This window comes from Comamonas testosteroni ATCC 11996, from assembly GCF_000241525.1.
GTDB lineage: Bacteria > Pseudomonadota > Gammaproteobacteria > Burkholderiales > Burkholderiaceae_C > Comamonas > Comamonas testosteroni.
Genome location: NZ_AHIL01000063.1, coordinates 1 through 53026, shown reverse-complemented (window position 1 = coordinate 53026; position 53026 = coordinate 1). Strand labels below are relative to the sequence as shown.

61 protein-coding genes, 4 tRNA genes and 1 pseudogene (1 of these 66 cut by a window edge) are annotated in these 53026 nt (G+C 61.8%); 48 read left to right on the top strand and 18 right to left on the bottom strand.

Going from position 1 to position 53026, the window contains the following annotated elements:
* The 11 genes in view from fliD to flgJ are tightly spaced (at most 40 nt apart) and all read left to right on the top strand, a layout consistent with a single transcriptional unit that may run on beyond the window.
* On the top strand, positions 1-129 hold the 3' end of the coding sequence (fliD, locus tag CTATCC11996_RS24430) for a flagellar filament capping protein FliD (RefSeq protein WP_003081795.1). It extends 1245 nt beyond the left edge of the window; 129 of the gene's 1374 nt are visible here — the last part of the coding sequence; its start codon lies off the left edge, out of view; its stop codon occupies positions 127-129.
* A gap of 29 nt (positions 130-158) precedes the next feature.
* Positions 159-557 (top strand): flagellar export chaperone FliS, encoded by a 399-nt coding sequence (gene fliS, locus CTATCC11996_RS24425; RefSeq protein WP_003081794.1) that lies wholly within the window; start codon positions 159-161, stop codon positions 555-557.
* Positions 544-849, top strand: coding sequence for a hypothetical protein (locus CTATCC11996_RS24420; RefSeq protein ID WP_003081793.1), 306 nt, complete (start codon positions 544-546; stop codon positions 847-849). Before fliS ends, CTATCC11996_RS24420 begins: the two co-directional genes overlap by 14 nt.
* Positions 846-1892, top strand: a complete 1047-nt coding sequence (locus tag CTATCC11996_RS24705; protein WP_003081784.1) for a flagellar hook-length control protein FliK — start codon at positions 846-848, stop codon at positions 1890-1892. The genes CTATCC11996_RS24420 and CTATCC11996_RS24705 overlap by 4 nt, the downstream gene beginning before the upstream one ends.
* A 31-nt stretch (positions 1893-1923) precedes the next feature.
* On the top strand, positions 1924-2385 hold the full coding sequence (locus CTATCC11996_RS24410; RefSeq protein ID WP_003081782.1) for a hypothetical protein: 462 nt from the start codon (positions 1924-1926) through the stop codon (positions 2383-2385).
* 17 nt (positions 2386-2402) lie between these two features.
* Entirely contained in the window at positions 2403-3164 is a 762-nt protein-coding gene (locus CTATCC11996_RS24405) for a FliA/WhiG family RNA polymerase sigma factor (RefSeq protein WP_003081780.1), read from the top strand.
* A 32-nt stretch (positions 3165-3196) separates the two neighbouring features.
* Positions 3197-4081, top strand: a complete 885-nt coding sequence (gene motA, locus CTATCC11996_RS24400; protein ID WP_003081778.1) for a flagellar motor stator protein MotA — start codon at positions 3197-3199, stop codon at positions 4079-4081.
* Positions 4074-5036: a flagellar motor protein MotB gene (locus CTATCC11996_RS24395; protein ID WP_003081774.1), complete on the top strand. Its 963-nt coding sequence runs from the start codon at positions 4074-4076 to the stop codon at positions 5034-5036. Before motA ends, CTATCC11996_RS24395 begins: the two co-directional genes overlap by 8 nt.
* Positions 5037-5076: 40 nt before the next feature.
* On the top strand, positions 5077-5367 hold the full coding sequence (gene flgM / locus CTATCC11996_RS24390; protein WP_034350341.1) for a flagellar biosynthesis anti-sigma factor FlgM: 291 nt from the start codon (positions 5077-5079) through the stop codon (positions 5365-5367).
* On the top strand, positions 5364-5825 hold the full coding sequence (flgN, locus tag CTATCC11996_RS24385) for a flagellar export chaperone FlgN (protein ID WP_003081770.1): 462 nt from the start codon (positions 5364-5366) through the stop codon (positions 5823-5825). Before flgM ends, flgN begins: the two co-directional genes overlap by 4 nt.
* A complete protein-coding gene (flgJ, locus tag CTATCC11996_RS24380; protein ID WP_003081768.1) occupies positions 5812-6597 on the top strand; it encodes a flagellar assembly peptidoglycan hydrolase FlgJ in 786 nt (261 codons plus the stop codon). The genes flgN and flgJ overlap by 14 nt, the downstream gene beginning before the upstream one ends.
* Here the strand turns inward: flgJ and flgA are convergent.
* Positions 6575-7321 (bottom strand): flagellar basal body P-ring formation chaperone FlgA, encoded by a 747-nt coding sequence (gene flgA, locus CTATCC11996_RS24375; protein ID WP_042438555.1) that lies wholly within the window; start codon positions 7319-7321, stop codon positions 6575-6577. The genes flgJ and flgA overlap by 23 nt on opposite strands.
* Positions 7322-7697: 376 nt before the next feature.
* On the opposite strand from flgA, the gene CTATCC11996_RS24370 reads away from it, so the two are divergent.
* From CTATCC11996_RS24370 to CTATCC11996_RS24700, 13 genes are read left to right on the top strand one after another with little or no spacing between them, the layout of a single operon-like run.
* Complete coding sequence (locus tag CTATCC11996_RS24370) at positions 7698-8063, top strand: flagellar basal body protein (protein ID WP_003081764.1); 366 nt, start codon at positions 7698-7700, stop codon at positions 8061-8063.
* A gap of 2 nt (positions 8064-8065) precedes the next feature.
* Complete coding sequence (flgC, locus tag CTATCC11996_RS24365) at positions 8066-8485, top strand: flagellar basal body rod protein FlgC (protein ID WP_003081762.1); 420 nt, start codon at positions 8066-8068, stop codon at positions 8483-8485.
* On the top strand, positions 8482-9141 hold the full coding sequence (locus tag CTATCC11996_RS24360; RefSeq protein ID WP_003081760.1) for a flagellar hook capping FlgD N-terminal domain-containing protein: 660 nt from the start codon (positions 8482-8484) through the stop codon (positions 9139-9141). Before flgC ends, CTATCC11996_RS24360 begins: the two co-directional genes overlap by 4 nt.
* Positions 9142-9183: 42 nt before the next feature.
* On the top strand, positions 9184-10377 hold the full coding sequence (locus CTATCC11996_RS24355) for a flagellar hook protein FlgE (RefSeq protein ID WP_003081758.1): 1194 nt from the start codon (positions 9184-9186) through the stop codon (positions 10375-10377).
* Positions 10378-10390: 13 nt separating this feature from the next.
* Positions 10391-11113, top strand: a complete 723-nt coding sequence (locus tag CTATCC11996_RS24350; RefSeq protein WP_003081757.1) for a flagellar basal body rod protein FlgF — start codon at positions 10391-10393, stop codon at positions 11111-11113.
* Between the two features lie 55 nt (positions 11114-11168).
* On the top strand, positions 11169-11954 hold the full coding sequence (gene flgG / locus CTATCC11996_RS24345) for a flagellar basal-body rod protein FlgG (protein ID WP_003081756.1): 786 nt from the start codon (positions 11169-11171) through the stop codon (positions 11952-11954).
* 5 nt (positions 11955-11959) lie between these two features.
* The gene (gene flgH / locus CTATCC11996_RS24340) at positions 11960-12622 is read left to right on the top strand and encodes a flagellar basal body L-ring protein FlgH (RefSeq protein WP_003081755.1); all 663 of its coding nucleotides are present in this window, start codon (positions 11960-11962) and stop codon (positions 12620-12622) included.
* A gap of 6 nt (positions 12623-12628) precedes the next feature.
* Positions 12629-13804, top strand: a complete 1176-nt coding sequence (locus CTATCC11996_RS24335; RefSeq protein ID WP_003081754.1) for a flagellar basal body P-ring protein FlgI — start codon at positions 12629-12631, stop codon at positions 13802-13804.
* 11 nt (positions 13805-13815) lie between these two features.
* Positions 13816-14184, top strand: a complete 369-nt coding sequence (locus tag CTATCC11996_RS24330) for a hypothetical protein (protein WP_003081751.1) — start codon at positions 13816-13818, stop codon at positions 14182-14184.
* Positions 14181-15566 (top strand): flagellar hook-associated protein FlgK, encoded by a 1386-nt coding sequence (flgK, locus tag CTATCC11996_RS24325; protein ID WP_003081748.1) that lies wholly within the window; start codon positions 14181-14183, stop codon positions 15564-15566. Before CTATCC11996_RS24330 ends, flgK begins: the two co-directional genes overlap by 4 nt.
* 40 nt (positions 15567-15606) lie before the next feature.
* Entirely contained in the window at positions 15607-16521 is a 915-nt protein-coding gene (gene flgL / locus CTATCC11996_RS24320) for a flagellar hook-associated protein FlgL (protein ID WP_003081744.1), read from the top strand.
* Positions 16518-17579, top strand: a complete 1062-nt coding sequence (locus CTATCC11996_RS24315) for a hypothetical protein (RefSeq protein WP_003081742.1) — start codon at positions 16518-16520, stop codon at positions 17577-17579. The genes flgL and CTATCC11996_RS24315 overlap by 4 nt, the downstream gene beginning before the upstream one ends.
* Before the next feature lie 31 nt (positions 17580-17610).
* Positions 17611-18366, top strand: a complete 756-nt coding sequence (locus tag CTATCC11996_RS24700; protein ID WP_050878897.1) for a PilZ domain-containing protein — start codon at positions 17611-17613, stop codon at positions 18364-18366.
* 104 nt (positions 18367-18470) lie between these two features.
* Here the strand turns inward: CTATCC11996_RS24700 and CTATCC11996_RS24305 are convergent, their stop codons facing one another.
* From CTATCC11996_RS24305 to CTATCC11996_RS24285, 5 genes are all read right to left on the bottom strand, one after another.
* Entirely contained in the window at positions 18471-19298 is an 828-nt protein-coding gene (locus tag CTATCC11996_RS24305; protein ID WP_003081738.1) for a flagellin N-terminal helical domain-containing protein, read from the bottom strand.
* Between the two features lie 138 nt (positions 19299-19436).
* A complete protein-coding gene (locus tag CTATCC11996_RS24300; protein WP_003081736.1) occupies positions 19437-20279 on the bottom strand; it encodes a flagellin N-terminal helical domain-containing protein in 843 nt (280 codons plus the stop codon).
* 149 nt (positions 20280-20428) lie between these two features.
* Positions 20429-21226 (bottom strand): flagellin N-terminal helical domain-containing protein, encoded by a 798-nt coding sequence (locus CTATCC11996_RS24295; protein ID WP_003081735.1) that lies wholly within the window; start codon positions 21224-21226, stop codon positions 20429-20431.
* Positions 21227-21379: 153 nt separating this feature from the next.
* The gene (locus tag CTATCC11996_RS24290; RefSeq protein ID WP_003081734.1) at positions 21380-21868 is read right to left on the bottom strand and encodes a GNAT family N-acetyltransferase; all 489 of its coding nucleotides are present in this window, start codon (positions 21866-21868) and stop codon (positions 21380-21382) included.
* An 83-nt stretch (positions 21869-21951) separates the two neighbouring features.
* Complete coding sequence (locus tag CTATCC11996_RS24285) at positions 21952-22656, bottom strand: cytochrome b/b6 domain-containing protein (protein ID WP_042438639.1); 705 nt, start codon at positions 22654-22656, stop codon at positions 21952-21954.
* Between the two features lie 137 nt (positions 22657-22793).
* On the opposite strand from CTATCC11996_RS24285, the gene CTATCC11996_RS24280 reads away from it, so the two are divergent.
* A complete protein-coding gene (locus tag CTATCC11996_RS24280) occupies positions 22794-23240 on the top strand; it encodes a c-type cytochrome (protein WP_003081732.1) in 447 nt (148 codons plus the stop codon).
* Positions 23241-23391: 151 nt separating this feature from the next.
* Here CTATCC11996_RS24280 and CTATCC11996_RS24275 read toward each other — a convergent pair whose 3' ends face one another.
* Positions 23392-23904, bottom strand: coding sequence for a TlpA disulfide reductase family protein (locus CTATCC11996_RS24275; protein ID WP_003081729.1), 513 nt, complete (start codon positions 23902-23904; stop codon positions 23392-23394).
* Positions 23905-24055: 151 nt separating this feature from the next.
* Between CTATCC11996_RS24275 and CTATCC11996_RS24270 the strand changes: the two genes are divergently transcribed.
* The 5 genes from CTATCC11996_RS24270 (at position 24056) to CTATCC11996_RS24250 (ending at position 28483) form a co-directional block, all read left to right on the top strand.
* Positions 24056-24619 carry a hypothetical protein gene (locus tag CTATCC11996_RS24270; RefSeq protein WP_003081727.1) on the top strand — a complete coding sequence of 188 codons (564 nt, stop codon included), beginning with the start codon at positions 24056-24058 and terminating at the stop codon, positions 24617-24619.
* A gap of 97 nt (positions 24620-24716) precedes the next feature.
* Positions 24717-25172, top strand: coding sequence for a PTS sugar transporter subunit IIA (locus CTATCC11996_RS24265; protein WP_003081724.1), 456 nt, complete (start codon positions 24717-24719; stop codon positions 25170-25172).
* On the top strand, positions 25141-25410 hold the full coding sequence (locus CTATCC11996_RS24260; protein ID WP_003059390.1) for an HPr family phosphocarrier protein: 270 nt from the start codon (positions 25141-25143) through the stop codon (positions 25408-25410). The genes CTATCC11996_RS24265 and CTATCC11996_RS24260 overlap by 32 nt, the downstream gene beginning before the upstream one ends.
* A gap of 205 nt (positions 25411-25615) precedes the next feature.
* Entirely contained in the window at positions 25616-27391 is a 1776-nt protein-coding gene (gene ptsP / locus CTATCC11996_RS24255) for a phosphoenolpyruvate--protein phosphotransferase (RefSeq protein ID WP_003081720.1), read from the top strand.
* Positions 27392-27433: 42 nt separating this feature from the next.
* The gene (locus tag CTATCC11996_RS24250; RefSeq protein ID WP_003081717.1) at positions 27434-28483 is read left to right on the top strand and encodes a YwqG family protein; all 1050 of its coding nucleotides are present in this window, start codon (positions 27434-27436) and stop codon (positions 28481-28483) included.
* A gap of 480 nt (positions 28484-28963) precedes the next feature.
* On the opposite strand, the gene lipA is transcribed toward CTATCC11996_RS24250, so the two are convergent.
* From lipA to CTATCC11996_RS24235, 3 genes are read right to left on the bottom strand one after another with little or no spacing between them, the layout of a single operon-like run.
* The gene (gene lipA, locus CTATCC11996_RS24245) at positions 28964-29944 is read right to left on the bottom strand and encodes a lipoyl synthase (protein ID WP_003081713.1); all 981 of its coding nucleotides are present in this window, start codon (positions 29942-29944) and stop codon (positions 28964-28966) included.
* 10 nt (positions 29945-29954) lie between these two features.
* On the bottom strand, positions 29955-30647 hold the full coding sequence (gene lipB, locus CTATCC11996_RS24240) for a lipoyl(octanoyl) transferase LipB (protein WP_034350348.1): 693 nt from the start codon (positions 30645-30647) through the stop codon (positions 29955-29957).
* A gap of 41 nt (positions 30648-30688) precedes the next feature.
* On the bottom strand, positions 30689-31006 hold the full coding sequence (locus CTATCC11996_RS24235) for a YbeD family protein (protein ID WP_003081700.1): 318 nt from the start codon (positions 31004-31006) through the stop codon (positions 30689-30691).
* Between the two features lie 388 nt (positions 31007-31394).
* Between CTATCC11996_RS24235 and CTATCC11996_RS24230 the strand changes: the two genes are divergently transcribed.
* The 9 genes from CTATCC11996_RS24230 to CTATCC11996_RS24190 all read left to right on the top strand — a co-directional run bounded on the left by CTATCC11996_RS24230 (position 31395) and on the right by CTATCC11996_RS24190 (position 38589).
* On the top strand, positions 31395-31862 hold the full coding sequence (locus CTATCC11996_RS24230; protein WP_003081699.1) for an ATP synthase subunit I: 468 nt from the start codon (positions 31395-31397) through the stop codon (positions 31860-31862).
* A gap of 13 nt (positions 31863-31875) precedes the next feature.
* Positions 31876-32739: a F0F1 ATP synthase subunit A gene (gene atpB / locus CTATCC11996_RS24225; protein WP_003059377.1), complete on the top strand. Its 864-nt coding sequence runs from the start codon at positions 31876-31878 to the stop codon at positions 32737-32739.
* A gap of 45 nt (positions 32740-32784) precedes the next feature.
* Positions 32785-33036: a F0F1 ATP synthase subunit C gene (gene atpE / locus CTATCC11996_RS24220; protein ID WP_003059376.1), complete on the top strand. Its 252-nt coding sequence runs from the start codon at positions 32785-32787 to the stop codon at positions 33034-33036.
* A 35-nt stretch (positions 33037-33071) separates the two neighbouring features.
* Entirely contained in the window at positions 33072-33542 is a 471-nt protein-coding gene (locus CTATCC11996_RS24215) for a F0F1 ATP synthase subunit B (protein WP_003059375.1), read from the top strand.
* 12 nt (positions 33543-33554) lie between these two features.
* The gene (locus CTATCC11996_RS24210; protein WP_003065404.1) at positions 33555-34094 is read left to right on the top strand and encodes a F0F1 ATP synthase subunit delta; all 540 of its coding nucleotides are present in this window, start codon (positions 33555-33557) and stop codon (positions 34092-34094) included.
* A gap of 45 nt (positions 34095-34139) precedes the next feature.
* A complete protein-coding gene (gene atpA / locus CTATCC11996_RS24205; protein ID WP_003081692.1) occupies positions 34140-35699 on the top strand; it encodes a F0F1 ATP synthase subunit alpha in 1560 nt (519 codons plus the stop codon).
* A gap of 18 nt (positions 35700-35717) precedes the next feature.
* Positions 35718-36584, top strand: a complete 867-nt coding sequence (gene atpG / locus CTATCC11996_RS24200) for a F0F1 ATP synthase subunit gamma (protein ID WP_003081685.1) — start codon at positions 35718-35720, stop codon at positions 36582-36584.
* Between the two features lie 34 nt (positions 36585-36618).
* Complete coding sequence (gene atpD / locus CTATCC11996_RS24195; RefSeq protein ID WP_003065399.1) at positions 36619-38028, top strand: F0F1 ATP synthase subunit beta; 1410 nt, start codon at positions 36619-36621, stop codon at positions 38026-38028.
* Positions 38029-38172: 144 nt separating this feature from the next.
* A complete protein-coding gene (locus CTATCC11996_RS24190) occupies positions 38173-38589 on the top strand; it encodes a F0F1 ATP synthase subunit epsilon (protein WP_003059364.1) in 417 nt (138 codons plus the stop codon).
* Positions 38590-38752: 163 nt separating this feature from the next.
* Here CTATCC11996_RS24190 and CTATCC11996_RS24185 read toward each other — a convergent pair whose 3' ends face one another.
* Positions 38753-39022: a hypothetical protein gene (locus CTATCC11996_RS24185; protein WP_003081677.1), complete on the bottom strand. Its 270-nt coding sequence runs from the start codon at positions 39020-39022 to the stop codon at positions 38753-38755.
* Between the two features lie 141 nt (positions 39023-39163).
* On the opposite strand from CTATCC11996_RS24185, the gene CTATCC11996_RS24180 reads away from it, so the two are divergent.
* The gene (locus CTATCC11996_RS24180; protein WP_003081663.1) at positions 39164-39838 is read left to right on the top strand and encodes a DUF1294 domain-containing protein; all 675 of its coding nucleotides are present in this window, start codon (positions 39164-39166) and stop codon (positions 39836-39838) included.
* A gap of 44 nt (positions 39839-39882) precedes the next feature.
* Here the strand turns inward: CTATCC11996_RS24180 and CTATCC11996_RS24175 are convergent, their stop codons facing one another.
* From CTATCC11996_RS24175 to CTATCC11996_RS24165, 3 genes are all read right to left on the bottom strand, one after another.
* The gene (locus CTATCC11996_RS24175; RefSeq protein WP_003081657.1) at positions 39883-40422 is read right to left on the bottom strand and encodes a TPM domain-containing protein; all 540 of its coding nucleotides are present in this window, start codon (positions 40420-40422) and stop codon (positions 39883-39885) included.
* Between the two features lies 1 nt (position 40423).
* Complete coding sequence (locus CTATCC11996_RS24170; protein WP_003081655.1) at positions 40424-41290, bottom strand: TPM domain-containing protein; 867 nt, start codon at positions 41288-41290, stop codon at positions 40424-40426.
* Between the two features lie 90 nt (positions 41291-41380).
* Positions 41381-41998, bottom strand: a complete 618-nt coding sequence (locus CTATCC11996_RS24165) for a LemA family protein (protein WP_003081653.1) — start codon at positions 41996-41998, stop codon at positions 41381-41383.
* Between the two features lie 115 nt (positions 41999-42113).
* Between CTATCC11996_RS24165 and CTATCC11996_RS24160 the strand changes: the two genes are divergently transcribed.
* Genes CTATCC11996_RS24160 through CTATCC11996_RS24150 form a run of 3 tightly spaced genes read left to right on the top strand, consistent with a single transcriptional unit; the run spans position 42114 to position 44424 of the window.
* Positions 42114-42869 carry a Rossmann-fold NAD(P)-binding domain-containing protein gene (locus tag CTATCC11996_RS24160; protein ID WP_003081651.1) on the top strand — a complete coding sequence of 252 codons (756 nt, stop codon included), beginning with the start codon at positions 42114-42116 and terminating at the stop codon, positions 42867-42869.
* On the top strand, positions 42866-43837 hold the full coding sequence (locus tag CTATCC11996_RS24155; protein WP_003081649.1) for a YheT family hydrolase: 972 nt from the start codon (positions 42866-42868) through the stop codon (positions 43835-43837). The genes CTATCC11996_RS24160 and CTATCC11996_RS24155 overlap by 4 nt, the downstream gene beginning before the upstream one ends.
* A gap of 29 nt (positions 43838-43866) precedes the next feature.
* Positions 43867-44424 carry a DUF2946 family protein gene (locus CTATCC11996_RS24150; protein ID WP_003081647.1) on the top strand — a complete coding sequence of 186 codons (558 nt, stop codon included), beginning with the start codon at positions 43867-43869 and terminating at the stop codon, positions 44422-44424.
* An 89-nt stretch (positions 44425-44513) separates the two neighbouring features.
* On the opposite strand, the gene CTATCC11996_RS24145 is transcribed toward CTATCC11996_RS24150, so the two are convergent.
* From CTATCC11996_RS24145 to CTATCC11996_RS24130, 4 genes are all read right to left on the bottom strand, one after another.
* Complete coding sequence (locus CTATCC11996_RS24145) at positions 44514-45365, bottom strand: c-type cytochrome (protein WP_003081645.1); 852 nt, start codon at positions 45363-45365, stop codon at positions 44514-44516.
* Positions 45366-45563: 198 nt separating this feature from the next.
* Positions 45564-46997, bottom strand: coding sequence for an efflux transporter outer membrane subunit (locus tag CTATCC11996_RS24140; protein ID WP_003081643.1), 1434 nt, complete (start codon positions 46995-46997; stop codon positions 45564-45566).
* Entirely contained in the window at positions 46990-50169 is a 3180-nt protein-coding gene (locus tag CTATCC11996_RS24135; RefSeq protein ID WP_003081641.1) for an efflux RND transporter permease subunit, read from the bottom strand. Before CTATCC11996_RS24135 ends, CTATCC11996_RS24140 begins: the two co-directional genes overlap by 8 nt.
* Before the next feature lie 12 nt (positions 50170-50181).
* Complete coding sequence (locus CTATCC11996_RS24130) at positions 50182-51489, bottom strand: efflux RND transporter periplasmic adaptor subunit (protein ID WP_003081640.1); 1308 nt, start codon at positions 51487-51489, stop codon at positions 50182-50184.
* 227 nt (positions 51490-51716) lie between these two features.
* On the opposite strand from CTATCC11996_RS24130, the pseudogene CTATCC11996_RS24125 reads away from it, so the two are divergent.
* From CTATCC11996_RS24125 to CTATCC11996_RS24105, 5 genes and pseudogenes are all read left to right on the top strand, one after another.
* Positions 51717-52338: pseudogene (locus tag CTATCC11996_RS24125) on the top strand (TetR family transcriptional regulator).
* A gap of 74 nt (positions 52339-52412) precedes the next feature.
* Positions 52413-52488, top strand: a tRNA-Arg gene (locus tag CTATCC11996_RS24120).
* Positions 52489-52568: 80 nt separating this feature from the next.
* A tRNA-Tyr gene (locus tag CTATCC11996_RS24115) sits at positions 52569-52654 on the top strand.
* Between the two features lie 58 nt (positions 52655-52712).
* Positions 52713-52786, top strand: a tRNA-Gly gene (locus CTATCC11996_RS24110).
* 43 nt (positions 52787-52829) lie between these two features.
* Positions 52830-52904: transfer RNA gene (locus tag CTATCC11996_RS24105), tRNA-Thr, on the top strand.
* Positions 52905-53026 lie beyond the last annotated feature (122 nt).

The following is a 53026-nucleotide window of genomic DNA, read 5'->3' as shown; positions in this document are numbered from 1 at the left end:
GAGCGGCTGTATGCACAGGCATATCAGCGCTATCTGACGCAATTTACGACCCTGGCGAATCTGGAAGCCACGATGAGCAATACCTCGAACTATCTGAGCTCGATGTTCGCGCCGTCGTCCAAGAGCTAGCCGGGCGCAGGACCCATAACCCAAGACCCATGAACGACAACCTTTGGAACGACGGATACGGCGACTATCGCGCCGCCAATACGGTGGCACAGACCGCCCAGGCATCTCCGGTGGAGCTGGTGCTGATGCTGGTGGACGGCCTGCTCGAAGAGATGGCGCGCCTGCGCATGCATATCGCCCAGCAGCGCTTTGAGGAAAAGGCGCGCTCGATTGCCAAGTGCGCCGACATCCTGACCGGGCTGGGCAGCGCGCTGGAGGCCGAAGCCGGCAATGAAGTCGTGGAGAACCTCTCGCGCCTGTACGACTTCTGCGCCCAGCGCCTGAATCAGGCGGGTTTCGACATGGATGTCGCCAAGGTGGATGAGGTCCATGGCATCGTGCAGACGCTGCGCTCCGGCTGGCAAGGGATGGCGGATGCCCGTCTCTGATCGAGAGCGTTTGCTGGCGCTGGCCCGGCAACTGCAGGTGGTGAGTGCGGCTAAGGACTGGGAGTGCCTGGCGCAACTGGACCGGTTGGCGGCCGACTGGGCGAGCCGGTCGCCGGCCCTGTTGCCCGCAGATGAGGAAATGCGCGTGGCATGGCAGGAGCTTGCCGCAGCTCACGCTGCCGCCCATGCGGCCTGCAAGCAGGCATTGCACGAAGCCGGGGTGCGCCTGCGCGATCTACAGCATCACAACGAAGCCCATAAAGCCTATGCCTGGCAGGAGCAATTTTCATGAATGCCATGCCGACGATCTCCGTGCCTGCATCCTCTGCGGCCCTTGCCGCCGCAGCCGGTGTGACTGGCACACCCGCCATCGCCAGCAATGGGCTGGAGCAGTCCAGTGCATTGCCGGCCGTACCACCGCCCGTCATGTTCGCTGAGCTGGCCGGTTTTTTGGGTGCGGCCGCGCTGTCGGCTCAGATCGGCGCCCCGCCGGAGGCCGCCGATGGCGAGCAGACGGATCCCTCCGCCCAGGAGTCGACAGATCTTGCAGCGGCAGATGCTCTGCCTCTGCTGGCTAGCTTTGCGCCGACCTGGCAGTCCGAGGTGCAGGCCCATATCGGCTCGGTGTCTACCGGGTCCAGCGCAGCGCAGAAGCCATCCTTCAGCGTGGCTGTCGCCGCGCTCAGTCCGGCAGCGGTCCAGGCACAACGTGATGGCAAAGAGTCTGTGGTGGCGACCAAGCTCGCCGAGCAGGCGCCGACGCATGCTGCCGCTGCGGCGCGTCTGGTGACCGCGCTGGCCGCAGAGGGCGGGACCTTGCCCGCTGCTGCACCCCAAGGTGCAGAAGCGGTGGCGCTGCAGTCGCCAGCGTTGTCAGCTGCAGAGCCTGTGGCTTCGGTGACCTCTGCTGCACGCACGACAGCGGCAGCCACGCCCAGTACCGCGCGGGCCGCGCAGCCGCTGATGCAGGCCTTGTCGCAGCGCATTCAGCTGCAACAGGCTCAAGGTGTGGATGTGGCCACGGTGCGGCTGGATCCGCCGCAATGGGGCAGCGTGGAGCTGCGTATCCAGCACGATGCAGGCGGGGTGCAGGTGTTCATTCAGGCCTCTCACGCCGAGGTGGGCCGCCAGCTGGCAGGTCTGGCCGAAGGCTTGCGCCAGGAGCTGCAGGCGCGCAGCAGCGGCGAAGCCAGCGTGGTCGTGGCCCAGGGGCGGCACAGCGGCGGTGCCGCAGGTCAGGGCGGAGGCGCCCGTGACGAGGCCCTGCCCTGGCCGGCGGCCGCGGAAGACGATGTGATCGGCCAGGCCCTGCAGGTCTGGCAGCAGCAGGCATAAAGGCCTGGGTGCAGATAAAGGCTGAAGGACTATGAAAAAAGTAGTGATAGGAGTCGTGGTTGCCGTCTTGCTGTGCCTGGGCGCTGCAGGCGGCGTCTGGTGGTGGGGGCAGAAGCAGGCGGCGGCGGTTGCGGAGCCGGCAGAGGTCAGCGGCCCGAGTCTGGACCCGCGCCATGCCAGCTATGTGTCCTTGGACAAGATCGTGGTCATGCTCAAGACCGACCTGGGCGAGCGCATGGGCAACAGCTATATGTCGCTGGACCTGGTGCTGCGCACCGACAAGTCACACGAAAAAGCCCTGAAGGCGGAGCTGCCCATGCTCAAGGGAGTTGCCGTGCGCACGCTGTCCCAGGTGGAGCTGATGCAGGCCAGGGGCATGAGCATTGATCAGTGGACCGAGCTGCTGAGTGCCGATCTGGTTGCGGCCTATGCCAGTCATCCTGACCTGCGCTTGTTCGACAAGGTCATGGTCTCGCGCCTGATCATCGAGTAAGTCGGGACGCCCATCCTATGCTGCAGCACGAATGCGCAAGCTATGGCGATGCCTCCGCTTTGGCCGGGTATGCGTGGACGCAGGCCGGCGCTGCCTATGGCACGGTGCAGGTGACGCCGCAGCAGGAGCAGGATGTGCTGCAGGCCTACCTGCCCATGGTCAAGCGCGTGGTGCGCCAGCTGGCCTCCCAGGCCATGGATGTCATGGACCAGAGCGACATGACTCAGGTGGGGTTGATGGGGCTGCTCGAAGCCCTGCGCCGCTACGGCTCGGTGGACGAGGCGTTTGCAGGCTATGCCCGCCAGCGCGTGCGCGGCGCCATTCTCGATGAACTGCGCCGCCAGGATTGGCGTCCACGAACCGTTCGTCAGAGCGCGCACAAGGCGCGCGATGCCGTGCGGGTGTTGCGTCGCCAGCTCGGCGCTGAACCTACGCCGCTGCAGATTCAGCAGGCTCTGGGCATGGATGATGAGGCCTATCTGGCCTACGAGCAGGCTGAATCGGCCGAAGCCATGGCCAGCCTGGACGAGCTGGTGGGCCAGGGCATGGACATGGCCAGCTCGGCTGCCGATCCGCAGCACGCCGTGCTGCAGCGCCACCTGCTGGAACAGGTGCTGGCGCAACTGAACGAGCGCGAGCAGCGCGTCATTCAGCTGTACTACGAATACGACCTCAATCTCAAGGAAATTGCAGCGGTGCTGGAGTTGTCCGAGGCCCGGGTCTGTCAGATCAACAAGGAAGCGCTGCGCAAGATGCGCGCCGCGCTCGAGGTGGCCTGAGCCACCTGCCGCTACCAAGGGAAATACAGAGCATGTTGCAACTACTGGGCATCTTCATTGTGCTGGCCACCATCTTTGGCGGATTCCTGCTCAGCGGCGGCAAGCTGGCAGTGATCTGGGAGCCTATGGAGCTGATGATCATTGCCGGTGCCGGCCTCGGAGCCCTGGTGCTGGGCAACCCCAAGCATATTCTGGCCGAGCTTTGGCTGCAGCTGCGCCAGGTGCTGTCGCGCACCAAGCAGACCGTGGAGTTCCAGCGCCAGTTGCTGCTGCTGATGTATGAGCTGCTGCTCACGGCAGCCAATGGCCTCAAGGCACTCGATGCCCATGTGGAAAAGCCGGCCGAAAGTACCCTCTTTCAGCGCTATCCCCTGGTGCTGGAAGACACCAAACTGCTGCATTTCATCGTGGACAACTTCCGTCTGATGGCCATGGGCAAGATCAGCAGCCATGAGCTCGAAGGCGTGCTGGACCAGGAGCTGGAGGCCATTCACGAAGAGCTGCTGCAACCGGCCAAGTCGCTGGGCAAGATCGCCGAAGCCATGCCTGGCTTCGGCATTCTGGCGGCGGTGCTGGGCATTGTGATGGCCATGAGCTATGTGGCCGATGGCGCCACGGCCGGTGAGATCGCCGTCAAGGTGGGCGCAGCCATGGTCGGCACCTTTATCGGCATTTTCCTCTGCTATGGCGTGCTGGACCCGCTGTGCAACTTCATGAAGCAGCGCGTGATGGAGCATCTGTCGGCCATGGAGTGCGTCAAGGTGGTGCTGGTCGCCCATGTGGCGGGCAAGCCGCCTTTGCTGGCCATCGACGCGGGCCGCCGCCTGGTGCCCTTGAACAGCAAGCCCGGCTTTGCGCTGCTGGAGACCTGGATCAACGACATGAACAGTCGCGACAGCGGAGCGGCTCGTGGCTAAGCGGCCCGGACAGGAGCATGGCGAGGTCGTCGTCAAAAAAGGCGGCGGCAAGCACCAGCACGACGAACATGGCGGCGCCTGGAAAGTCGCGTTCGCAGATTTCTGTCTGGCGCTGATGTGCCTGTTTCTGGTGATGTGGGTACTTGCGGCGCGCGACAAGGAAGAGCTGCAGATGGCCATGGCCGGTGGTGGCGCGCAGAAGATGAGCTACGAGGGTCAGGGCGAACGCATGATCGGCGAGTACCAGCCCGGCGAGCTGATCCCGCGCCAGCCCGTGACCGAAAGAGTCCAGGAGCGCTCGGGTGGTCAGGTGGAGGTGAAGAAGCTGCTGGAGTCGCCCGAAGAACTCGCTGCGCTTTCGAAGCGTGTACGCGAAGTGGGCTCGCTGGTGGGATTGGGCGAGAACCTGGCCATGCTGGTCACGGCCGAAGGCCTGCGCATCATGGTGCACGACACCGAAAAATCCGGCATGTTCAAGCTTGGCAGTGCCGAGCCCACGCCACAATTCATCAGCCTGCTGCGCCGCATCGGTCCCATGTTCCGCGAGATCGACAACCAGCTGGTGATCGCCGGGCACACCGATGCCCTGCAGTTCAGCAGCCACAACGCGTTTGCGGCCTCCAACTGGACGCTGTCCATGCAGCGTGCCCTGGCCGCGCGCGCCCATATGCTGGTGGGCGGGATGCCCGAGCGCAGCGTGCTGCAAGTCATAGGGATGGCCGAAGTGGCGCCGCTGGACGCAGAGCACCCCCAAGCTCCGGTGAACCGCCGCGTGGAGCTGCTCGTCACCACCCGGGCCCATGCTCGCAGCATCTATCAGACCTTTGGCAAGCTGCCGGCGAGCGAGCCGCTGACGCGTGAGCTCGAGAGCACACCGGCCGATACCCCCATGCTGGAGACGCTGCGTAATCTACTGCTGCAGCCCGTGAAGGCTAACGCGCAGAGCGCGCCATAAAACTGTCATCATGCAAAGCAGCAAACTCAGAGGCTCGAGAATGAAACTCTCCCCCATGACACCGGCGGCCGGTGCAGCGGCCGTGCAGGGCGATACGGTGCAGGGCGCGGCCGCCCCTTTGCCCGCGGCGGCTGCCGTGGCTGCTCCCGAAGTGCAGCTGGGCGGCCAGGCCGCGCGCATGCAGCGCGCACAGGCCGCATTGGCCGCCATGCCTGAGGTGGATGCAGCCAGAGTGGCCGAAATCAAGGATGCACTGGCACGCGGCGACATCAGCTTCAATCCCGGAAAGCTGGCGCAGCTGATTGCGCGCCACCACGGAGGCCAGGCATGAGCATGCAGTCCGAAGCGGGCTCCGGTTTGACGGAGCGCCAGCGCTGGGCCGACATCGCCCGAGGTATGCAGCAGGACCTGGCCGCCTATGCCGGATTGCGTGACCTGCTGCAGACCCAGTTCCACGCAGCGTTGCGGCATGACGCGGCTGCCATGGAAGAAGTGGCACGGCAGATTGCGGCCCAGGTGCAGCAGCTGGACGGTACGCGCCAGCAGCGTAGCTTGCATGCCCGGGCTCTGTTGCCCGCCGGCGCGGCGCTGTCGATGACGGCGCTGTTTTCCCTGCTGCAACCGTCTTTGCAGCAGCAGCTGCAGGCGCTATGGGCGCAGTTGCAGGCGCGGGTGCAGGAGTGCAAGGCCTGCAATCTGCGCAATTGCCAACTCATCATGGAGCAGGCCGAGGTGATGCGCGGCGTGATTGCGGGCAGCAGCCAGCCGGATATCTATGTTCCATTCTGAGCGCATGACGCAGCCGGGTCTGCCGGCGCTGCCCGCCTTCCCGCAGTCGCCAGCCGTGGCTGCTGCGTCCATGGGCGGCGTGCCAGGAATGCCTCAGGCTCCGGGCGCTGCGGTTTACACCCCGCTGGGCCAGGATGTGCAGCGCGAGGTGCAGCAGTTCATCAACCAGGGCGGTGGCGCTGCCAGTGCCCTGGCCTCTCCCCAGGCCAGCTGGCTGGCGCTGCAGGCCGCGCGCCAGGCTGCACGCAAGGATGGCCCCGAGCGCTCGAGCGCCGTCGGAGGCGCGCAGGACGCGCAGCCCGGCCCGCCTCTGCGCGCGGAGCAGTTGGCATTTCTGGAGCGCATTGGCCCCTGGGCTCGCCAGGCGGCGCAACGTCTGGGAGTGTCGCCGCGTTCGGTGATGGCGCATGCCGCGCTGGAGAGTGGCTGGGGCCAGCGCCCGGTGCGCGATGCACAGGGGCGGGACAGCCTGAACCTGTTCGGCATCAAGGCCCTGAGCGGCTGGCAGGGCGAGCGCGTTCAGGCGCAGACCACCGAATACGAAAACGGCCAGGCTGTGTCGCAGTCCCAGCCGTTTCGGCAGTACGCCGATCTCGACGCCACCTTTTCCGACTATGTGCGCCTGCTGGCCCACAGCCCGCGCTATGAGGCGGCGCTGCGCTCGGGTGACGATGTGCAGGCCTTTGCCGGTGCGCTGGCCCAGGGCGGCTACGCCACCGACCCGCAGTATGCGCAAAAGCTGGTGCGCATCAGTCGCCAGATTCCGCAGTGACCTGAACGCCGCCGTTGGGCGCCTGGCTGCCCGCCAGCAGCACCCCGGGGGCAATCAGCGTACCTTTGACGGGGCGGCCGCTACGGGCGTTGCGCACCACCGCCGTCTCGCCGAGCTTGCCGCTGGCGGTGGCAATGCCGGCCACGCTGACCTGCACGCCATCGTCCTGGGCGCGAATTTCCACTTTGTCGCCTCTGCGCACTACCACCGGTCGCGCTATGTCGCGTGGCTCAAGCATCTGGCCGGTCCGGCCGTCGGCGCGCAGCTGCACGCCCAGCAGGGCGGACTCGGGCAGCAGCGCCTCCAGCTGGGTCAGCTCGCGTAGCTGCAGCTGCAAATCCTCGGCGCGCAGGGCCCGTCCGGCCGGCACATCGGTGCGCAGCGTCCACACCGGTGCGCGGGCCTGTACCTGCGCCACCACGCTGCCGCGCTGGCTTTCGCAGCTCAGCGGCACGGTCACCCGGGCCAGATACCGAAGGTTGAGTGGGCCCATTTCCCAGCCGCCGGGGCAGGGCTGGTGTGCCGCGCCGCGTGCTGCGCCGAACCCTATCTGCACCTGGGCGCCCTCGCGCTGTGCTGCGGGCAGGGCCTGCAACAAGGCCGCATGCACCTGCCGATAGACCGCGCTGCGCACGGCCTCGGGCAGCTCTGGCGGTGGCGTGGCGGGCGCCGCAGCCAGGGCCGGGGTGCCGGCCAGCAGAAAGGCGGCGCAGGCCGTGATCATGGTTTTTTCAATTGCAAACAAGATATTTAATTTGCTATTTTTATAAAAGCTGCAAACCTATTTACTGAAAGTGTGTAAGTGCAAACATCTCGATTATTTACGCTGAAAATCATACGACTGGCACACATTTTGCTGAAACAAGAGCATCTTTCATATGTTTATCAATGTTTTAAAGAGATTTTTATATTGAAATCAATCTATAGAAGGAGGGTTTTGCTATGAAAAAAATCAAATTCAACAGTTGTGTATCAGATTGCATTGAAAAGTAGCACTCTGAAACATTCGCATAGTATGATTTAAAGAGCGCAAGAAATATCTCTTGCGCAAATATCGTAACCACTGGGTCGCGTCGCCTGCAGGGGCGCGGCTTCGCGAAATGGCACTGAATTTCGACTCCGCGCTCTCCGTGCATGCGCAGGCGCTGCGCGTGCGCTCGGAGCGCACGCAATGGCTGGCCTCCAATCTGGCCAACGCCAGCACGCCGGGCTACCAGGCCCGTGACATTGACTTTGCGGCCACCATGGCCCGCACCGCCGACACGGCCGGCCAAGCCGGGCTGGGTTGGGGCGGCGATGGGGATGCGCTCTTTCGCATACCCAACCACCCCGCGCAGGACGGCAACACCGTGGAAGTGGGCGTGGAGCAGGCGCTGTTCTCGCAGAACACCTCCGACTTTCAGACCAGCCTGACGTTCTTGAACATGAAGCTGCGCGGGCTGCATTCCGCCATCAAAGGGGAATAGGCATGGGATTTCGTGAAATTGCTCAGATCGCAGGCTCGGCCATGACGGCCCAGAGCACGCGCCTGAACACCGTGGCCAGCAATCTGGCCAATGCCGGGGCGGCGGCCTCGTCGGACACAGAGGCCTACAAGGCACGCAAGCCGGTGTTCGCCGCCGTGATGGGCCAGAGCACGCTGGACAGCTACGCCGCGCGCGTCCAGGTGCTTGATGTGCTGGAGAGCACCGAGCCCGTGCGCAAGGTGCACGAGCCCGAGAACCCGGTGGCCGATGAAGCGGGCTTTGTCTATTACTCGAACGTGAACACGGTGGCCGAGATGACGGACATGATGTCCGCGTCGCGCGCCTTTGAAAGCAATGTGGAAGTGCTGGGCCGTGTGCGCTCCATGCAGGAGTCCTTGTTGCGCCTGGGAGAGCAAGCATGAGTCTGATCAACGCAACCACTGACACCGGCACCAAGGCCGGCAATGCGCCGGATGCCATCACCCAGGCCCTGGGCGGCACGGAACTTGGCCAGATGTTCACCAAGCTGCTGGTGGCGCAGGTGCAATACCAGGACCCTCTGGAGCCCGCAGATTCGAGCACCTTCATCACCCAGCTCACGCAGCTGAGCCAGACCGAATCGCTGCAGTCGCTGCAGTCGCAACTGAGCATGCAGTCCTCGATTCTGGACAGCCTGCAGACCTTGCAACTGGGCAGCCAGGTGGGCTCTACCGTGATGGTCTCGGCCAAGAGCCTGCAGCTGGGTGAAGCCCCCGTGAAGGCGGCGGTGAACCTGCCGGCCACGGCCGATTTGAGGCTGGAGCTGACCGGCGCCAACGGCAAGGTGACCACGGTGAGCCTCGGCTCGCGCGCCGTGGGCGATGCCGATTTTTCCATCGACCCCGCAGCGCTGGGTCTGCCGCCTGGGCGCTACGACATCGCTGTCAAGGATGCAGGCGGCACCAGCTACCCCGTGGAGGTGGCCGGCATCCTGCAGGCCGTGCGCCTGACGGCGGCCGGCGCTGTGGCCTTGCAGGTTGAGGGGCTGGGCGATGTCTCGCCAGCCAGCATCACGCGTTTTGTGGGTCAGCAGGCCTGAGTGCCCTGACGTTCTCTTTCTTCATTCACCAGGCCTGAATTCATGAGCTACCAGATTGCCCTGTCGGCGCTGCAAGCGATCAACTCCCAGCTCGACACGATTTCCCAGAACATTGCCAACACCGGCACCACGGGCTACAAGTCGAGCCGAACCAATTTCTCGGCCATGTACTCGAGCTCGGCGCCCAACGGCGTGCGCGCATCGTCCACGACCCAGACCCTGGACATGTCCGGCGGCCTGCTGAGCACGGGCCGCAACCTGGACGTGGCCATCGCCGGCAAGGGCTACTTCATGGTCAAGGACAGCACCGGGGTGACGAACTACACCCGCGTGGGCGTGTTCGATGTGGACAAGCAAGGCTATGTGGTGGATCACATGGGCCGCCAGGTGCAGGGTTATGCCCAGCAGCTCGGCAGCACCACGCTGGGCGCTTTGGGCGAGCTCAAGGTGCCTACGGGTCAGATTCCGGCCAAGGCCAGCAGCTCGGTGGACTTTGTCGGCAATCTGTCGGCGGACTGGGTCGCCCCCGCCGTGGCTTTTGATCCCAAGGACTCAAGCAGCTACAACAGCTCCACCGTCTCGGTGGTCTATGACTCGCTGGGCCGCCAGCACACGGTCACCCAGTATTTCGTCAAGACGGCGAACAACGAGGTGAAGGTGCACTATCAGAATGAAAACAATGCCGTGGGCACCAGCACGCTACGCTTCACCAGCGCAGGCCAGCTGGATATGACGGCTCCGCCAGCGGGGTCGGTAATCAACCCCGTGGCTCTGGCCCCGGCCGGTGCCAATCCCCTGTCGGTGGCCTTCAACTACGCCGGCACCACCCAGTTTGCCGGCGATACCGCCACCACCACCAATGCCTCGGACGGTTACGCCTCGGGCACCATGGTAAATGTGCTGGTCGCGGCCGATGGCTCGGTCAACGCGCAGTACAGCAACGGCATGGTGCAAAGTGTGGGCAAGATCGCGCTGGCCACGTTTGCCAGCGAAAGCGGTCTGGCCAATGTGGATGGCACCAGCTGGCAGGCCACGGCCAAATCCGGCACGGCCTTGATCGGTACGCCGGGTACGGGCCAGCTGGGCGAGCTGGCCAGCCAGCAGCTGGAGCAGTCGAATGTGGAAGTGGCCAACGAGCTGGTGGGTCTGATGGGCGCCCAGCGCAACTATCAGGCCAACACCAAGGTGATCAGCACGCAGAACGAAATCATGCAGTCGCTGATGCAGGTGCTATAAGGCGAGTGAGGTCATGGACAAGTTGATCTTTACTGTCATGACGGGCGCGGAGCGGGCGTTTCACGCCCAGCAGGTGCACGCCAACAATCTGGCCAATGCCGATACTGCGGGCTTTCGTGCCGACTACGAGGTCGCAGGCAGCCAGGTCGTGCCCGGCTATGGCTTTGACAGCCGTCACCAGAGCAAGGCTGCCACTGATGTGGTGGCGTTGCGCGAGGGCACGGTGCGTGAGACAGGGCGCGATCTGGATATCGCCGTGTTGGGCCAGGGTCTGATTGCCGTGGCCGACGGTGAGGGCGAGGCCTACACCCGCGCCGGTGCCATGCTGGTGGATGCTGAAGGCAATCTCTCCATCAACGGCCGCCCAGTGCTGGGCGACGGCGGCCCGGTTGTGCTGCCGCCGTTTCGCGCGGTGTCGGTGACGGCCGACGGCACGCTGTCGGTGTTGCCGGAAAACGGCACCGAGATGCAGGACGTCAACCGCCTGAAACTGGTGGATGGCACCCAGCCCATGATCAAGAACACCTCTGGCTTGCTGGTGGCGCGCGACGGCCAGGCCTTGCCGGCCAGCGAGACCGTGCGCGTGCGCGGCGGAGCGCTCGAATCGTCGAACGTGCGAGCGGTGGAGGAAATGGTGGCCGTGATGGATATCAGCCGCCAGTTCGAAATCCAGATGAAGCTCTACCAGGCCGCAGACGGCATGGCCGAGGCCGGCAACCGCCTGCTGCGCGGTTAAGACAATGCACGCCACCCCCGGCGGGTGGCACCGAACTCCAGGAAAAGACCAAACCATGAATCCCGCTTTGCTCGTCAGCAAGACCGGCCTGCAGGCCCAGGAGGCCAAGCTGCAGGTGATCGCGCACAACCTGGCCAACGTGAATACCGTGGGCTTCAAGCGCAACAGTGCTGCTTTTGAGGATCAGTTCTACGAAGTCGCGCGCCGCCCCGGCAGCAACAGTCAGGGCGACAACCGCGTGCCTGCCGGCGTGCAGCTGGGTACCGGCGTGCGCCTGGTGTCCACGCACAAGCAGTTCACCGACGGCAGCATGCAAAACACCAGCCAGCAGCTGGATGTGGCCATCGTGGGCAACGGATTTCTGCAGGTGCTGTTGTCGAATGGCGAAACCGCCTATACCCGAGCCGGTCAGCTGCAGGTGGACAATGAAGGTCGCCTCGTCAATGCCAATGGCCTGGTGGTGCAGCCGGAGATCACTTTCCCGGCAGAGACCAAATCCGTGAGCATCAGCGCCACGGGCCGGGTTTCTGCCATGGTTGGTGCCGAATCTACGCCTCAGGAGCTGGGCGCGCTGCAGCTGGCGTCGTTCGTGAATCCGGCCGGTCTGGTGGCCCAGGGCGAGAACCTGTATCTGGTCTCGCAGGCCAGCGGTGATGCCGTGCTGGGCGAACCCGGTGAAGCCGGCTTTGGAACGCTGCGCCAGTTCGCGCTGGAGAGCTCCAATGTTCAGGCCGTGGAGGAAATGGTGGACATGATCTCGGCCCAGCGCAGCTATGAGATGAACACCAAGGTGCTGTCCGCGGCCGACGACATGATGCGCAATCTGGCCCAGGCCTCATGAGGGCCATGGCTGCATGGCGCGCCGCCGCCGCGCTGCTGGCCGGCTTGGTGCTGGCCGGCTGCGCGACACGTCCGCCCGAGGTTTCGCAGTCGCCCGAGCCTGCTCCCGATTTCCTGTCCGTCCCCCAGGCCAGGCCCCAGGGGGGCGGCTTGTTCGTGCCCCATGCATCCACGGGGCTGCTGGCCGATCAGCGCGCCCACCGTGCCGGCGATGTGCTGACCGTGATGCTCGAAGAAGTGACTCAGGCCAGCAAAAAGGCTGACACCCAGACCAACAAGGGCAGCAGTGCCAGCATCGCGCCGCCCGTCTTTGGAGGCAAGAGCATCAAGGCCGATATCGGGCTGGAGGGCAGCAGCAAGTTCAAAGGTGGTGGCAGCAGCACACAGCAAAACGCGTTGACCGGCTCCATGACCGTGATCGTGCAGCAAGTCATGCCCAACGGTCTGCTCTACATCAAGGGGGACCGGGCGCTGTCGCTGAACCAGGGCGATGAGGTGCTGCGCCTGAGCGGCTATGTGCGCGCTACCGATGTCGACCTGTACAACCGCGTGTCTTCGCTGCGGGTGGCCAATGCGCGCATCAGCTATTCGGGCCACGGCGCCCTGTCCGATGCCAGCCAGGCCGGTTGGCTCACCCGTGTTTTCCAAAGCCCGCTTTTTCCTTTCTGATTCACGATGTTGTCTGCCTTCCTGATTCGCGGCCCTGGCCGCAGCGCGCTGGCCTTGCTGCTGGCCGGCACGGCCTTGCACGCTGCGGCGCAGCCCGCCCCCCGTTTCGCGCGGGCCGGGGTGGACAGCTCTGCCAAAGCCAGCATGCGTGCGTTGCGCCATCTCGTGCATGTCGAGGGCGTGCGTGAGAACCAGTTGATCGGCTACGGCCTGGTGGTGGGCCTGAATGGTTCTGGTGACAGCACCCAGGTGAAGTTTGCCGGGCAGTCGGTGAACAATATGCTCACGCAGTTTGGCGTCAAGCTTCCCGAAAAAAGCAGTACCAAGCTCAAGAACGTGGCCACGGTGATGGTGAGTGCGGTATTCCCGCCTGGCTACCGCAAAGGCCAGACCATCGACGTTACCGTGTCCTCGCTGGGCGACGCCAAGAACCTGCGTGGTGGCATGTTGCTGATGGCTCCGCTGCGCGGTGTGGACAACGAGGTCTATGCCATCGCTCAGGGCCAGCTGGTCGTGGGCGGCCTGAGTGCGGCTGGCGCCAGCGGCTCCAGCGTGACGGTGAACACCCCGACCTCGGGGCGCATTCCCAACGGCGCGACGGTGGAGCGCGAGATCCCCACGGATTTTGAAAACGGCGACACTGTGCTGCTGTCGCTGCGCCACCCCAGCTTTCGCACGGCGCGCAACATCGTGCAGACCATCAATGCGCGCTACGGCGACATCGCCACCACGCGCGACGGCACCAGCATCGAGGTGCGTGCGCCGAGCGTGCCCACACAGCGCGTGGGCTTTGTCGCCGATCTGCAGGACCTGCAGGTGGCCATGGGCCAGGAACTGCCGCGCGTGGTCTTCAACTCGCGCACCGGTACGGTGGTGATTGCCGAGGGCGTGACGGTCAAGGCCGCAGCGGTCTCGCACGGCGCGCTGCGCGTGGTGATCCGCGAGCAGTCCAATGTCAGCCAGCCCGCACCGTTCAGCCAGGGACGCACGGCGGTGACGCCCGAATCCGATGTGCTGGTCAAGGAAGGCAACGGCCAGATGTTTGAATGGCCGGCCGGCGCCAAGCTGCAGACCATCATCGACACCATCAACCGCACCGGTGCCTCGCCGGACGACATCATGTCCATCCTGCAGGCCCTGGACCAGGCTGGCGCCCTGCAGGGCGAGCTGATCGTGATCTGAGGCCTGACCACATGGATATTGCACGCACTTTGGTCCAGAAGGCCACGGGAACCAACCAAGCCCAGGAAGCCATCGCTCCTGCCGCCACGGCCCCGGACGCAGATACCGTGCAGCGCCTGACGGCGGCTGCAGTGAAGTTCGAGAGCTTTTTTGTCGCCCAGATGATGAAGCAGATGCGCCAGGCCACGGCGGCTCTTGCCGATCCCGGCAGCGCCATCAACCAACGCGTCAACGACAGCACGCTGGCGCTGGCCGAACAGGCCGTGGCCGACGGGCTGGCCGGACAGCGGGCGTTTGGCATTGCCGATGTGCTGGTGCGCCAGATGCTGCCCGCAGCACCGGCATCGACGGGCTCTGCCGCAACCAGGAAACTTTCATGAGCATGCTTTTCAACGGTCTCACGGGCGTGCAGGCCTCTCAGGTCGCCCTCAACACCGTCAGCCAGAATCTGGCCAATGCCCTGACGCCCAATTACACACGCCAGGGCGTGATGTTGACGGCCAAGGCCTCGGCCAACAGTGCGCTGGCAGCTGGCGATGGCGTGGCCGTGACTTCGCTGATCCGCTATGCCGACACCTACAAGACACAGCAGATGTGGCGCGCGGCCAGCACCCAGGGCCAGTACGAGGCGGCACAGACTTATCTGCTGCAGCTCGAGCAGGTGATGGGCGATGCCGATGGCGGCATCAATATGGCGCTGGACGGATTCTTCAGCGCCCTGAGCGCCGCCAGCGTGGAGCCCACATCCACTCCGTTGCGCCAGCAGATCATCGAGTCGGCCAAGGCTCTGGGGCAGACCGTCAACAACATCAGCCAGATCGTGGCCAATCAGGCGCTGGCCGTGCGCCAGCAGCGCAGCGTGGCTGTTGACCAGGTCAATTCGTATATCAACGAGATTGCCGCGCTCAACGACAAGATTGCACAAAGCTCGGGGGCGGGCCTGAATACCTCGTCTCTGCAGGATCAGCGTGATGCCAAGATCGACCAGCTGTCCAAGCTGGTGGGCGTGCAGAGCACGCTGCAGCCCGATGGCTCGGTCAATCTCTCGCTCAAGGGCGGCCAGCCGCTGGTAGTGGGCAATCGCGCAGCCACAGTGCAACTGGACCCCGGCTCGCAGTCGCTGAGCGTGGTTTTCGGCACCGAGACCTTCCAGCTGGGTGCCGACAACTGGGGCGGCACGCTGGGTGGCCTGGCGGCGCTGGAGCGCGATGTGCTCGCCCCCATGGATGCCTCGGTGCGCGGCCTGGCAGGGGTCGTTGCTCAGGAAGTCAATCAGGTGCTACAGGCCGGATACGGTCTTGACGGTCAGGCCGGTGGCCCGCTGTTTGTGTTTGATGCCACCTCCAGCTCGGCCCTGCTGACGGTTGACGGCGGCCTGACGCCGGAGCGCCTGGGTCTGTCGGGTGATCCTGCCAAGGTGGGCGACAGCGCCCAGCTGCAGGCGCTGATCGCCCTGCAAAGCAAGGCCGTGAACATTTATGGCGCGGGCAACACCGGCATGGTGGGCTCTTCGGTGCTGCTCGGTGACGTCTACACCCAACTGGTGGGCAAGCTGGGCATGTACAGCCAGCAAAACAACGCCTCCTACGAGACGGCCCAGACCGTGCGCAACCAGTCTGAGGCCAACTGGCGCTCCACCAGCGCGGTCAACACGGATGAAGAGGCCGTCAACCTGATGCAGTACCAGCAGATGTACCAGGCCAATATGAAGGTCATCACCGTGGCCAACGAGCTGTTCGACAGCCTGCTGCAGATGCGCTGAGGCGCGTTGCTTTCACATTCACGAATCGGGAAATCACGCCATGCGCGTCTCCAGCAACCAGTACCACATCACCGTCAACGCCTCGTTGCAGAACTCCAATGCCCAGTTGGAAAAGCTCATCGGGCAGATGGCCTCGGGCAACCGCCTGACCCGTCCCAGCGACGACCCCATCGCCCATGTGCGCATTGCGCGCCTGCAGCGCGAGGAAGCCAGCATTGCGCAGTACAAGGACAATATTGGTGCCTTGTCCAGCCGAATGACGCAAAGCGAGACCGTGCTCAGCAGCATCAACAGCGATATGCTGAGTGCACGCGACCTGTTGGTCTGGGCGCTGGACGGAGGCAATACCGCAGAAGATCTGAGCGCCATGGCCACAAGCCTGGAAGCCCTGCGTGACGGGTTGTATGCGAGTACCCTGACCAAGGACCAGGAAGGCACCTACCTGTTTTCCGGCACGCTGAGCAGGACGCCGACGCTGGGCCTGGATCAGACCGCTGCCGCCGGCAGCCGCTACAGCGCCGACGGCAACGCCGAGCAGCAGATGGTGGTGGTCGGAAACGGCATCACCCAGCCCGCAAACGTGACCCTGGGTGATGAAATGGCCGGCGTGCTCAATGCGCTGGACGCCGCCATCGGTGTCATCCGCGGTGGCAACACCACGGCCAATGATCCGGCGACGCGAGCCACGCTGCAGGCTGCCCTCGAAGGCGTGGACCAATCCATGGACCAGGTCTCCACCAAGATTTCAAAGCTCGGTGGTGCCCAGAACATCATTGCGACGCTCAACACCAATTGGAGCAATCTCAGCACGGCCAACCAGACCTCGGTGCTCGAGTATTCACAACTCAATTACTCAACTGCGGCGGTGCAGCTCAAAAGCCTGATTTCAGCCGTGGAGGCCACCCAGGCCGCCTATGGCAAGGTCAGCCAACTGAGCCTGTTTGACGCCCTGTGAGCAGCACGCGGATTGCCGGCGGGGCGCCGGCGCGTGCGGGCAGCGTGGGCGGGTCGCAGCCTGGTATAGCCGCAGCGCCGGTTGCTGCCGTCGCGGCGCAACTGCTGCCCCAGGTTCGTTACCAGAGTACCTGGCCCAAGGGCTGGATGGCTGCGGCGGTTGCGCAGCATGTGCGCGAGTTTCAGGTGCAGGTCAGCAAGGCGCAGATGACGCTGGATTTCCTGATCGCGCTGGGGCAGGCGCTGGGTCTGCTGGGACAGGCCGCTCGTCACCAGCGTAAACTGCCCTCGGAAGCCGCTCTGGCACGCATGCGCATTGCGCTGCAGCAGGTGCAGGAGCTATGGGCGCAGCGCCCCGCGCGCACGCTCGACAGTCTTGATGAATGTCTGCAGTGGTCGCCGGTGCGCTCTGCGCGCAAGCAATTCCTGCTGGCAGGCTGGAGCTGGGAGAGCCTGCAGGCCCTGAGCGCTCAGGACAAGGAGCTGGTGAGCTTTTGCCTGCTGGGGCAGGATGGTACCCATGGTGCCTGGCAGGTTAGCCAGGCGCGCTCGGCCGGTGCCAGCCGCCATGCGTTCGCCGCAGCCCTGGCACCACTGGGCATGCAACTTGGCTCCCTGGAGCAGCCGCTGCAGCTTTCGGTCGATGAGCGCTGCTGGCCCCTGGTGCAGCAGCGCTTCATGGTCAAGGGCAATGGTCAGCGTTTTCCTGCGGGCCAATGGGTGGCGCCCAAGCTGCAGTCTGTGGCTGAGGCTCTGCCAGTCGGGGGCTGGAGTGTGACGGACACTGAGCGTGCCCAGGAGCTGCAGCTCACACTGCCGGTGGTGCGCGAGAGAGTGAGTCAGGTGCTGGCTGTCGTGCAGGCCTTCCAGGTCAGCGCGGGCCTCAGCCTGCAAGACCAGGCTGCACAGACTGCGGCCATGCAGAAATTTGCCAGCGCGTTCGCCAGCGCGGCCCAGGTGCCTGCCTATGATTGGGTGCTGGCCGTGGTGCCTGCGGTGCGCGCCATCTCCCGTCGGCGCGTGGCGCGTTTGCTGCAAAGCCGTGGAGTGCTGGGGTAAAGACCGCTACCGGTCTTTGTCCATCGACAATATGGTGTCTACCAAGCTGCCACAAGCTTATGCCGTACCTGCCATGATTGATTCGTCGTACTACCGCCTGGACAGCCCGGGTGCTTTGCTGCAGGTGTTCGAGACCCTGCAGCGCCAGCAAAGCGTGATGACCTTGCGGGCTGAGGTGCACGATGCCTCCTGCCTGGACGATACCGGCGGCCGTCCCTGCGGCATGGGGCTGTTGAGCCGTATTGATGCGGACCGGCAGCAGCTGGCACTCGATGTCTCTGGCGCGCTGCAACCCCTGCCGACGCAGGTGCTGGCCGTGGCGCATTTGCCGGGGGGCATGCTTACCCAGTGGGTGATGCAGGCGCAGTGGACGCAGCAGGTTGGCGGGGGCTGGCTGCTGGAGGCGCCCTGGCCGGCACAGGTGCTGCAGCACCAGCGTCGGCGCTATCCGCGTGTGCCGCTGCCGCTGGGGCAGGACGGAGAAGCCCGCTTCATGTTTGGTCAGCGCCCTTGCGTGCTGCATGTGGAAGATCTAAGCGCTGGGGGGGTGGCCTTGCGCGGCTCGCGCAGCGAAACCGCCATGTTGTTCATGGGCCGAAAAATTCCCAAGGTGGTGCTCAATCTCGGCGATGGTGTGCAGATCCAGGTGGACCTTACGGTGCGCTCGCGCCGCAGCTACCGCTCGTTTCTGCTTGGCGAGGTAGTCGTTGTGGGCTGCAGCCTGGAAGGCCTGACTCAGGAGTTGCAGGCCACGCTGGCACGCATCATGGCCGATCGCCTGAACTAGCCGCGACAGTCTTGAAATAAGCAGATGCAAAAGCAAAAAAGCCAACCGAGAGGCTGGCTTTTTTGTGGGCCAAAGAGGCTTGCGCCTCCCGCGCGGCTGTGCAATTACTGCAGCAGCGAAGCCACCATCTGGCTCATGCTCGAGGACTGCTTGAGCATGGAAGTCGACGCTTGCATCAGCATCTGCTTGTTGGTCATGTTGGCGGTCTCGCTGGCGTAGTCCACATCCATGATGCGGCCCTTAGCGGCTTCGGTGTTCTGGATCATGTTACCCAGATTGTTGTAGACATGCTCCAGGCGGTTGGCCGCGGCACCCATGGACGAGCGTACCGTGCCCACGGCGGCAGAGGCGGTGTCTGCCAAAGCGATCACGGCGTTGCCCGCGGCAGTAATGTCACCACCTTTGAGAGCGGTGATGGCTGTGGCCAGTGCCGTCATGTCTGCCGTGGCGTTGAAGGCATAGGTTTCCGAGCCGGAGGCGCCGATCTGGAAGGTGGCGGAGGCAGCGAATGTGCCGCCGGTCAACAGGGCTTGGCCGCCGAACTTGGTGTTCGTCATGATGGAGTCGATCTCCGTCGCCAGGGCGTCGAACTCGGCGTCCATGGCGGTCTTGTCGGCAGCGCTGGAGGTCGCGGTGGCCGCTTCGGTCGCCAGGTCCTTCATGCGCATCATCATGTTGTTGACTTCGTTGAGCGCGCCTTCGGCGGTTTGCAGCATGGAGATGCCGTTTTGCGTGTTCTTCTGCGCCACCTTCATGCCGCTGGTCTGGGCGTTCAGGCGTGTGGCGATCTGCAGGCCGGCGGCGTCGTCCATGGCGGAGTTGACGCGGTAGCCCGTGCCCAGCTTGGTCATGGAGGAAGACAGGGCCTTGTTGGTCGAGGCGAGTGAATTTTGCGTGCTCAGGGAAGCGGCGTTGGTGTGCAGGCTCAGCATGGAGTGCTCCTAAAAACAGAGTCGTTGTGACAGACCGAACGCCACTGCGGCGCTCTTGTCTGTGCAAAGCGACGGCTAGGGCAAATTTCTTAAATAAAAAAACCGCCCGAAGGCGGTTTTACACAAGAGTGACGGTGCTTATTGCAGCAGCGAAGCCACCATCTGGCTCATGCTCGACGATTGCTTGAGCATGGAGGTGGAGGCTTGCATCAGCATCTGCTTGTTGGTCATGTTGGCGGTTTCGCTGGCGTAGTCCACGTCCATGATGCGGCCCTTGGCGGCCTCGGTGTTTTGCACCATGTTGCCCAGGTTGTTGTAGACATGTTCCAGGCGGTTGGCGGCGGCGCCGAAGGACGAGCGCAGGGTGCCTACGGCGGCCGAAGCGTCCTCGGCGTGCTTGAGGATAGTTGTGAAGTTTGCCGCTGCGGCGGACAGGTCGTCGCCGGCCAAGTTGCCCAGTTCCGTGGCCAGAGCACCAAGTTCGGTGGCAGCATCAAACCCGTAAGTTTCAGAGCCGGACGCGCCAATCTGGAAGTCGACCTGAGCAGCCAAGATGCCGTTGGTTCCTTCGAGCAACACTTGGCCACCAAATTTTGTGTTATCGATTATGCTGGTTATTTCATCGCTCAAGGCCTTGAACTCGGCTTGCATGGCCGTCCTGTCGGCAGCGCTGGAGGTCGCGGTGGCTGCTTCGGTCGCCAGATCCTTCATGCGGATGATCATGTTGTTGACTTCACTGAGCGCGCCTTCGGCGGTCTGCAACATGGAGATGCCGTTTTGCGTGTTCTTCTGCGCGACCTTCATCCCGCTGGTCTGCGCATTCAGGCGCGTGGCGATCTGCAGGCCGGCGGCGTCGTCCATGGCGGAGTTGACGCGAAAGCCCGTGCCCAGCTTGGTCATGGACGAAGACAGCGCCTTGTTGGTCGAGGCGAGCGAGTTTTGCGTGCTCAGGGACGCGGCGTTGGTGTGCAGGCTCAGCATGGAGTGCTCCTAGATAGCAAGTGTCACGCGACACGGAGGGGCGCCGCCATGGCGCTCTTGCAAGCTTTAGGCGGCCAGGGCCGCCGGATTCTTAAATGGCGGGCATAAAAAACCGCCCGGAGGCGGTTTTGCGTCAAACCAGGCCGTGCTTATTGCAGCAGCGAGGCGACCATCTGGCTCATGCTGCTCGACTGCTTGAGCATGGCCGAAGACGCCTGCATCAGCATCTGCTTGTTGGTCATGTTGGCGGTCTCGCTGGCGTAGTCCACGTCCATGATGCGGCCCTTGGCGGCCTCGGTGTTTTGCACCATGTTGCCCAGGTTGTTGTAGACATGTTCCAGGCGGTTGGCCGCGGCACCGAAGGACGAACGCAGGGTGCTGATGGCGGCAATGTCGGTATCCAGGGCACCCATGGCCGTTGTAGCAGTAGCGGCGTTGGTGAAAGCAACAGCCGTCTGGCTGAATGTGGTGGCGGTGAAGGCATAGGTTTCCGCACCGCTGGCACCGGTCTGGAAGGTCCAGGCCTGGTTGGCGGCCAATAAGGCGGTACCGCCAAACTTGGTGTTGGACTTGATGGAGGTGATCTCGGCCGTCAACGCGTCGTATTCGGCGGCCATGGCGGTGATGTCGTTCGCGGACGAGGTCGCGGTAGCGGCTTCCGTGGCCAGGTCCTTCATGCGGATCAGCATGTTGGAAATTTCCGAGAGCGCGCCTTCGGCGGTCTGCAGCATGGAGATGCCGTTTTGTGTGTTCTTCTGCGCCACCTTCATACCGCTGGTCTGGGCGTTCAGGCGCGTGGCGATCTGCAGGCCGGCTGCATCGTCCATGGCGGAGTTGACACGGTAGCCCGTGCCCAGCTTGGTCATGGAGGAAGACAAGGCCTTGTTGGTCGAGGCCAGGGAGTTTTGCGTGCTCAGGGAAGCGGCGTTGGTGTGCAGGCTCAGCATGGAGTGCTCCTAAAAACAGAGTCGTTATGACAGACCGAACGCCACCGTGGCGCTCTTACTCTGTACTAAGCGGCTCTGTCACGCAGCAACTTAAATCGAGGTGCAGAAAAATTACCGTGTTCTCGAGGCGCTAAAGGCGCGCGATGCGCGGCCTTAGCAGATATCGGCCTTGAGGTAGTGCGCCCCTGGCAGCGGGTTGTGATAGTAGGGGGCGATGGATTCAAAGCCCAGCTCGACATAGAGTGCGCGGGCGGCTTCCATGTCGTCGAGCGTGTCCAGCAGCACATGGTCGTACCCGGCCTGGCGTGCCTTGTCGAGCATGGCCTCTGCCAGTTGGCGCCCCAGGCCAAAGCCACGAAACGCCTTGCGCACGAACAGGCGCTTCATCTCGGCAGCATTGGGATAGTCGGAGTCATCCAGGGGGCGCAGTGCACAGCAGCCTGCAATGCTGCCGTCTACACGAGCGAGCAGAATATGCCCGCGGGGTTCGGCATAGTCGCCGGGAAGCTCGGCGAGTTCGGTTTCGAATCCTTGAAATTCCAGGTCGATGTTCAGGCTGTCCGCATACTCCTGGAAGATCTGACGCACAGCGTCCATCTCCTCGAGTGTGGGCGTCAGCAAGTCCACGGCAGGCTTGTCCACGGCAGCTAGGCAATGATGAAAGAAGGGTCAGTGTAGCGGCAAGCGCGCTGCATGGTTAAAGCAGATGCTTGCAGCGTCAGAACTCAGAAAGCAGCACTCTGCCCCAGTTGATGGACCCACCAGGAAAGAGAGCTTGCCACCACGGCCAGCAGTGCGGCCAGAGCCCGGGTACTGGCGGTGTCGCGGCTCGCAGCAACGGGTTCCTTCAGCAATTTGTCGCCCGTGACCATCGCTGGGACCAGTTTGTCGCCCTTGATGCTGTAGCCGATGAGGGCCAGAAGATGCAGTGCGACCAGTGCGTAAATCAGGTACTGGCCCCAGTGGGCGTGGTAGTCGGTGGCCTTGGAGATCAGCTCGCCGGACACAAAACGCGTCAACGGTCCGCTGAAGGCAATTTCGTCATCGCTCATCAGCCCGCTTGCGATCTGCGCTATCAGAACGATCAGCATCGCAATGACCGACAGCGAGCCCAGCGGGTTGTGGCCTGCGCGATCCTGCGTGGTCGACGCGCCACTGAGATAGCGTCTCATGGCCGCCGCGGAAGGGATGAAGCTGCCAAAGCGCGACCAGTACCCACCCACCAGGCCCCAGAGAATGCGAAAGATCAGCAAGGCCAGCACCACCTGTCCCAGCAGCAGATGCCAGTTCATGGCATTGCCGCCCATCTTGGCGGTGACCACCAGGGCCACGATGCAGATCGCCAGCAGCCAGTGAAACAGGCGGGTGGGCAGGTCCCAGATCCGAGTTCTGTGGATTTCCGTGGCGGCTTGTGTGGCGGACTCTGTCATGGCTTTTTCATGGCTGATGGACCCGGACATTGTGCCTTGGCAAGGCTGCAAGCCCAAATCGTTGCCTTTGGGTGACTCTGCCATACTGGTCAGGCAGCCGCCTGCGGCAGGCTGCGGAACCAAGAAAGGATACCCCGATGAAAGCTTTTTCCACTCTGGCATTCGCTGCTGTGGTTGCCACCGTGGCCCTGCCTGCCTCGGCCCAGTTCGCCAAGGCTGAAGATGCCATCAAATACCGCCAGAGCGCGCTGAGCGTGCTGGGCACGCATTTCAGCCGTCTGGGCGCCATGGCCAACGGCAAGATGCCCTTCGATGCCAAGAGCGCGCAGGAAAGCGCCGAGGTCGTGGCCTTCATGTCCAAGCTGCCCTGGGCCGGTTTCGGCGCCGGCACCGAAGGCGGCAAGGCCAAGCCTGAAGTGTGGAAGGAGCAGGCCAAGTTCCATGACCTGTCGGGCAAGATGGAAGCCGAAGTCGTCAAGCTCAACGCTGCCGCCAAGACCGGCAATCTGGACAATCTCAAGACGGCTTTCGGCCCGGCCGCCAATAGCTGCAAGAGCTGTCACGACAGCTTCCGCAATAAGTAAGCCAAGACTGTCCTGCATCAAGCAGACGCAAAAAAACCGGCATTGCCGGTTTTTTTATGAGCGCCTTGCGCTTGTCTGTAGCTGATTTCAGCTTTATTTCATCTTGAAATCGAACAACAGCGTGCGCTAGCAGCTATGTTTTTGAATGAGCTCAGGCGTTTGCCGGCTCGGCCAGCAGCTTCTCGATCAGCTTGTGCAGCTGCTCAAAGTCGGGGGCGCCGATATAGCTCTTCACGATCTCGCCGCGCTTGTTGACGATGAAGGTGGTGGGGGTGAGTTGTACATCGCCCCAGGCCTTGGCCACGTTGCCGGTGTTGTCCAGCGCGACCTGGAAGGGCAGCTTGCGCGATTCGACAAAGTTCACGACATAGCTGGGCGGGTCGTAGCTCATGGCCACGGCCAGGGTGTCAAAGCCCTTGCCCTGGTACTTCTGGTAGGTGCTGATGATCTCGGGCATCTCTGCCACACAGGTGGTGCAGCTGGTGGCCCAGAAGTTCACCAGCGTCACCTTGCCCTTGAGGTCGGCGGTGGTTTTCTGGCTGCCGTCCAGCAGCACAAAGGTGGATTGCGGCGCAGCGGTCTGCCCTGCGCCCGAATACACCCAGGCTCCGACGCCGATGACGGCGGCCGCCACAATGCCTGCGATCCAATGTTTGCTTGCCATAGTGATTGATTGTGCACAAATCTTCAGCACCTTGCTGATCTGTGGTTTGGTGTGTCAAACACGCCGAAAGTTCAGTTCTTACTGCTTGACCCACGGGTCAACCCTAGGCTTGCGTGACAGGCCGGGCCCATGCCGCTGCCGATAATGGGCCATGAAGAAAACCGGACTCTGGGCTGCGACGCTGCTGGTCAGCTGCGCACTGCTGGCCGCCTGCAGCCCGGCGCTCAATTGGCGCACCATCCAGCTCAAGGATGCGCCGCTGCAAGCGCTGCTGCCCTGTGATGCGCAGGCGGCCAGCCGCCCTGTCGAGCTGGGCCTGGGCCAGGTGCCGCTGTCGGTGGTGGGCTGCGAGGCCCAGGGCGCGACCTATGCGGTGTCGCATTTCGCCGTGGCCGAACCTGCTCGTGCTGCCGAGGCACTGACGTTGTGGCAGCAGGCAGTGCTGGCGCAACTGAAGTCGGCAGACGGTGCCGCCGCGAGGCTTGATGCCAGGGGCGATGGCCCGTGGGTGCCCAAGGGGGCGCTGAATCTGCCGCAGTCCCTGCGCATCACATTCGAGGGCCTGGGCCCCAGGGGGCAGAAGGTGGTGGGGCATGGCCTGTGGTTTGCTCGCCTGGAGGGCAGTGGCGCCAGGGTCTATCACGCCGTGATCTACGCCGACAAGCCCAGGTCTGCCGAGGCCGAGATGTTTTTTTCGGGCCTGCAGTTGCAATAAGCCCGCATCCAGATCATGACCCTTGCGCTTCATCCACCTCGTTGCCCTTGTTGACGGCTGCAACAGGCCATAATTTGCTATCAAGAACTGTGACTACATGACCACGCGCATTCTTTTGCTCACTCACGCTCCTCTGGCCGCTGCATTGCGCGAATGCGCGCTGCATGTGTTTGCCGATAGCGCTGACGACTTGCTGGCCCTGGACGTGCCTTCCGATGAGGCGCCCGAGGCCACGCTGGAGCGTGCCCTGGCCATGCTGGTGGCGCATGGCGGGCTGGATGCGCCGACACTGGTGCTGACCGATCTGTTTGGCGCCACCCCATGCAATGTGGCCCAGCGTCTCACGGGCCTGTTGCAGGCCAGGCTGGTGGCGGGGGTGAACCTGCCCATGCTTTTGCGCTCCATCGGCTATCGGCATGAGTCGCTGGACGCCCTGGTTTCGCGGGCCATGGTGGGCGGCAGCCAGGGGGTGATGCAGGTGGCCGGCAGTTCCCGACAAAATCAAAGCGCACGACCTTCCAATGATCAAGACCAATATCACCATCAGCAATAAACTGGGCCTGCATGCCCGTGCATCGGCCAAGCTCACCAAGCTCGCGGGCAGCTTCCCCTGCGAGGTCTGGCTGACCAAGGGGGAGCGCCGCGTCAATGCCAAGAGCATCATGGGCGTGATGATGCTGGCGGCGGGCATAGGCTCCGAGCTGGAGATGGAAACCGATGGCGCGCAGGAGCAGGAAGCCATGGATGCGCTGGTGGCCCTGATCAACGACAAGTTTGGTGAAGGCCAGTAACAGCGGCGCGGCCTGCGTCGTCGCTTGACTGCGTGCAGGCGGCGGCTGGGGCGCTGGCTCCTTTGATAGCAAGGAGCGCCTTGCTGGCAATGAGATAAAGCGTTTTTCGTGCTGCGGCGCAGAGAAGAACTGCGTTGGCTGCTGCAAAAACAAGAGCAAGAAGCAAGCAAAAAGCAATCGCGAAATTCGCGAAAGGGCATTCGCTATGACATTTGCCATCCACGGCCTGGCCGTCTCCCGAGGGATTGCCATTGGGCGCGCGGTCGTTGTGGCCTCCAGTCGCATGGAGGTGGTGCATTACTTCATTCGTCCCGATCAGGTGGAGTCGGAGATCCAGCGTGCCCGCACGGCACGCAATGCGGTGATTGACGAGCTGCGCCGGCTTCAGGAAGAAATGCCCAAGGATGCGCCTGGCGAGCTGGATGCGCTGCTCGATGTGCATCTGATGCTGCTGCAGGACCAGGCACTGGCCGAGGCCATCCGCAACTGGATCTCCGAGCGTCTGTACAACGCCGAATGGGCACTGACCACTCAGCTCGAAATCGTCTCGCGCCAGTTCGACGAGATGGACGACGAATACCTGCGCGAGCGCAAGGCCGATCTGGAGCAGGTGGTGGAACGCATTCTGCGCCACATGAAGGGCGCGGCCAGCCCGATTGCGCAGGCTGCACCGCCGCTGGCACCGACAGGCGCCACACCGGCGGCCAGCGGGCAGCAGCTGCAGCTCGAAGGCGCCACGGAAACCCCGCTGGTGCTGGTGGCGCAGGACCTGTCGCCAGCGGACATGCTGCAGTTCAAGAGCAAGGTCTTTGCCGGCTTCATCACCGCCGTGGGCGGCAAGACCAGCCACACCGCCATCGTCGCGCGCAGCATGGACATTCCGGCCGTGGTCGGTGCGCGGGCCGCAAGCCAGCTGATCCGCCAGGACGACTGGGTCATCATCGACGGCAACGAGGGCGTGGTCATCGTGGACCCCACGCCCATCATCCTGGCGGAGTACGGCTTTCGCCAGCGCCAGACCGAGCTGGAGCGAGAGCGCCTGACCCGTCTGCGCTACACGCCTTCGCTGACCATGGATGGGCAGAAGGTGGAGCTGCTGGCCAATATCGAGCAACCCAGCGACGGGGCGGCGGCCGTGCGGGCTGGCGCTGTCGGCGTGGGGTTGTTTCGTACCGAGTTCCTGTTCATGGGCCGCAGCGGTAATCTACCCGGGGAAGAAGAGCAGTACCGCGCCTATCGCGAGGCCATCGACGGCATGCAGGGCATGCCGGTCACCATCCGCACACTGGACGTGGGGGCCGACAAGCCGCTGGACAAGGCCCAGCCCAAGGACTACTACCTCAACCCCGCACTGGGCCTGCGCGCCATCCGCTGGAGTCTGGCCGACCCCGTCATGTTCCGCACCCAGCTGCGCGCCATCTTGCGCGCGGCGGCGCACGGGCAGATCAAGCTGCTGTTTCCCATGCTGGCCCATCGCAGCGAGATCGAGCAGACCCTGGCCCAGTTGCGCCAGGCACAGCATGAGCTCGATGTGCGCGGCGTCGCCTACGGGCCGGTCAAGCTGGGCGCCATGATTGAGATCCCGGCGGCCGCCCTGACGGTGCGCAGCTTTTTGCAGTATTTCGACTTCCTGTCGATCGGCACCAACGACCTGATCCAGTACACGCTGGCCATCGACCGGGCCGACGAAACCGTGGCCCATCTCTACGACCCCATGCATCCTGCCGTGCTGCGTCTGGTGGCCGAGGTGATCGCAGCGGCCAATGCCGCAGGCAAGGAAGTCTGCGTCTGCGGCGAAATGGCGGGCGATCTGAGCATGACCCGGCTGCTGCTGGGCCTGGGCCTGCGCAGCTTTTCCATGCACCCCGCGCAGATTCTGGCCGTCAAGCAGGAGGTGCTGCGTTCGGACTGCAGCAAGCTTGCACCCTGGGCCGGGGAGGTGCTGGTCAGCGAATGCCCGGCGCAGATGCTGGCCCCCTGAAGAACCCAGAGAACGGCCTCGAGGCAGGCAGAAAAGGGATGGATGAATTACGCAAATTCGCAGGAAATCGCCCGTGCGCTTGAGCCGGTGCTGGGCGATGCAGCGCTTGCGCAGCAACTGGCTGCGCAAGCCAGGGCGGCTGTGTGGCTGCAGACCACTGCGGTGGAGGATGAAGCGGAGATTGCGTCCGGCAGCACCAAATTGGGCGGCTGCCCCGACCTGCCTGCCGGTGTGGCCTGGCCCGAGCGAGGACGCTATCCGGACCATGAGCAGCGGGTGAAGCCTCATCGCGAAGACAGCGTTGCTCCCGACAGCCGCTGGCGATGGGCCAAGCCAGAACAGGCACAGAAAATTCGCGAAGAAGCGCTGCTGCATATCGAGCGTCTGGAGAACCCTTTTCCGCTGAACTTTCTCGCGCAGGTCAACTTTGCTGATGTGCATGCAACTGGTGCGGCGGATGAAGACTTTCCGCGCAGCGGAGTTCTCTCGGTCTTTTATGACGCGGTGGAATGCCCTTGGGGCTATGACCCGGCAGATAGCTGTGCGCTGGCAGTGTTGTTTCATGACGATGCAGCTGCTTTGCAGCGTCGCGCGTTACCGCAAAAACTGCGAATGCTGGGCGCAGACTGGCAGTTCAGTCCTGTGGCTTGCGAATTGCACGCTTGCAGCACGCCGTTGCCCATGGAAACCGCGCAATGGGACAGTCTGAACATTGAGCTCACTGATGCGCAGTCAGACACATTTGCGGATTGGTGGCTGGATGATCCGGGCAACGCCGCCAGCAACGATGGAGAAGATGCCTGCTGCCATCGCGTGGGTGGCTGGCCCACACCAGTGCAGGGCAATATGCAGGTGGAGTGCGCGTTAGTGGCGGCAGGGCATTACTGTGGCAGCGGCAACGCTTACTCAAACCCCCAGCTGCAGTCTGTGCGAGACACGGCCACTGACTGGGTGTTGCTGCTGCAAATTGGCAGCGACGATAAAGCGGGCATGAGCTGGGGTGACAGTGGCCAGCTTTACCTGTGGATTCGCCGGGATGATCTTCGCGCGCGCCGCTTTGATAACGCATGGATGGTTTTGCAGTGCTATTGATGGCTGCGGCGCTGCTGTACAAGCTGGTTGGCCTGTCATTCATGCGGGAAGTGAAGATGCTTGAAATTTTCTACCGACATTAATTGATATTGATTCTCATTTAATGTTAATATCCATCCCAGCTTGCAGCACAGGACTCTGGTGGGGTATCAAGTGCTGCATGGCTCAGTTTCATCGTGGGGCGACTCGTCGGGCCTGTTCAGCCTGCAGTCGTTTTTGCCAGCCAGCGGTTTGCCGGTTAGCCAGGCGTTTTTTCGATGCAAACGGTGGGTTATTCAAATTTCATAGCTTGCATCTCATGATCTGCAACGATCCTGATATGAATTGGCTATGTAAGCAATACCAGGAAAACGCACCAAGCTCCTTATTCAGGAGCTTTATTTTTTGGCAGATCCTGGGGCAGTGCAACACTGCCCGTTGCGTGCGGCCATGAAAAAAGCAGCCCTTGGGCTGCTTGTGGGTGAGCACTTTCTTCGGTGATCAGACACCGGCGGCATGTGCCTGCTGGTCGGCGTGGTAGCTGGAGCGCACCATGGCGCCCACGGCGGCGTGGGTGAAGCCCATCTTGTAGGCCTCCTGCTCGAACATCTTGAAAGTGTCGGGGTGCACATAGCGGCGCACGGGCAGGTGGCTGTTGGTGGGCGCCAGATACTGGCCGATGGTCAGCATGTCGATGTTGTGGGCGCGCATATCGCGCATCACCTGCAGGATTTCCTCGTCCGTCTCGCCCAGGCCCACCATGATGCCGCTCTTGGTCGGCACATCGGGGTGCAGTTCCTTGAACTTCTTGAGCAGGTTGAGGCTGAACTGGTAGTCGGAGCCGGGGCGCGCTTCCTTGTACAGGCGCGGCGCGGTTTCCAGATTGTGGTTCATCACATCGGGCGGAGCCGACTTGAGGATTTCCAGCGCGCGGTCATCACGGCCGCGGAAGTCGGGAACCAGGATCTCGATCTGCGTCTCGGGCGAGAGCTCGCGGATGTTCTTGATGCATTCCACAAAGTGGCCAGAGCCGCCGTCGCGCAGGTCGTCGCGGTCCACGCTGGTGATCACCACGTACTTCAGGCGCAGCGCGGCAATGGTGCGCGCCAGATTCAGCGGCTCGTTCACATCCAGCGGATCGGGGCGGCCATGGCCCACGTCGCAGAAAGGGCAGCGGCGCGTGCACTTGTCGCCCATGATCATGAAGGTGGCCGTGCCCTTGCCAAAGCATTCGCCGATATTCGGGCAACTGGCTTCTTCGCAGACCGTGTGCAGATTGTTCTTGCGCAGAATGTCCTTGATCTCGTAAAAGCGCGTGCTGGGACTGCCGGCCTTGACGCGGATCCATTCGGGCTTCTTGAGGACTTCGGCCTGCTCCACCTTGACGGGGATGCGTGCCAGCTTGGCGGCAGCCTTCTGCTTGGCCAGCGGGTTGTAGTTTGCGGCGGACTGCGCTTCGCGCACGACTTCATTGGTGCTCATGATCTTGCCTTCAGGGAGAGAGACGCGCCTTCAGCTGGCGGCCCAGCACGGCTGCGGCCTCGTCCCAGGTTGTCTGTACGCCGATTGTAGAAAGGTCCACCGTCCTCAGCCCTGCGTATCCGCAAGGGTTGATTCGCAAATAAGGTTCCAAATCCATATCGACATTGAGGGCCACTCCGTGGTAGGTGCTGTGGCGGCTGACCTTGATGCCCAGGGCGGCAATCTTGCCCAGACCCTCGAAATGCGGCTCGGGCGCCGGGCTGCCCGCTTCGCGGTGCTGCGGGCGCTGCTCCAGCATGGCGTGGCTGCGCGGGTCGTCCAGGCGCACATAGATACCGGGGGCGCCTGCCACGCGGTGGCCGGTAACGCCGAAATGATCCAGCGTGCGGATCACCGCATCTTCCAGCCGATACACATACTCTTTGACGAAGTAGCCCATGCGTTGCAGATCCAGCAGCGGATAAGCCACCACCTGGCCGGGGCCGTGATAGGTCACCTGGCCACCGCGATTGGTAGCCACCACGGGAATATCGCCGGGGTTCAGCACATTGTCGGCTTTGCCGGCCAGTCCCTGGGTGAAATGAGGTGAGTGCTCGCACACCCAGACTTCGTCCCGTGTGGCCGAGTTGCGTGTGCGCGTGAACTCCTGCATCGCGACCACCGTTGCTTCATAGCCGGTGCGCCCCAGAAAGCGCAGGTCCATGGCTTCGGGGGGCTGCAAGGCGGAAGCAATCGGGTTGTGGCTCACAGCACGACCTTCACCAGGGGGTGAGAGGTCAGTGCGCGGTAGGTATCGTCCAGCTGCTCGCGGCTGGTGGCCGTGATGGTGATGGTCACGCCCAGGTAGTTGCCGCCAGAGCTGGGGCGCAGCTCGACCGTGCTGGCATCGAAGCTGGGGTCGAATTGTTCGGCGATCTTGGTGATCTCGTGCACCAGATGCTCATTCTTGACGCCCATTACCTTGATGGGGAACTGGCTCGGATACTCGATCAGCGAATCCTTGCGCGGGTCTTCTTGCTGGCCGTTCTCGTTGGCGGCAGATGGGTTGGGCGTGTCGCTCATGAAGAGTCCTTGGCTGGAATGAAAAATTGCCGTTGGTGAAACAGCCTGTCAATGAGTAAGAAAGATTGTGCGCCACGCAGGGCAGTCCTGCGCGCGTGGGCCTAATCCAGGGTTTGGCGAGGCTTGCAAACCGGCAAAGCCCCTGGCAGGTGGCAGACAATTCAGGGTAATCAGGTATTTCAACTAGGGCACACTCGCGCCGCACCAAAGCTGAGGGAGGCAGATGTTGTCACTCGGCGACAACCCTCAGGTCTTGTCAAAGACGTTTTGCGCATGACAGTATCAACCCCTATCTAACGACGGGGGTTTTTACTTATAATCAGAGGCTTTGTAAAAAGTCTTGTCCGGCTCTTGCTTGGTCAGCGGTGTGAAAGAAAACATGACAAACATGCCCGCTGATTTTCAGGATGAGGACGAAGTCGAAGACTTCAAGCCCCTGACTGCACAAGAAGCCTCTGCATGGCGTTCGCGCTTTCCGCAGGTTTCGGTCTGGCGCATCGTCATCGTTCAGACGCTGGTCGGCGTTATCGTGGCTTTGCTGTCGTGGTTGATTACGGGGCGTGCAGCCGCAGGCTGGTCGGCAGCGTATGGAGCGCTGGCGGTCGTGTTGCCTGCAGCGCTGTTTGCAAGAGGTGTGGTTCGTCAGCGGGCGGGAGGTGCCGGGGCGGCCATGGCGGGAATTTTCGGTTGGGAGCTGGTGAAGCTGGTGCTGTGCATCGCCATGTTGGCGGCTGCACCCAAGCTGGTACCTGACCTGAGCTGGCTGGCGCTGCTGGTCGGCTTGATTGTTGTGATGAAAACGTATTGGGTTGCGCTTCTGGTGCGATCCAGTGTCCAAAAACCGATTGATATTTGAGAGAAGTTGACCGATGGCCGCAGAAGCGCACGCACCAACTGCAAGTGAATACATCGTTCACCACTTGCAACACCTCCAGAACATCAAGCAGAAGTCCATCATCGACTTCTCCGTGTTCAATCTGGATTCGATTGCCGTGAGTGTGACTCTGGGCGCTTTGTGCCTGTTCGTCCTCTGGCTGGCTGCCCGCAAGGCGACTTCCGGCGTTCCCGGTCGTTTCCAGGCTGCGGTGGAAATGCTGGTCGAGATGGTGGACAACCAGGCCAAGGCCAATATTCACAACGCTGAATCTCGCAAGTTCATCGCTCCTCTGGCACTGACCGTGTTCGTCTGGATCTTCGCGATGAACGCCATGGACATGCTGCCTGTGGATCTGCTGCCCGTGCTGTGGCAGACCGCCCAGGGCGACTCCCATGCCTACCTGCGTGTCGTGCCTACCGCCGACCTGTCCACCACTCTGGGCCTGTCGACCGGCGTGCTGGTGCTGTGCCTGATCTACTCGGTGAAGATCAAGGGCATGGGCGGCTGGGCTCACGAACTGGTGACCGCTCCATTCGGTACCTCTAAGAATCCCGTGTTTGCTGTGATCCTGGGTGTTGTGAACCTGGCCATGCAAATCATTGAATACATTGCCAAGACGGTTTCGCACGGTATGCGACTGTTCGGCAATATGTACGCTGGTGAGTTGGTGTTCTGTCTGATCGCCTTGATGGGCGGTGCGGCTGCCATGTCGCTTTCCGGTGTGTTGCTCCCCGTGGGGCACATCATTGCAGGTTCGATCTGGGCGATCTTCCACATCCTGATCATTACCCTGCAAGCCTTCATTTTCATGATGCTGACGCTGATTTACCTCGGCCAGGCACATGAAGCTCACTGAAATCCTTTCTTTCACTCAACCTTTCTTTAATCCCTAGGAGTCATCATGGAAAACGTTCTCGGTCTCGTCGCTCTGGCTTGTGGTCTGATTGTTGGTCTGGGCGCTATCGGCGCCTCGATCGGTATCGCTCTGATGGGTGGCAAGTTCCTGGAATCCTCGGCACGTCAGCCTGAGCTGATCAACGAACTGCAAACCAAGATGTTCATCTTGGCTGGTCTGATCGACGCCGCCTTCCTGATCGGTGTGGCTATCGCTCTGCTGTTCGCCTTCGCCAACCCCTTCCAACTGGTTGCCTAAGCTCCGTTCAACGCCCTAAATAGAAAGGTGTTGCCGTGAGTATTAACGCGACCCTGTTCGTTCAGCTTGGTGTTTTCCTGGTTCTGGCGCTGTTCACGATGAAGTTCGTGTGGCCCCCGATCGCGAAGGCACTGGATGAGCGAGCCCAGAAAATCGCCGATGGCCTCGCTGCTGCCGACAAGGCCAAGACCGAACTGACCGCTGTTAACAAGCGCGTCGAGCAGGAATTGGCCCAGACGCGCAACGAAACAGCTTCGCGGCTTGCGGACGCCGAACGCCGCGCCCAGGCCATCATCGAAGAAGCCAAGGCCCGCGCGACAGAAGAAGGCAACAAGATTGTTGCTGCTGCCCGCGCTGAAGCTGACCAGCAAGCCATTGCTGCCCGTGAAGCCCTGCGTGAGCAAGTGGCAGCGCTGGCCGTCAAGGGTGCCGAGCAGATCCTGAAGAAGGAAGTCAATGCCGGTATCCACGCTGATCTGCTGAACCGCCTGAAGACAGAGCTGTAAGGAAAGCAAAAAATGGCAGAACTCGCCACCATTGCCCGCCCTTACGCCGAAGCATTGTTCAAAGCCTGCGCCGACAAGGCTGCAGATTTGAACAGCACTGTCGCTTGGGTGGAGGAATTGGCGGCGATTGCCGCCAATCCGCAATTGCGCCAACTGGCCGACAACCCGAACGTGAGCGACGCGCAAGTGTTCGATCTCATCACGGGTGTGGCCAAGTCGGCATTGCCCGAGTCCGCACGCAACTTCCTGCGTGTGGTCCTCGAAAACGGCCGTCTGGACGTGCTGCCTGAAGTGGCAGCCCAGTTCCGCAGCCTCGTGAACAGCAAGAGCGGCTCTTCGGATGCCGTGGTGTACAGCGCTTTCCCGATTGAGGATGCAGCGCTGGCCGAGCTTGGCGCCACGCTGGAAAAGCGCTTTGGCCGCAAGCTGAATCTCACCGTGAAGCTCGATGAATCGCTGATCGGTGGCGTTCGCGTCGTGGTGGGCGACGAGGTGCTGGACACCTCCGTCAAGGCCCGTCTGGAACAAATGAAAGCGGCCCTCACCGCGTAATGCGCTTGAGGTCTCGGCTAACACACAAGAAAGAAGGAAAGAGTCATGCAACTCAATCCCGCAGAAATTTCTGAACTGATCAAGAGCCGCATCGAAGGGCTGGCTGCTAGCACTGACGTCCGTAACCAAGGCACCGTGGTGTCGGTGACTGACGGTATCGTGCGCGTGCACGGCCTGTCGGACGTGATGGCTGGCGAAATGCTGGAATTCCCCGCAGGCGCCGACGGTCAACCCACTTACGGTCTGGCTCTGAACCTGGAGCGCGACTCCGTGGGCGCCGTGATTCTGGGTGCTTACGAGCACATCGCAGAAGGCAACACCGTCAAGTGCACCGGCCGTATTCTGGAAGTGCCCGTGGGCCCCGAGCTGGTCGGTCGCGTGGTGAACGCCCTGGGTCAGCCTATCGACGGCAAGGGCCCCATCAACGCCAAGATGACGGACGTGATCGAGAAGGTCGCTCCTGGCGTGATCGCACGTCAATCCGTGGATCAGCCCCTGCAAACCGGTATCAAGTCCATCGACTCCATGGTTCCCGTGGGCCGTGGTCAGCGTGAACTGATCATTGGTGACCGTCAGACTGGTAAGACGGCTGTCGCTATCGACGCCATCATCAATCAGAAGGGCCAGGGCGTTATCTGCGTGTACGTTGCCATTGGTCAGAAGGCTTCTTCGATCAAGAACGTGGTGCGCGCGCTGGAACAAGCTGGCGCGATGGAATACACCATCGTCGTGGCTGCTACCGCCTCCGAATCCGCTGCCATGCAGTACGTGTCGGCCTACTCCGGCTGCACGATGGGCGAATACTTCCGCGACCGCGGCGAAGACGCTCTGATCGTTTATGACGATCTGTCCAAGCAAGCTGTGGCTTACCGTCAGGTTTCGCTGCTGCTGCGTCGTCCTCCCGGACGTGAAGCCTTCCCCGGCGACGTGTTCTATCTCCACAGCCGTCTGCTGGAGCGTGCCGCTCGCGTGAACGCCGACTATGTCGAAGCATTCACCAAGGGTGAAGTCAAGGGCAAGACCGGTTCTCTGACCGCTCTGCCTATCATCGAAACACAGGCTGGCGACGTGTCCGCTTTTGTTCCCACGAACGTGATTTCGATTACTGACGGCCAGATCTTCCTGGAAACCAGCCTGTTCAACGCTGGCGTGCGCCCCGCTATCAACGCCGGTATTTCGGTGTCCCGCGTGGGTGGTGCTGCTCAGACCAAGGTTGTGAAGGGCCTGTCCGGCGGTATCCGTACCGACCTGGCTCAGTACCGTGAACTGGCTGCCTTCGCGCAGTTCGCTTCCGATCTGGACGATGCAACCCGCAAGCAGCTGGACCGCGGTGCCCGCGTGACCGAACTGCTCAAGCAGGCTCAGTACTCGCCCCTGTCGACCGCTCTGATGGCTTCTTCGCTGTTCGCAGTGAACAAGGGCTTCATGGACGACATCGAAGTCAAGCAAGTGCTGCCCTTCGAATCTGGTCTGCACCAGTTCCTGAAGACCAGCCACGGCGCTTTGCTCGACCGTCTGAACGAAAAGCGTGCTTTCGACAAGGAAGGCAAGGACGAAGCTGAACTGACTGCAGCCATTACTGCATTCAAGAAGTCCTTCGCTTAATACCGGCGAGGAGTCATCATGGCAGCAGGTAAGGAAATACGCGGCAAGATCAAATCGGTGGAAAACACCAAGAAGATCACCAAAGCCATGGAGATGGTGGCTGCATCCAAAATGCGCAAGGCGCAGGACCGGATGCTGGCTGCCCGTCCATATAGCGAAAAAATCCGCAACATTGCAGCCCATCTTGGCGAAGCTAACCCTGAATATGTGCATCCGTTCATGCAAGTGAACGATGCCAAGAAGGTCGGCGTCATCGTGGTGACGACCGACAAGGGTTTGTGCGGCGGCATGAACACCAACGTGTTGCGTGTCGTCACCAACAAGTTGCGCGAACTGCAGGATGCGGGTGTTGCGACAGATGCAGTGGCCATTGGCGGCAAGGGACTGGGTTTCCTGAACCGTGTCGGTGCCAAGGTGGTCTCTCACGCTACAGGCTTGGGCGACACGCCTCACCTCGACAAGCTCATCGGGCCTGTCAAGGTGTTGCTGGACCAATATGCTGAAGGCAAGCTGAGCGCGGTGTACCTGGCGTACACCAAGTTCATCAACACCATGAAGCAGGAGTCGGTGGTGGAGCAGCTGCTCCCCCTGTCGTCCGAAAAATTGCAAGCCGAGAAGACGGGTTCATCCTGGGAATACATCTACGAACCTGACGCTCAGAGCGTCATCGACGAACTGCTGGTTCGTTACGTGGAGTCCCTCGTGTATCAGGCAGTTGCGGAAAACATGGCGTCCGAGCAATCGGCGCGCATGGTGGCCATGAAGGCCGCTACCGACAACGCCGGCAACGTCATCAGCGAGTTGAAGCTGGTCTACAACAAGACGCGTCAGGCAGCGATTACGACTGAGTTGTCGGAAATCGTGGCAGGCGCAGCCGCTGTGTAAACGGCTTTAACGAACAAACAGATTGGAGCAAAAAATGGCTCAAGTACAAGGCAAGATTGTTCAATGTATCGGCGCCGTGGTGGACGTGGAGTTTGCCCACGGCCAGGTGCCCAAGGTGTATGACGCCTTGAAGCTGGAAGGCTCGGCCCTGACCCTTGAAGTTCAGCAGCAGCTGGGCGACGGCGTGGTGCGTACCATTGCCCTGGGTTCTTCGGACGGTCTGAAGCGTGGCCTGATGGTCACCAACACCGGCAACCCCATCACTGTTCCTGTGGGTAAGGCTACCCTGGGCCGCATCATGGACGTGCTGGGCAACCCCATCGACGAACGTGGCCCTGTGGACCAGACCCTGACCGCAGCCATTCACCGCAAGGCTCCTGCATACGACGAACTGTCGCCTTCGCAGGAACTGCTGGAAACCGGTATCAAGGTGATCGACTTGGTCTGCCCCTTCGCCAAGGGCGGCAAGGTGGGCCTGTTCGGTGGTGCCGGTGTGGGCAAGACCGTGAACATGATGGAACTCATCAACAACATCGCCAAGGCCCACAGCGGTCTGTCGGTGTTCGCTGGTGTGGGTGAGCGTACCCGTGAAGGTAACGACTTCTATCACGAAATGTCCGACGCTGGCGTTGTGAACCAAGAGAACCTGGGCGAGTCCAAGGTTGCCATGGTTTACGGTCAGATGAACGAGCCCCCAGGAAACCGTCTGCGCGTGGCGCTGACCGGCCTGACCATGGCTGAGTCGTTCCGTGACGAAGGCAAGGACGTGCTGTTCTTCGTGGACAACATCTACCGCTACACACTGGCCGGTACCGAAGTGTCCGCTCTGCTGGGCCGTATGCCTTCCGCCGTGGGCTACCAGCCTACCCTGGCTGAAGAAATGGGTAAGCTGCAAGAGCGTATTACCTCCACCAAGGTCGGCTCGATCACTTCCATCCAGGCCGTTTACGTGCCAGCGGATGACTTGACCGACCCCTCGCCCGCCACGACTTTTGCTCACTTGGACTCCACCGTGGTGCTGTCCCGTGACATCGCTTCGCTGGGTATCTACCCCGCTGTGGATCCTCTGGACTCCACCAGCCGTCAGCTGGACCCCCAAGTGGTTGGCGAAGAGCACTACAAGGTGGCTCGCCAAGTGCAGGGCACACTGCAGCGCTACAAGGAACTGCGCGACATCATCGCGATTCTGGGCATGGACGAACTGGCTCCCGAAGACAAGCTGACCGTGGCTCGTGCTCGTAAGATCCAGCGTTTCCTGTCGCAGCCTTTCCACGTGGCTGAAGTGTTCACCGGCGCTCCCGGCAAGTACGTTCCCCTGTCTGAAACCATCCGTGGCTTCAAGATGATCGTGAACGGCGAAGCCGACCACCTGCCCGAACAGGCTTTCTACATGGTTGGTACCATCGACGAAGCCTTCGAGAAGGCCAAGAAGCTGGCAGCCTAAATAAACGGCAACCCCCTAGCGGCTGCGCCGCCTCCCCCTCACGAGGGGGACGACGCTATCGCTGCGGGGCGGCCCTTGCTCAGCGTCCCTGAGCTAGGCCATGCTGTTTTTAGGAACTAGCCTCAACCTTTTCTAGGAGCAAAGATGAACACTATTCACGTTGATGTGGTCAGTGCCGAAGAGTCCATCTTCTCCGGTGAAGCGCGCTTTGTCGCCTTGCCCGGCGAAGCGGGCGAGCTGGGCATTTATCCCCGCCACACACCGCTGATCACCCGCATCAAGCCGGGTTCGGTGCGCATCGAAATGCCTGATGGCAGCGAAGAGTTCGTCTTCGTGGCCGGTGGCATTTTGGAAGTGCAACCCAACTGCGTGACCGTGCTGTCCGACACCGCCATCCGCGGCAAGGATCTGGACGATGAAAAGGCGCAAAAGGCCAAGGCTGCCGCTGAGGAAGCCCTGAAGAACGCCAAGGGCGAACTGGACATTGCCCGTGCACAGTCCGAGCTGGCTGTCATGGCAGCTCAGATTGCCGCTCTGCGCAAGTACCGCCAAAAGCGTTGATGTGCTGTGCCCCGAGCACATGCATCAGCAGCAAAAAAGCCACCGCATGCGGTGGCTTTTTTTACGGGCTGCTGCTGCAAAAATCGAAGCGCATTGCGCTTGTCCCAAAAGGGATTAATCGCGAAATCAGCAGGATTCAGGGCCGCAGCAGCGCGCAAGCGGCTTAGCCGTTACAGGCGGCCTGATAACCGTAGACCACGGAGTTGTCCTTGGGATCCACATGGCGCGACTTGCGCACCACGGCCTTGCTGGGGTCCTCGCAAAGGGCGCGAATCTGGGCTTCGCACTTCTTGGGATCATCTTCCTTGAGCTTGCAGCTCAGTGCGTAGTCGTATTCGGCCGGCGTCTCGGCGCCTCTGGGGCTGATGGAGGAGCAGGCGCTCAGTGCCAAGGCAGAGCTGATGATGGCCAGAGAGAACAAAGATTTCTGCATGCTTGAGTGCTTTCTTAAGAAAATACGGCTGCCCCAAAACTAACACAGCCATGCGGGGGAAAAGGTTTTTTCTGGATGGGGCCCGCCTGCTTTTTGCATCACCGGGCCTGTTTGCGGTGTCAAAAACAACAAAGGACGGAGATGCGCTATAGCGGTACCTTGACGCAATGGAATGACGAGCGTGGCTTTGGCTGGATAGAAGCCGATGGCGGTGGTGAACGCCTGTTTGTCCATGTCAGTGCTTTTGAGCCGCGCCCGCCCGCAGATCAGCGTCCTCAGCCTGGCCTGCGCCTGGAATTTACCGTCGGCATGGAGCAAGGCAAGAAGCGCGCGCTTCAGGTTGCGTGGCGAGCTGGCGGTTCACTGCCTCAGGCTCGCCCCTCTTCGGTGCGGCGCAACAACTCGTCAGCCGGGCGTTTGCAGTCCTCGCGTACAGCTCCTCAGGGCTGGCATGCCTCCAGTGGCTTCAGTTATGGCGTGTTGCTGGTCTGGCTGCTGATGATGCTGGCCGCCGCCGTGATCTGGGGCGTACCGCGCATCCTCTGGATTGTCTATGCGGGCCTCAGCGTGCTGACCTTCATGGCCTACTGGCAGGACAAATGGGCCGCTCAGAAGGGGCAGTGGCGCACGCCGGAAAAAACGCTGCAGACCATGGCGCTGGCCGGAGGCTGGCCCGGTGCCCTGCTGGCCCAGCAGTGGCTGCGCCACAAAAGCAGCAAGACCAGCTTTCAGCTGCAGTTCTGGCTCATGGTCCTGATCAATGTGGCGGCCGTGCTCTGGCTGTGTTCGCCGTATGGGCGACATGTGCTGGCCTGAGGCTTCTGAGGGCTGCAGTCGGTGGATGCGGCTGCAGAACCGGATCAGCGGCTGCGGCCCGGCAGATGCCTTTGGACCACGGGCGCATCGGGCAGGTTTCGCTGCGTGTTAGCCGCCGATCTGCGCGGGAAATGCGCCTGCAGTTGCCGGTTGACGCGCTCCAATGCCGATACCAGGCCCACGCTGAAATGCCCACCCTGGAAGGCAGACTGCATATCGCTGATCAACGTTTGCCATTGCTCGGCGCTCATGGTGCGGTCCAGGGCGCGGTCAGCCACGATTTCTATGGCGTGGTCGGCCAGCAGCAGGTAGATGAGTGCGCCGTTGTTGTGCTCCGTGTCCCAGACATGGAGTTTGGCGAACTGCGAGAGCGCACGCTGGCGGGCCGTGGCATCACGCCAGATATAGCTCCAGGGCAGGCCGGCCTCGACGCAGATGCGGACTTGGCCGGTGTGGCCCAGCTCGCTTTTGGCAATCAGCAGTTCCAGCTCCTTGAGCGTGGCAGGCGGCAAGGCCTTGCGCAGATGCTGTTCGGCCCAGCGGTGTCGTACCAGGCGTGCCAGGCGTTGGAAGATATTGCTCATTTCACCAATCCCCCGAGGCGCCACCGCCACCAAAGCTGCCGCCGCCACCGGAGCTGAAACCGCCCCCCGAGCTGAAACCGCCTCCACTGCCGCTGCTCCAGCCGCCACCCCCGCCGGTGCTCATATACGGTCCGCCCCCGCCGCGCGAGAGATTGGAGAGCAGGGTGAAGATCAGGCCCAGAAATCCTGCCACGCCCGCAATCAACAGGCTGGTGGTGACCACATAGGCGGCCACCCCGGCAATGCCGCCAATGAGCAGCGAACCCAGCACGCGGCCAAAGATGGCGCGGGCGATGGCAATCCCAATCGGAAAGCCGAAGAACAGCAGAGGCAGCAGAAAGTCCAGCTGGTCGGCCCAGGACTTGCTGGACTTGCGCGGCTGGGATTGCGGGGCGGGCAGTTTCTCGCCATGAATCAGCAGACTCATCTGCTCGATGGCGGCAGACAGTCCACCTGCATAGTCGTTGGCGCGAAAGCGCGGCTTCATGGCGCCGTCGATGATGCGTGCAGCCTGGATGTCGGGGATGGCGCCTTCGAGCTTTCGCGCCACCTCGATGCGCATGCGCCTGTCGTTCTTGGCCACGACGATGAGAGAGCCGTCGCCTATGTCCTTGCGTCCCAGCTTCCAGCTGCTGGCCACACGCCAGGCATAGGCGGCGATGTCTTCCGGGGCCGTGGTGGCAACCATGAGCACGGCGACCTGGGCGCCGGTCTCATCCTCGAGCTTCTTGAGCTGCTCGCTCAGCGATTGCAGATCGCCCGGGCTCAGCGTGCCGGTCTGGTCGATGATGCGCACAGTGAGCTCGGGCACAGGCTGCAGTTGCGTGCCTGCAGCACCTTGCGCCCAGACTGGCAGTGCCGCAAGCATTGTCAGCCATACAAAAACAATAGCTGCAAGCGCTTTATTTATAAGAGCTTGAGGTATGCGGTGCATGGTTTTTGAAGCGCAAGCCTTCAATTACTTGTTGCCAGCAGGTGCTGCGGGCGTTGAGAAGTCGACGGCCGGTGGCTGGGATATCTGGGCTTCGTTTTGCACCGTGAAGTTGGGCTTGACCTTGTAGCTGAATACCTTGGCGGTGATATTGGTGGGGAAGCTGCGCGCCAGCACGTTGTAGGCCTGTACGGTGCCTATGTATTCGTTGCGCGCCACGGTGATGCGATTTTCCGTACCCTCCAGCGTTACGCGCAGATCGCGGAACGCCTGATTGGCCTTGAGTTCGGGATATCTTTCCGCAACCACCATCAAACGCGAGAGCGCGCTGGAAATCTCGCCCTGCGCCTGCTGAAACTTGTTGAAGGCTTCGGGATTGTTGATCAACTCGGGAGTGGCCTGAATCGACGTGGCCTTGGCGCGTGCTTCGATCACCTTGGTCAACGTCTCCTGCTCGAAGTTGGCCTCGCCCTTGACTGTGGCGACTATGTTCGGAATCAGGTCCGACCGGCGCTGGTACTGATTCAGCACCTCGCTCCAGGCGGCCTTGGATTTTTCATCCAGGCGCTGAAAGTCGTTATAGCCGCAGCCCGTGAGGGAGAGCATGGAGGCGGCAGTTGCGATTGCCAGAAGCCAGCGTTTCATGGGTGTTTCCATTCACGAAATTGAGACGGAAACCATAGCATAAGGGCTTGGCCAGGAAGTGTGCATGCGGGGCTTGTCGTCCTGTCAGCTGCCGAGCGGCGCTAGCATTGCAATCATGTCCACTGTTTCTCCACTCGATGCCCTGCGTGGCGCACAGCGTCCCGGCCCGAAAACTGTGGTCTTGCCGCGCCTGTTGCTGGCCGGGGCCACGGGGCCGCTGGGCAACGAGGTGCTCAGCCGCGTGGTGGGTGCACAGAACTATGGGCTGGTCCAGGTGCTGGCGCGCGAGCCCTATGTCCAGGGTCTACGTGGCATGGAGTTGCTGACGCAGCAGGATGGCGATGTGCAGCAATGGCTTGTTCAGAGCGCCGATGTGGGCATCATCATGTTTGAGCCTCCGCGTCCCTATTACCAGCGCGAGCGAGCCTTGTGGACGCCTCAGCCGGATCAGCTGCAAGCGGTGGCTCAGTGGATGCGGCGCTGTGGAGTGCACACGCTCGCCGTGGTGCTGCCCCACGATATGGGAAGCCTGCCCCAGGCGCTGAAGCAGGGGCTGGCCAATCTCAACGAGCAAGGCGTGGCCGCACTGGGCTTCGAACGGCTGATTTTTGTGCGCTCGGCCAGAGAAGCCCGGAAAATCAATGACGGTCATTGGCTGCAGCGCACGGCAAATACCATGCTTTCGGCGCTCAGCTATATGCTGCCGCAGACGGAGCGTCCTGTGCGCGCCATGCATGTGGCCCGTCTGGTGGAGGCAGCCTTGCTCAAGGCGCCGCCGGGAATTCATGTGGCTCCGCCTGAACTGGTCTGGCGTGCGGCGCAGAAAGACGCTCTGGGGCCAGAGCTGCAGAGCTGGCTGGGGTCCTCATGAATTTCGAACAATTTCGTGCACCTTGGTGGCAACCTGGAGGTCATGTCCAGACCATCTGGGCTGCGCTCTATGCGAAGGCAGGGGTGTCTCCTGCGTGGCAGCGCGAGCGCTGGGACACGCCTGATGACGACTTCATTGATATTGATTTTTCAAGTCATCCTGCAGGTGCAAACGCTCCCACTCTGGTGCTGTTTCACGGCCTGGAAGGCTCGTCCTCGAGTCACTACGCCAAGGCCCTGGCACAGGTCTGTGCGCAGCGCGGCTGGCATCTGGCCGTGCCGCATTTTCGCGGCTGTAGCGGCGAGCCAAATCGCCTGCTGCGCGCCTATCACTCCGGCGATGCGGACGAAGTGGACTGGATTTTGCGCCGGCTGCAGCAACGCGCGAGCGGCGGATTGCTGGCAATGGGGGTATCGTTGGGTGGCAATGCCCTTGCACGCTGGGCCGGGCTGCAGCAGCAGGCGGCTGCAGAGCTCGTCAAGGGTGTGGCAGTGATTTGTGCGCCGCTGGATCTGGTGGCTGGAGGCGTCAATCTGGGCCAGGGGCTCAATCGCTGGATCTACACCCCCGTCTTCATGCGTACCCTGGTGCCTAAGGCTCTGGCCAAATGGCAGCAGGCGCCTGGGCTGTTTGACAGGCAACGGCTGCAGCGCGCGCGTACCCTGCATGATTTTGACGATGTGTTCACGGCCCCGGTCCATGGCTTCAGGGATGCCGATGATTACTGGAGCCGGGCATCGGCCAAGCCCCTGCTCAAGCAAGTGGCCGTGCCCTTGTTGCTGCTCAATGCGCGCAACGATCCGTTTGTGCCGGTGCACAGTCTGCCCACGCCCGATGAGGTGAGCGCAGCCGTGCAGCTATGGCAGCCGCCGCATGGCGGGCATGTCGGCTTTGCCAGCGGTGCATGGCCTGCCCATGTTCAGGCCATGCCGCTGGCCGTGACCGAATGGCTGGAGCAGTGGCTTTGAGCGACCACGCAATGATCAGGAGATAAGTGATGGATGACATCGTGAAGCAGGCCATGGCGAAATGGCCCAATGTGCCGGCCTGCAGCGGCTGGCTGGGTCTGGATGCGCGCGGCCAGTGGTGGCTCAGAGACGAACAGGCCCAGGCCTGCGGGACGTTTGTGAGCGGCCAGCCCGGTGCCAGGGGCAGTCTGCTGCGCCATGAAAAGCTGGCCGAATTCATCGGTCGCAACTATCTGACCGAGTCCGACGGCCGCTGGTATTTTCAGAACGGCCCGCAGCGCGTGTATGTGGAGCTGGAGAGCGCGCCATGGATATGGCGTCTGCGATGCACGGAGCATGGCCTGCAGCTGAGCAGCCACACGGGCCAGGAGCTGGCGGCCGAACAGGTGCAGCATGTGCTGCTCGATGAGCAGGGGCGGCTTTTCCTGGCTTTGCCGCAGGGCCTGGGCATGGTGCACAGCCTAGACATGCTGGATGCCGCAAATGCGCTGGAGAGTGGCGTGCTGCCCGAGGTGCAGGAGGTCGACAGCGCCTTGCTGCCATTGAGGTTTGGTTTTGTGCCTAGCCCGCAGGCTCATCAAGTCTGATAGCTGCCTGTAGTGGTGTACAGAAGGCTTCTGGTCAAAAATAACAAAACCGGCCAAAGGCCGGTTTTTTGCGGGACAGAGAGCAGGGTTTACTTCGCAGCATCGACCATGTACTGAATGGCGGCCTTGAAGTCCGCGTCCGAAGCAGTGGAGCCGCCCTTGGGAGGCATGGCCCCAACACCTTGGGTGGCCTTCTGCACCATATCGTCCATGCCCTTGGCAATGAAAGGCGCCCAGGCAGCCTTGTCGCCAAACTTGGGAGCCCCGGCTACGCCACTGGCGTGGCAAGCCATGCAGGTGGTGTTGTAGATGTTCTTGCCCACATCGGAGGCTGCGGCAGCTGCGGGAGCCGGGGCGGCCGCAGGAGCGGGTTCGGCCGCTGCTGCAGGTGCAGCGGCGGGGGCTGCAGTTGCCGCTGCGGGAGTCTCACCGGCGGCTGCGCCGGCAGCAGGTTGGGGTTCGGGGAAGTTGGCGCCGGCAGCATTGGCCATATAGACCACACCACGGGCAATTTCCGTGTCATTGAACTCGCCGCCGCCCTGGGCAGCCATCGCGCCCTTGCCGGCCAGGGCGGAGTGCACCAGCGTTTCCAGACCCTGCTTGATACGCGGGCCCCAGGCTGCCGCATCCTGGAACTTGGGTGCGCCGGCGACGCCGGTCTCATGGCAGGCCGCGCATTGCGACTTGAAGACTTCGGCTCCGCCGCGCAGAGGACGGTTGGCATCACGAATTTCCACCGTTCCCACTTTTTGCAGGCGCATGGCCTTGGCCATTTCGGCATTGGCCGTGCCCGCGCCCGAGGTGTCGGACGAGGTCACGAACTTGACCAGACCGATGATGACGAAGATGGGAACCACAAACGAGAAGAAGACGGCAAGCAACAACTGCTTGGGTTTTTTAATGGGGCCTGTATGGGCTTCTTCGTGGTGTTGCTCGCTCATGAAGTCCTCTGAGATCGTGGGATGGGAATTAACAAACCATTATAGAAGTGAGGGTTAAGAACACCAGTGCACGACGATCCGGGTTGACGGCTGCTGCATAAAGGAGTTGAGTTGGATCAACTTTGTGCAGCCAATTTGTGGCGGGCATGAAAAAAGGCGTCCGAAGACGCCTTGTGTGAGAGTGCAAAAATGGCCCGATTACTGGACTGCAGTTGCTGGCGCAGGGGTTTTGCCGGCGCCTGTCTCCGTCCAGCCGCCGCCCAGCACCTTGTAGAGATTGACCTGGTTTTGCAGCTGCGCCAGGCGCACCTGAACCACGGACTGCTCCAGTGCAAACAGTGAACGCTGCGCATCCAGCAGATCCAGGTAGCTGGCCACACCGTTGGTGTAGCGCAGGTCCGACAGCTTGTAGCGAACCTGCTCAGCCTCCAGCTGACGTGACTGGGCATCGAGCTGCTCCTTGAGTGCTCGGCGATTCACCAAGGTGTCGGACACCTCGCGGAAGGCCGACTGGATGGAGCCTTCGTATTGAGCCACGGCAATCTTCTGGCTGGCTTCTGCAACCTGGAGATTGGCGCGATTGCGGCCTGCATTGAAGATGGGCAGATACAGCGAAGGCGCAATCGTGAACGCCGCAGAGTCCGACTTGAGCAGATCGGAGATGTCGGAGCTTGCGAAACCTGCCGAGGCGGTCAGGGAGATGTTCGGGAAGAACAGCGCACGTGCCGCACCAATGCTGGCATTGGCGGCGATCATGCTTTGCTCGGCCTGACGGATGTCGGGGCGGCGCAGCAGCAGGTCAGAAGGCAGGCCCGAAGGCACATCGGCCAGGGCAGGCAGATCGCGCAGTTGCTTGCCTTGCATGCTGGTCTGCAGATCGGCAGGCAGAGTCTGGCCCACGAGCAGGGTCAGGGCATTGACGTCGCGCTCGCGCTGACCGGCTTGCTGGGCCAGCGTGGCGCGTGCGCTTTCAGTCAGCGACTGAGCCTGGCGGTAGTCCAGCTCGGAAGCCACGCCAGAGTCCAGGCGCAGCTTGGTCAGCTTGATGGACTGCTCGCGTGTGCCCAGGGTACGGCGGGAAATGGCCAGCAGCTCCTCGTCAGCCTGAAGGTTCAGCCAGGTGTTGGCGACCGTTGCAATCAGACTGATCTGGGCCGCCTTGCGGCCTTCCTCGGTCGCCAGATACTGAGCCAGAGCTTGCTGCTTGAGGCTGCCGATGCGGCCCCAGAAGTCAATCTCCCAGCTGGGCATGGAAAGGCCCGCCATGTACGAGTTGGCATAGCGGCCAGTGGTGGCGCTGGGCTGGCGGCTGGCGCTGCCTGCCACACCGAACTCAGGGAACTGGGCGGCACGCTGGATCTGGTATTGGGCCTGTGCCTTTTCGATGTTGAGCACGGCCACACGCAGGTCACGGTTGTTGTCCAGCGCGAGCTGGATCACCTGCTGCAGGCGTGGGTCCGTATAGAACTGCTGCCAGGGGATGTCGGCGGCCGCGGTGGTGCCTGCCTGCTCGTCGGCGGCAGAGTAATGCTCGGCCACCGGAGCAGCAGGGCGCTCCAGCGTGGGGATGAAGGAGCAGCCGCTGGCCAGCAGCGCGCCGGCCAGTGCTACGGGGAGCAAGGTTTTATTCATGTTGCGAGCCTCCCTGTGCTGCAGAAGTTGCTGCCGGGGGAGTGGCGTTGAAGTCTTGCTTGGACTTCTTGCCAAACAGATTGAACACGGCCACAAAGAACACGGGCACCAGGAACACGGAGATCGGCGTGCCGATCACCATGCCCCAGAACACGCCAGTGCCGATTTCCTTCTGGCTGGCAGCGCTGGCGCCGGAGGCAATGTACAGCGGCACCACGCCCAGAATAAAGGCCAGCGAGGTCATCAGAATGGGGCGGAAACGCAGATGCCCGGCTTCCAGCGCGGCTTCCAGGGCGCTCTTGCCTTCCGCATGCAGGTCCTTGGCGAACTCCACGATCAGGATGGCGTTCTTGGCCGACAGACCGATCACCGTGATCAGTGCCACCTGGAAGTAGATGTCGTTGGGCATGCTGCGCATCAGCATGCCGGCCACGGCGCCGAACACGCCCAAAGGCACGACCAGCAGCACGGACAGCGGAATGCTCCAGCTTTCATACAGCGCAGCCAGGCACAGGAACACGGCCAGGATGGAGAACGCATACAGCAGCATGGCCGAGGAGCCGGCCTTCTTCTCGTCCAGAGACTGACCGGTCCACTCGTAGCCGAAGCCGTCGGGCAGTTCCTGTGCCAGCTTTTCCATTTCCTTCATGGCGTCACCGCTGGTAAAGCCGGGTTTGGCCTGACCGGTGATGCTCATGGAGGGGTAGCCGTTGTAGCGTGTCAGCTGCATGGGGCCGCTGATCCACTTGGCACTGACCATGGTGGAAAGCTCCACCAACTGGCCTTGCGCGTTGGGAACCGTCAGGCGCATCACGTCCTCGGGTTGCATGCGGCGGGCGGCATCGGCCTGGATGGTGACGCGCTGCATAAAGCCGTTGTTGGGGAAGTCCGTGGAGTTGGACGAGCCCAAGGCCGTTGCCAGCGTCGAGGCAAGGTCGCCCATGCTCACGCGCTGGGCATAGACTGCATCGCGATTGATGTCCACCTGCCATTGGGGGGCGTCATCCACGCCATCAAAGCGCACGCCGGTCAGCACAGAGCTCTGGTTGGCCTTGGCAACCAACTGATTGCGGGCTGCCAGCAAGGCAGCATGTCCCTTGCTGCCGCGGTCTTGCAGACGGAAGGTGAAACCGTCGCTATTGCCCAGCTCTGAAATGGAAGGGGGGACCAGCGTGAAGATGAAACCATCGCGCAGCGCTGCCATGGCGCCCTTGGCTCGCTCAGCGAAGGATTTGGCATCCGAGCCAGCACCTGTGCGCTCGGACCAGTCCTTGAGCGTGGTGAACGCCAGGCCCACGTTCTGGCCTTGACCCATGAAGCTGAAACCCAGAATGCTCACGATGTGATCGGTCTCAGGCTGGCTCATGGCGAATTTCTCAAGCTCAGCCATGGTCTTGCTGGTTCGTTCCAAGCTCGCGCCGGGAGGCAGTTGAGCCAGCGAGATGACATAGCCCTGGTCTTCGGTGGGAAGAAAGGCCGTGGGCAGTCGCATGAACATGAAGACCACACCGGCGATCACCAGCAGATAGACGATGAAGGCCTGCACGGAGCGCTTGACCACACCGGACAGAGCGGCTGAATAGCGCCTTGTACCGGCTTCAAACTTGCGGTTGAACCAGTTGTAGAACGGGCCGAGCAGGCCGGTCTTCTTGTCGTGCGCGTGACCCTTGGGAATGGGCTTGAGCATGGTGGCGCAAAGCGCAGGCGTCAGCGTCAGCGCAAAGAAGCCAGAGAAGAAGATCGAGATGGCCATCACCAGCGAGAACTGGCGATAGATATTGCCGGTTGCGCCGGAGAACATGGCCAGAGGCAGGAATACCGTCACCAGAATCACGGTGATGCCGACCACGGCGCCTTGAATCTGTCCCATGGCCTTGATGGTGGCTTCCTTGGGGGGAAGACCTTCCTCGGCCATGATGCGCTCGACGTTTTCCACCACCACGATGGCATCGTCCACCACGATACCGATCACCAGCACCATGGCGAACATGGCCAGAATGTTGATGGTCAGACCGGCCACCAGCATTACGGCAAAGGTGCCGAGCAATGCAATGGGCACCACGATGGTGGGGATCAGGGTGTAGCGGATGTTCTGCAGGAAGATCAGCATCACGATGAACACCAGCACGATGGCTTCAAGCAGCGTGTGCACCACCTTTTCGATGGAAATCTTCACGAACTTGGAGGTGTCGTAGGGCGAGGACCATTTCACGCCGGCAGGCAGGAAGGGCTCCATCTCTGCCATCTTGGCCTTGACCAGCTTGGCAGTCGCCATGGCGTTGGCAGTAGAAGTCAGCTGCACGGCCATTGCCACGGCGGGCTTGCCGTCCAGGCGGGACTCGAACGCGTAGCTTTCAATGCCCAGCTCGATGCGAGCCACATCCTTGAGGCGCACGGTGGAGCCGTCGGAGTTGGAGCGCAGAACCACTTCACCGAATTCCTCGGGCGTCGTCAGCTGGCCGGGCACCACGATCGTGGCGGTGGTGGTAGTGCCAGGGGTGCTGGGCAGGTTGCCCAGGGCACCACCGGAGATCTGCTGGTTCTGCGCGGCAATCGCTGCGTTGACCGATGCAATCGACAGACCGAAGCCCTGGAGCTTGGCCGGATCCACCCAGACGCGCATGGCACGGCCCGAGGCAAACAGCTGTGCCTTGCCCACGCCGTCCAGACGCTGGATTTCAGGCACCACATTGCGGTTCACATAGTCGGCAATGTCGTCACGAGAGGTCTCTCCTGACTCGGCCTGAAAGGCCAGAATCATCAGGAAGTTGCTCATGGACTTGTCCACGCGCACGCCCAGGGCCTGAACGACCTGAGGCAGGCGGGGCAGCACGCGCGAGAGGCGGTTTTGCACGTCCACCTGCGCCAGATCGGGGTTGGTGCCGGGAGCAAAGGTGACGGTCAGCGTGCCTTGACCTCCCGCAGGGGCGGAGGCTTCCATGTACATCAGACCTTGCGCGCCGTTGATTTCGCGCTCGATCAGTTGCAGAACGGAGTCCGTCATGGTCTGTGACGTGGCGCCCGGGTAGGTCGCTGTCACGTTGATGGTGGGAGGTGCAACCGATGGGAACTGTGCCACCGGTAGCTTGGTGATGGAGATCACGCCCGCAATGATCACGAAAATCGCGATCACCCAGGCAAAGATCGGTCTGTGGATGAAAAACTTTGACATGGATCGTGCCTGTTACTTGGCCGCCTGGCCTTGGCCAGCACCTTCGGCTGGTGTGGCGGCTTTCTCTTGCGCAGGTGCGGCGGGGGCCGTAGCAGAGGGTTGTGCTGGTGCGCCGGCAGCCGCATTGTTGATCTCGACGGGCTTGACTTTCTTGGCCCCCATGCCCACCTTGATCAGGCCGTCCACCATGACTTTTTCTCCAGCTTTCAGGCCGGATGTGACAACCCAGTTATTGCCACTGGACTGACTGATCTGAACGGGGCGCGGTGCCACGGTGCCATCCTCGGCCACGATCATGACGAAGTTGCCCTTTTCGTTGCGGGTCACGGCTTGTTGCGGAATCAGCGCGGCGTTCTCGACCTGTGCCTGCTCCAGGTGCACGCGTACATAAGTGCCGGGCAACAGCAGTCCGTCGGGATTGGGCAGCTCTGCGCGCACGCTGACCTGGCCGGTAGTCGGGTCCACGGTCAGGTCGGTGAACAGCAGCTTGCCGGTGTGTGCGTACTCCTTGCCATCGTCCAAATAGACGTGGACGCGCGCCGCGTTGTCACCTACCTTTGCTAACTTGCCGGAACTGAGCGCTTCGCGCATGCGCATGATGTCGGAAGAGGACTGGGTCAGGTTCACGTACAGCGGGTTGACTTGTTGAATGGTCGCCAGTTGTGTGGCTTCGCCTTGGCCGACCAGAGCGCCTTCCGTCACCAGAGCGCGGCCGATGCGCCCGGAGATGGGGGCTGTCACGCTGGCATAGCCCAGATTGACGTTGGCATTGGTGACTGCCGCCTTGCCTGCTGCAACTTGTGCCAGTGCCGCCTTCTCGTTGGCAATGGCCGTGTCGTACTCCTGCTTGCTGATGGCATTGGCTTCCACCAGCGGCTTGTAGCGGCGGGCGGTTGCAGATGCCTGAGCAAGGTTGGCTTCGGCCTGTGCCAGGGTCGCCTGAGCGCTCTGCAGGTTGGCCTTGTACGGGGTGTTGTCAATCTGGAACAGGGCCTGGCCGGCCTTGACATCCGAGCCCTCCTGGAAAAGGCGCTTTTGCACGATGCCGGCTGCGCGGGCGCGAACCTGAGCAATGCGCGATGGCTCCAGACGGCCGGGCAGATCGGAGACCAGAGGCACGTTCTGCATGGATACCGTCACTACACCTACTTCGGGTGGCTGTGCCTGAGCGGCTGCTTGTGCTTTTTGAGCTTCCGCGTTTTTGTCACTGCATGCGACTAGGCCCAATGCAGCAGCCAAGCTCAGGCCTATGACCATGGAGCGGGTGCCGGATGCGGCTGAATTGGACTGATTGTCGGGAGCCTGGTTTGCTTCATACATCGGGTGCATGAACGTCCTTCCGGTTGACATTGTGAAAACGAGAAAAGAGCGCTGTCCGCAGTGGAGCGCTCATTCGGGTGGAAACCCTAGATGGTTTCCTGCATATCGGTGCTAGGGAAATTATACATACATGCATAAATGTATAATTGAAAACGCTGCGTAAAGCAGTTGAGAAATGGTTTTTCTCGCGGCGAGCTATCGCTGGCGAGTGATGAGGGAGGTGAGTGATGGCTCGAAGAACCAAGGCTGAAGCGGATGAGACGCGCACCAAGCTGCTGGATGCGGCTGAAGAGGTGTTTTTTCGAGAAAGGTGTATCTCGAACCTCTCTGGGCGATATCGCGCAGCGTGCAGGGGCTACACGCGGGGCGGTGTACTGGCATTTCAAGGACAAGATGGATGTCTTTGTTTCCATGCTTGGGCGCATATGCCTGCCTTTCGAAGAAATCTGTGACGACAGGTATGGTGACCTGTTGCCGCTAGAGCGCATTCGTCACTCCATCCTTTGTGTGTTCGAGAGCTTGGACGAGGATGAGCGCAGACGCAAGGTGTTTGAGACGGCGCTATTCAAAATGGAATACGTGGGCGAACTGGCTGATGTGCGTTTGCAGCATATAGAAAGTTCAGGCTTCGCTCGGGAAAAATTTGCGCACGACCTGGCGGCTGCAGCTCAGGGGCAGTCCGTGCAGTTGTCGGTATCCCCAGAGGAGGCTGCCCTTGGCTTGCACTCTCTTTTTGTGGGTCTTATACATGGTTGGGTCTTGACGGAAGGGAGTTTCTCATTGGTCAAGGTCGGTTCGATGTCGGTGGATGTCTACTTGTCTGGTTTGGGATTTCGGGTGAATTTGTGATTTGGGTGCCCAAACCCGTGCAATAATTGCGGCTGTTGAATTGTTGTTGGCCGTGCAAGCGGCCTGACGGATTCGCGGCTGTAGCTCAGTGGATAGAGTATTGGCCTCCGAAGCCAAGGGTCGTGGGTTCGATCCCCGCCAGCCGCGCCAGCATCGATCTTCGGCAAGAAAAAAGAAATTTCAAAATTTCTTTTTAAGCTGGAAATAGATGCTACAATTCAAGTCTCTTCGGAGGGGTGGCCGAGTGGTTAAAGGCAGCAGACTGTAAATCTGCCCGCTAACGCGTACACAGGTTCGAATCCTGTCCCCTCCACCAGCAATGGTTGAGAAGAGCGATTGCTAGAAATAGCAGTCACGTGCAGTAGTAAATCTGTGCGGGAGTAGTTCAATGGTAGAACCCTAGCCTTCCAAGCTAATGACGCGGGTTCGATTCCCGTCTCCCGCTCCAGTTTGCGAGCAAAGATTTTAGAGGTTGTTTTTGCAGCTTCTTTGCCCATGTGGCTCAGTGGTAGAGCACTCCCTTGGTAAGGGAGAGGTCGCGGGTCCGATTCCCGCCATGGGCACCATTTTCTGGTGCGCTCGCTTGATAGGGTTGCGCCGAAATCCTCTTGCAGTGAATTAGTTTTTTCGGAGTCGGAAAAATGGCAAAAGAAAAATTCGAGCGCACCAAGCCCCACGTGAACGTGGG

What these genes read in the sequence shown, in the direction of transcription:
- fliS (WP_003081794.1), top strand. Translation starts at nt 159, where the DNA reads ATGAACGACAACCTTTGGAACGACGGATACGGCGACTATCGCGCCGCC.
- CTATCC11996_RS24420 (WP_003081793.1), top strand. Translation starts at nt 544, where the DNA reads ATGCCCGTCTCTGATCGAGAGCGTTTGCTGGCGCTGGCCCGGCAACTG.
- CTATCC11996_RS24705 (WP_003081784.1), top strand. Translation starts at nt 846, where the DNA reads ATGAATGCCATGCCGACGATCTCCGTGCCTGCATCCTCTGCGGCCCTT.
- CTATCC11996_RS24410 (WP_003081782.1), top strand. Translation starts at nt 1,924, where the DNA reads ATGAAAAAAGTAGTGATAGGAGTCGTGGTTGCCGTCTTGCTGTGCCTG.
- CTATCC11996_RS24405 (WP_003081780.1), top strand. Translation starts at nt 2,403, where the DNA reads ATGCTGCAGCACGAATGCGCAAGCTATGGCGATGCCTCCGCTTTGGCC.
- motA (WP_003081778.1), top strand. Translation starts at nt 3,197, where the DNA reads ATGTTGCAACTACTGGGCATCTTCATTGTGCTGGCCACCATCTTTGGC.
- flgM (WP_034350341.1), top strand. Translation starts at nt 5,077, where the DNA reads ATGAAACTCTCCCCCATGACACCGGCGGCCGGTGCAGCGGCCGTGCAG.
- flgN (WP_003081770.1), top strand. Translation starts at nt 5,364, where the DNA reads ATGAGCATGCAGTCCGAAGCGGGCTCCGGTTTGACGGAGCGCCAGCGC.
- flgJ (WP_003081768.1), top strand. Translation starts at nt 5,812, where the DNA reads ATGTTCCATTCTGAGCGCATGACGCAGCCGGGTCTGCCGGCGCTGCCC.
- flgA (WP_042438555.1), bottom strand. Translation starts at nt 7,321, where the DNA reads ATGATCACGGCCTGCGCCGCCTTTCTGCTGGCCGGCACCCCGGCCCTG.
- CTATCC11996_RS24370 (WP_003081764.1), top strand. Translation starts at nt 7,698, where the DNA reads ATGGCACTGAATTTCGACTCCGCGCTCTCCGTGCATGCGCAGGCGCTG.
- flgC (WP_003081762.1), top strand. Translation starts at nt 8,066, where the DNA reads ATGGGATTTCGTGAAATTGCTCAGATCGCAGGCTCGGCCATGACGGCC.
- CTATCC11996_RS24360 (WP_003081760.1), top strand. Translation starts at nt 8,482, where the DNA reads ATGAGTCTGATCAACGCAACCACTGACACCGGCACCAAGGCCGGCAAT.
- CTATCC11996_RS24355 (WP_003081758.1), top strand. Translation starts at nt 9,184, where the DNA reads ATGAGCTACCAGATTGCCCTGTCGGCGCTGCAAGCGATCAACTCCCAG.
- CTATCC11996_RS24350 (WP_003081757.1), top strand. Translation starts at nt 10,391, where the DNA reads ATGGACAAGTTGATCTTTACTGTCATGACGGGCGCGGAGCGGGCGTTT.
- flgG (WP_003081756.1), top strand. Translation starts at nt 11,169, where the DNA reads ATGAATCCCGCTTTGCTCGTCAGCAAGACCGGCCTGCAGGCCCAGGAG.
- flgH (WP_003081755.1), top strand. Translation starts at nt 11,960, where the DNA reads ATGGCTGCATGGCGCGCCGCCGCCGCGCTGCTGGCCGGCTTGGTGCTG.
- CTATCC11996_RS24335 (WP_003081754.1), top strand. Translation starts at nt 12,629, where the DNA reads ATGTTGTCTGCCTTCCTGATTCGCGGCCCTGGCCGCAGCGCGCTGGCC.
- CTATCC11996_RS24330 (WP_003081751.1), top strand. Translation starts at nt 13,816, where the DNA reads ATGGATATTGCACGCACTTTGGTCCAGAAGGCCACGGGAACCAACCAA.
- flgK (WP_003081748.1), top strand. Translation starts at nt 14,181, where the DNA reads ATGAGCATGCTTTTCAACGGTCTCACGGGCGTGCAGGCCTCTCAGGTC.
- flgL (WP_003081744.1), top strand. Translation starts at nt 15,607, where the DNA reads ATGCGCGTCTCCAGCAACCAGTACCACATCACCGTCAACGCCTCGTTG.
- CTATCC11996_RS24700 (WP_050878897.1), top strand. Translation starts at nt 17,611, where the DNA reads ATGGTGTCTACCAAGCTGCCACAAGCTTATGCCGTACCTGCCATGATT.
- CTATCC11996_RS24305 (WP_003081738.1), bottom strand. Translation starts at nt 19,298, where the DNA reads ATGCTGAGCCTGCACACCAACGCCGCTTCCCTGAGCACGCAAAATTCA.
- CTATCC11996_RS24300 (WP_003081736.1), bottom strand. Translation starts at nt 20,279, where the DNA reads ATGCTGAGCCTGCACACCAACGCCGCGTCCCTGAGCACGCAAAACTCG.
- CTATCC11996_RS24295 (WP_003081735.1), bottom strand. Translation starts at nt 21,226, where the DNA reads ATGCTGAGCCTGCACACCAACGCCGCTTCCCTGAGCACGCAAAACTCC.
- CTATCC11996_RS24285 (WP_042438639.1), bottom strand. Translation starts at nt 22,656, where the DNA reads ATGACAGAGTCCGCCACACAAGCCGCCACGGAAATCCACAGAACTCGG.
- CTATCC11996_RS24280 (WP_003081732.1), top strand. Translation starts at nt 22,794, where the DNA reads ATGAAAGCTTTTTCCACTCTGGCATTCGCTGCTGTGGTTGCCACCGTG.
- CTATCC11996_RS24275 (WP_003081729.1), bottom strand. Translation starts at nt 23,904, where the DNA reads ATGGCAAGCAAACATTGGATCGCAGGCATTGTGGCGGCCGCCGTCATC.
- CTATCC11996_RS24270 (WP_003081727.1), top strand. Translation starts at nt 24,056, where the DNA reads ATGAAGAAAACCGGACTCTGGGCTGCGACGCTGCTGGTCAGCTGCGCA.
- CTATCC11996_RS24265 (WP_003081724.1), top strand. Translation starts at nt 24,717, where the DNA reads ATGACCACGCGCATTCTTTTGCTCACTCACGCTCCTCTGGCCGCTGCA.
- CTATCC11996_RS24260 (WP_003059390.1), top strand. Translation starts at nt 25,141, where the DNA reads ATGATCAAGACCAATATCACCATCAGCAATAAACTGGGCCTGCATGCC.
- ptsP (WP_003081720.1), top strand. Translation starts at nt 25,616, where the DNA reads ATGACATTTGCCATCCACGGCCTGGCCGTCTCCCGAGGGATTGCCATT.
- CTATCC11996_RS24250 (WP_003081717.1), top strand. Translation starts at nt 27,434, where the DNA reads ATGAATTACGCAAATTCGCAGGAAATCGCCCGTGCGCTTGAGCCGGTG.
- lipA (WP_003081713.1), bottom strand. Translation starts at nt 29,944, where the DNA reads ATGAGCACCAATGAAGTCGTGCGCGAAGCGCAGTCCGCCGCAAACTAC.
- lipB (WP_034350348.1), bottom strand. Translation starts at nt 30,647, where the DNA reads ATGGACCTGCGCTTTCTGGGGCGCACCGGCTATGAAGCAACGGTGGTC.
- CTATCC11996_RS24235 (WP_003081700.1), bottom strand. Translation starts at nt 31,006, where the DNA reads ATGAGCGACACGCCCAACCCATCTGCCGCCAACGAGAACGGCCAGCAA.
- CTATCC11996_RS24230 (WP_003081699.1), top strand. Translation starts at nt 31,395, where the DNA reads ATGCCCGCTGATTTTCAGGATGAGGACGAAGTCGAAGACTTCAAGCCC.
- atpB (WP_003059377.1), top strand. Translation starts at nt 31,876, where the DNA reads ATGGCCGCAGAAGCGCACGCACCAACTGCAAGTGAATACATCGTTCAC.
- atpE (WP_003059376.1), top strand. Translation starts at nt 32,785, where the DNA reads ATGGAAAACGTTCTCGGTCTCGTCGCTCTGGCTTGTGGTCTGATTGTT.
- CTATCC11996_RS24210 (WP_003065404.1), top strand. Translation starts at nt 33,555, where the DNA reads ATGGCAGAACTCGCCACCATTGCCCGCCCTTACGCCGAAGCATTGTTC.
- atpA (WP_003081692.1), top strand. Translation starts at nt 34,140, where the DNA reads ATGCAACTCAATCCCGCAGAAATTTCTGAACTGATCAAGAGCCGCATC.
- atpG (WP_003081685.1), top strand. Translation starts at nt 35,718, where the DNA reads ATGGCAGCAGGTAAGGAAATACGCGGCAAGATCAAATCGGTGGAAAAC.
- atpD (WP_003065399.1), top strand. Translation starts at nt 36,619, where the DNA reads ATGGCTCAAGTACAAGGCAAGATTGTTCAATGTATCGGCGCCGTGGTG.
- CTATCC11996_RS24190 (WP_003059364.1), top strand. Translation starts at nt 38,173, where the DNA reads ATGAACACTATTCACGTTGATGTGGTCAGTGCCGAAGAGTCCATCTTC.
- CTATCC11996_RS24185 (WP_003081677.1), bottom strand. Translation starts at nt 39,022, where the DNA reads ATGCAGAAATCTTTGTTCTCTCTGGCCATCATCAGCTCTGCCTTGGCA.
- CTATCC11996_RS24180 (WP_003081663.1), top strand. Translation starts at nt 39,164, where the DNA reads ATGCGCTATAGCGGTACCTTGACGCAATGGAATGACGAGCGTGGCTTT.
- CTATCC11996_RS24175 (WP_003081657.1), bottom strand. Translation starts at nt 40,422, where the DNA reads ATGAGCAATATCTTCCAACGCCTGGCACGCCTGGTACGACACCGCTGG.
- CTATCC11996_RS24170 (WP_003081655.1), bottom strand. Translation starts at nt 41,290, where the DNA reads ATGCTTGCGGCACTGCCAGTCTGGGCGCAAGGTGCTGCAGGCACGCAA.
- CTATCC11996_RS24165 (WP_003081653.1), bottom strand. Translation starts at nt 41,998, where the DNA reads ATGAAACGCTGGCTTCTGGCAATCGCAACTGCCGCCTCCATGCTCTCC.
- CTATCC11996_RS24160 (WP_003081651.1), top strand. Translation starts at nt 42,114, where the DNA reads ATGTCCACTGTTTCTCCACTCGATGCCCTGCGTGGCGCACAGCGTCCC.
- CTATCC11996_RS24155 (WP_003081649.1), top strand. Translation starts at nt 42,866, where the DNA reads ATGAATTTCGAACAATTTCGTGCACCTTGGTGGCAACCTGGAGGTCAT.
- CTATCC11996_RS24150 (WP_003081647.1), top strand. Translation starts at nt 43,867, where the DNA reads ATGGATGACATCGTGAAGCAGGCCATGGCGAAATGGCCCAATGTGCCG.
- CTATCC11996_RS24145 (WP_003081645.1), bottom strand. Translation starts at nt 45,365, where the DNA reads ATGAGCGAGCAACACCACGAAGAAGCCCATACAGGCCCCATTAAAAAA.
- CTATCC11996_RS24140 (WP_003081643.1), bottom strand. Translation starts at nt 46,997, where the DNA reads ATGAATAAAACCTTGCTCCCCGTAGCACTGGCCGGCGCGCTGCTGGCC.
- CTATCC11996_RS24135 (WP_003081641.1), bottom strand. Translation starts at nt 50,169, where the DNA reads ATGTCAAAGTTTTTCATCCACAGACCGATCTTTGCCTGGGTGATCGCG.
- CTATCC11996_RS24130 (WP_003081640.1), bottom strand. Translation starts at nt 51,489, where the DNA reads ATGTATGAAGCAAACCAGGCTCCCGACAATCAGTCCAATTCAGCCGCA.